This is a genomic window from Massilia frigida (assembly GCF_011682175.1).
Classification (GTDB): domain Bacteria; phylum Pseudomonadota; class Gammaproteobacteria; order Burkholderiales; family Burkholderiaceae_D; genus Telluria_A; species Telluria_A frigida.
Genome location: NZ_WHJG01000001.1, coordinates 1 through 54737, shown reverse-complemented (window position 1 = coordinate 54737; position 54737 = coordinate 1). Strand labels below are relative to the sequence as shown.

64 protein-coding genes (1 of these 64 running past the window's edge) are annotated in these 54737 nt (G+C 61.4%); 40 read left to right on the top strand and 24 right to left on the bottom strand.

What is annotated here, in order from left to right; translation table 11 throughout:
- The 8 genes from F2P44_RS00320 to F2P44_RS00285 form a co-directional block, all read right to left on the bottom strand.
- Positions 1–839, bottom strand: partial view of a TonB-dependent receptor plug domain-containing protein gene (locus tag F2P44_RS00320; protein WP_167083982.1) — the 5' portion only. The gene continues 1639 nt to the left of window position 1, outside the view; the window shows 839 of its 2478 coding nt (coding positions 1–839); its start codon is at positions 837–839; the stop codon falls past the left edge of the window.
- Positions 840–1070: 231 nt separating this feature from the next.
- On the bottom strand, positions 1071–1844 hold the full coding sequence (locus F2P44_RS00315) for a spermine/spermidine synthase domain-containing protein (RefSeq protein ID WP_167083979.1): 774 nt from the start codon (positions 1842–1844) through the stop codon (positions 1071–1073).
- 46 nt (positions 1845–1890) lie between these two features.
- Positions 1891–3219 carry a sensor histidine kinase gene (locus F2P44_RS00310; protein WP_229423308.1) on the bottom strand — a complete coding sequence of 443 codons (1329 nt, stop codon included), beginning with the start codon at positions 3217–3219 and terminating at the stop codon, positions 1891–1893.
- Positions 3220–3227: 8 nt separating this feature from the next.
- Positions 3228–4562 (bottom strand): sigma-54-dependent transcriptional regulator, encoded by a 1335-nt coding sequence (locus tag F2P44_RS00305; RefSeq protein ID WP_167083975.1) that lies wholly within the window; start codon positions 4560–4562, stop codon positions 3228–3230.
- 31 nt (positions 4563–4593) lie between these two features.
- The gene (locus tag F2P44_RS00300; RefSeq protein WP_167083973.1) at positions 4594–5832 is read right to left on the bottom strand and encodes an ABC transporter permease; all 1239 of its coding nucleotides are present in this window, start codon (positions 5830–5832) and stop codon (positions 4594–4596) included.
- Between the two features lie 7 nt (positions 5833–5839).
- The gene (locus tag F2P44_RS00295; RefSeq protein ID WP_167083971.1) at positions 5840–7162 is read right to left on the bottom strand and encodes an ABC transporter permease; all 1323 of its coding nucleotides are present in this window, start codon (positions 7160–7162) and stop codon (positions 5840–5842) included.
- A gap of 9 nt (positions 7163–7171) precedes the next feature.
- On the bottom strand, positions 7172–7888 hold the full coding sequence (locus F2P44_RS00290) for an ABC transporter ATP-binding protein (RefSeq protein ID WP_167083969.1): 717 nt from the start codon (positions 7886–7888) through the stop codon (positions 7172–7174).
- 32 nt (positions 7889–7920) lie between these two features.
- A complete protein-coding gene (locus F2P44_RS00285) occupies positions 7921–9189 on the bottom strand; it encodes an efflux RND transporter periplasmic adaptor subunit (RefSeq protein WP_167083967.1) in 1269 nt (422 codons plus the stop codon).
- Between the two features lie 231 nt (positions 9190–9420).
- Between F2P44_RS00285 and F2P44_RS00280 the strand changes: the two genes are divergently transcribed.
- Positions 9421–11052, top strand: coding sequence for a MutS-related protein (locus F2P44_RS00280; RefSeq protein ID WP_167083965.1), 1632 nt, complete (start codon positions 9421–9423; stop codon positions 11050–11052).
- Positions 11053–11085: 33 nt separating this feature from the next.
- Here the strand turns inward: F2P44_RS00280 and F2P44_RS00275 are convergent, their stop codons facing one another.
- Positions 11086–11355 carry a hypothetical protein gene (locus tag F2P44_RS00275; RefSeq protein WP_167083963.1) on the bottom strand — a complete coding sequence of 90 codons (270 nt, stop codon included), beginning with the start codon at positions 11353–11355 and terminating at the stop codon, positions 11086–11088.
- A 24-nt stretch (positions 11356–11379) separates the two neighbouring features.
- Positions 11380–13191 carry a phosphoethanolamine transferase gene (locus F2P44_RS00270; protein ID WP_167083961.1) on the bottom strand — a complete coding sequence of 604 codons (1812 nt, stop codon included), beginning with the start codon at positions 13189–13191 and terminating at the stop codon, positions 11380–11382.
- 182 nt (positions 13192–13373) lie between these two features.
- Between F2P44_RS00270 and F2P44_RS00265 the strand changes: the two genes are divergently transcribed.
- The 7 genes from F2P44_RS00265 to F2P44_RS00235 all read left to right on the top strand — a co-directional run bounded on the left by F2P44_RS00265 (position 13374) and on the right by F2P44_RS00235 (position 21624).
- Positions 13374–14117, top strand: a complete 744-nt coding sequence (locus F2P44_RS00265; protein ID WP_167083959.1) for a M48 family metalloprotease — start codon at positions 13374–13376, stop codon at positions 14115–14117.
- Between the two features lie 408 nt (positions 14118–14525).
- On the top strand, positions 14526–14909 hold the full coding sequence (gene rpsL / locus F2P44_RS00260) for a 30S ribosomal protein S12 (protein WP_025603541.1): 384 nt from the start codon (positions 14526–14528) through the stop codon (positions 14907–14909).
- 127 nt (positions 14910–15036) lie between these two features.
- Entirely contained in the window at positions 15037–15507 is a 471-nt protein-coding gene (gene rpsG / locus F2P44_RS00255; protein WP_054265804.1) for a 30S ribosomal protein S7, read from the top strand.
- Between the two features lie 132 nt (positions 15508–15639).
- A complete protein-coding gene (gene fusA / locus F2P44_RS00250) occupies positions 15640–17745 on the top strand; it encodes an elongation factor G (RefSeq protein ID WP_167083957.1) in 2106 nt (701 codons plus the stop codon).
- A 136-nt stretch (positions 17746–17881) separates the two neighbouring features.
- Positions 17882–19087, top strand: a complete 1206-nt coding sequence (tuf, locus tag F2P44_RS00245) for an elongation factor Tu (protein ID WP_054265742.1) — start codon at positions 17882–17884, stop codon at positions 19085–19087.
- A gap of 112 nt (positions 19088–19199) precedes the next feature.
- A complete protein-coding gene (gene rpsJ / locus F2P44_RS00240) occupies positions 19200–19517 on the top strand; it encodes a 30S ribosomal protein S10 (RefSeq protein WP_005663509.1) in 318 nt (105 codons plus the stop codon).
- A 214-nt stretch (positions 19518–19731) separates the two neighbouring features.
- Positions 19732–21624 (top strand): S9 family peptidase, encoded by a 1893-nt coding sequence (locus tag F2P44_RS00235; protein ID WP_167083955.1) that lies wholly within the window; start codon positions 19732–19734, stop codon positions 21622–21624.
- A gap of 6 nt (positions 21625–21630) precedes the next feature.
- Here F2P44_RS00235 and F2P44_RS36510 read toward each other — a convergent pair whose 3' ends face one another.
- On the bottom strand, positions 21631–22326 hold the full coding sequence (locus F2P44_RS36510) for a PEP-CTERM sorting domain-containing protein (RefSeq protein WP_167083953.1): 696 nt from the start codon (positions 22324–22326) through the stop codon (positions 21631–21633).
- A 234-nt stretch (positions 22327–22560) separates the two neighbouring features.
- On the opposite strand from F2P44_RS36510, the gene creB reads away from it, so the two are divergent.
- The 3 genes from creB to creD all read left to right on the top strand — a co-directional run bounded on the left by creB (position 22561) and on the right by creD (position 26271).
- Positions 22561–23256: a two-component system response regulator CreB gene (gene creB / locus F2P44_RS00225; RefSeq protein ID WP_167083951.1), complete on the top strand. Its 696-nt coding sequence runs from the start codon at positions 22561–22563 to the stop codon at positions 23254–23256.
- Complete coding sequence (gene creC, locus F2P44_RS00220) at positions 23253–24683, top strand: two-component system sensor histidine kinase CreC (protein WP_167083949.1); 1431 nt, start codon at positions 23253–23255, stop codon at positions 24681–24683. Before creB ends, creC begins: the two co-directional genes overlap by 4 nt.
- 169 nt (positions 24684–24852) lie before the next feature.
- Positions 24853–26271: a cell envelope integrity protein CreD gene (gene creD / locus F2P44_RS00215; RefSeq protein ID WP_167083947.1), complete on the top strand. Its 1419-nt coding sequence runs from the start codon at positions 24853–24855 to the stop codon at positions 26269–26271.
- 77 nt (positions 26272–26348) lie between these two features.
- Here the strand turns inward: creD and F2P44_RS00210 are convergent, their stop codons facing one another.
- From F2P44_RS00210 to F2P44_RS00170, 9 genes are all read right to left on the bottom strand, one after another.
- Complete coding sequence (locus tag F2P44_RS00210; protein WP_167083945.1) at positions 26349–29237, bottom strand: bifunctional diguanylate cyclase/phosphodiesterase; 2889 nt, start codon at positions 29235–29237, stop codon at positions 26349–26351.
- 184 nt (positions 29238–29421) lie between these two features.
- Positions 29422–30609, bottom strand: coding sequence for a TerD family protein (locus F2P44_RS00205; protein ID WP_167083943.1), 1188 nt, complete (start codon positions 30607–30609; stop codon positions 29422–29424).
- 28 nt (positions 30610–30637) lie between these two features.
- Complete coding sequence (locus F2P44_RS00200; protein WP_167083941.1) at positions 30638–31552, bottom strand: HpcH/HpaI aldolase/citrate lyase family protein; 915 nt, start codon at positions 31550–31552, stop codon at positions 30638–30640.
- Entirely contained in the window at positions 31545–32636 is a 1092-nt protein-coding gene (locus F2P44_RS00195) for a cysteine protease StiP family protein (RefSeq protein WP_167083939.1), read from the bottom strand. Before F2P44_RS00195 ends, F2P44_RS00200 begins: the two co-directional genes overlap by 8 nt.
- Positions 32633–33400 (bottom strand): HAD family hydrolase, encoded by a 768-nt coding sequence (locus F2P44_RS00190; protein WP_167083937.1) that lies wholly within the window; start codon positions 33398–33400, stop codon positions 32633–32635. The genes F2P44_RS00195 and F2P44_RS00190 overlap by 4 nt, the downstream gene beginning before the upstream one ends.
- A complete protein-coding gene (locus F2P44_RS00185; RefSeq protein WP_167083935.1) occupies positions 33381–34535 on the bottom strand; it encodes a phosphoribosyltransferase domain-containing protein in 1155 nt (384 codons plus the stop codon). Before F2P44_RS00185 ends, F2P44_RS00190 begins: the two co-directional genes overlap by 20 nt.
- A gap of 2 nt (positions 34536–34537) precedes the next feature.
- Positions 34538–35572, bottom strand: a complete 1035-nt coding sequence (locus tag F2P44_RS00180; protein ID WP_167083933.1) for an ATP-grasp domain-containing protein — start codon at positions 35570–35572, stop codon at positions 34538–34540.
- Between the two features lie 41 nt (positions 35573–35613).
- Positions 35614–36948, bottom strand: coding sequence for a VWA domain-containing protein (locus F2P44_RS00175; protein ID WP_167083931.1), 1335 nt, complete (start codon positions 36946–36948; stop codon positions 35614–35616).
- A gap of 250 nt (positions 36949–37198) precedes the next feature.
- Positions 37199–37774 carry a TerD family protein gene (locus tag F2P44_RS00170; RefSeq protein WP_167083929.1) on the bottom strand — a complete coding sequence of 192 codons (576 nt, stop codon included), beginning with the start codon at positions 37772–37774 and terminating at the stop codon, positions 37199–37201.
- Between the two features lie 254 nt (positions 37775–38028).
- On the opposite strand from F2P44_RS00170, the gene F2P44_RS00165 reads away from it, so the two are divergent.
- The 29 genes from F2P44_RS00165 (at position 38029) to rplQ (ending at position 53137) form a co-directional block, all read left to right on the top strand.
- Positions 38029–38532 (top strand): hypothetical protein, encoded by a 504-nt coding sequence (locus tag F2P44_RS00165; protein WP_167083927.1) that lies wholly within the window; start codon positions 38029–38031, stop codon positions 38530–38532.
- A gap of 352 nt (positions 38533–38884) precedes the next feature.
- The gene (rplC, locus tag F2P44_RS00160; protein ID WP_166870758.1) at positions 38885–39541 is read left to right on the top strand and encodes a 50S ribosomal protein L3; all 657 of its coding nucleotides are present in this window, start codon (positions 38885–38887) and stop codon (positions 39539–39541) included.
- A gap of 2 nt (positions 39542–39543) precedes the next feature.
- Positions 39544–40164: a 50S ribosomal protein L4 gene (rplD, locus tag F2P44_RS00155; protein ID WP_126077555.1), complete on the top strand. Its 621-nt coding sequence runs from the start codon at positions 39544–39546 to the stop codon at positions 40162–40164.
- A complete protein-coding gene (gene rplW, locus F2P44_RS00150) occupies positions 40161–40478 on the top strand; it encodes a 50S ribosomal protein L23 (RefSeq protein ID WP_054265822.1) in 318 nt (105 codons plus the stop codon). The genes rplD and rplW overlap by 4 nt, the downstream gene beginning before the upstream one ends.
- Entirely contained in the window at positions 40478–41305 is an 828-nt protein-coding gene (gene rplB / locus F2P44_RS00145) for a 50S ribosomal protein L2 (RefSeq protein WP_054265823.1), read from the top strand. Before rplW ends, rplB begins: the two co-directional genes overlap by 1 nt.
- Positions 41306–41314: 9 nt before the next feature.
- A complete protein-coding gene (rpsS, locus tag F2P44_RS00140) occupies positions 41315–41590 on the top strand; it encodes a 30S ribosomal protein S19 (protein WP_054265824.1) in 276 nt (91 codons plus the stop codon).
- On the top strand, positions 41587–41919 hold the full coding sequence (gene rplV, locus F2P44_RS00135) for a 50S ribosomal protein L22 (RefSeq protein WP_181002795.1): 333 nt from the start codon (positions 41587–41589) through the stop codon (positions 41917–41919). The genes rpsS and rplV overlap by 4 nt, the downstream gene beginning before the upstream one ends.
- A 9-nt stretch (positions 41920–41928) precedes the next feature.
- A complete protein-coding gene (gene rpsC, locus F2P44_RS00130; RefSeq protein WP_054265826.1) occupies positions 41929–42777 on the top strand; it encodes a 30S ribosomal protein S3 in 849 nt (282 codons plus the stop codon).
- Positions 42778–42779: 2 nt separating this feature from the next.
- Positions 42780–43199, top strand: a complete 420-nt coding sequence (gene rplP, locus F2P44_RS00125) for a 50S ribosomal protein L16 (RefSeq protein ID WP_054265827.1) — start codon at positions 42780–42782, stop codon at positions 43197–43199.
- Between the two features lie 12 nt (positions 43200–43211).
- Positions 43212–43403, top strand: a complete 192-nt coding sequence (rpmC, locus tag F2P44_RS00120; protein ID WP_054265828.1) for a 50S ribosomal protein L29 — start codon at positions 43212–43214, stop codon at positions 43401–43403.
- The gene (gene rpsQ / locus F2P44_RS00115) at positions 43400–43672 is read left to right on the top strand and encodes a 30S ribosomal protein S17 (protein WP_054265829.1); all 273 of its coding nucleotides are present in this window, start codon (positions 43400–43402) and stop codon (positions 43670–43672) included. Before rpmC ends, rpsQ begins: the two co-directional genes overlap by 4 nt.
- A 327-nt stretch (positions 43673–43999) precedes the next feature.
- Positions 44000–44368, top strand: a complete 369-nt coding sequence (gene rplN, locus F2P44_RS00110; protein ID WP_008444317.1) for a 50S ribosomal protein L14 — start codon at positions 44000–44002, stop codon at positions 44366–44368.
- 9 nt (positions 44369–44377) lie between these two features.
- A complete protein-coding gene (rplX, locus tag F2P44_RS00105) occupies positions 44378–44692 on the top strand; it encodes a 50S ribosomal protein L24 (protein WP_106756344.1) in 315 nt (104 codons plus the stop codon).
- Positions 44693–44698: 6 nt separating this feature from the next.
- Entirely contained in the window at positions 44699–45238 is a 540-nt protein-coding gene (gene rplE / locus F2P44_RS00100; protein WP_054265831.1) for a 50S ribosomal protein L5, read from the top strand.
- A 4-nt stretch (positions 45239–45242) separates the two neighbouring features.
- Entirely contained in the window at positions 45243–45548 is a 306-nt protein-coding gene (gene rpsN / locus F2P44_RS00095) for a 30S ribosomal protein S14 (protein ID WP_054265832.1), read from the top strand.
- A 14-nt stretch (positions 45549–45562) separates the two neighbouring features.
- On the top strand, positions 45563–45958 hold the full coding sequence (gene rpsH, locus F2P44_RS00090) for a 30S ribosomal protein S8 (protein ID WP_054265833.1): 396 nt from the start codon (positions 45563–45565) through the stop codon (positions 45956–45958).
- Between the two features lie 12 nt (positions 45959–45970).
- On the top strand, positions 45971–46504 hold the full coding sequence (gene rplF, locus F2P44_RS00085) for a 50S ribosomal protein L6 (protein WP_054265834.1): 534 nt from the start codon (positions 45971–45973) through the stop codon (positions 46502–46504).
- A gap of 11 nt (positions 46505–46515) precedes the next feature.
- A complete protein-coding gene (rplR, locus tag F2P44_RS00080) occupies positions 46516–46878 on the top strand; it encodes a 50S ribosomal protein L18 (RefSeq protein WP_054265835.1) in 363 nt (120 codons plus the stop codon).
- A 12-nt stretch (positions 46879–46890) separates the two neighbouring features.
- Complete coding sequence (gene rpsE / locus F2P44_RS00075; RefSeq protein WP_054265836.1) at positions 46891–47409, top strand: 30S ribosomal protein S5; 519 nt, start codon at positions 46891–46893, stop codon at positions 47407–47409.
- A 10-nt stretch (positions 47410–47419) separates the two neighbouring features.
- On the top strand, positions 47420–47608 hold the full coding sequence (gene rpmD / locus F2P44_RS00070; RefSeq protein ID WP_054265837.1) for a 50S ribosomal protein L30: 189 nt from the start codon (positions 47420–47422) through the stop codon (positions 47606–47608).
- Positions 47609–47636: 28 nt separating this feature from the next.
- Entirely contained in the window at positions 47637–48068 is a 432-nt protein-coding gene (gene rplO, locus F2P44_RS00065) for a 50S ribosomal protein L15 (protein WP_054265838.1), read from the top strand.
- Positions 48069–48100: 32 nt separating this feature from the next.
- Complete coding sequence (gene secY / locus F2P44_RS00060; protein ID WP_167083925.1) at positions 48101–49435, top strand: preprotein translocase subunit SecY; 1335 nt, start codon at positions 48101–48103, stop codon at positions 49433–49435.
- A 36-nt stretch (positions 49436–49471) separates the two neighbouring features.
- A complete protein-coding gene (gene infA, locus F2P44_RS00055) occupies positions 49472–49690 on the top strand; it encodes a translation initiation factor IF-1 (RefSeq protein WP_005663428.1) in 219 nt (72 codons plus the stop codon).
- A gap of 37 nt (positions 49691–49727) precedes the next feature.
- The gene (gene rpmJ, locus F2P44_RS00050) at positions 49728–49841 is read left to right on the top strand and encodes a 50S ribosomal protein L36 (protein ID WP_010394471.1); all 114 of its coding nucleotides are present in this window, start codon (positions 49728–49730) and stop codon (positions 49839–49841) included.
- A gap of 28 nt (positions 49842–49869) precedes the next feature.
- Positions 49870–50235, top strand: coding sequence for a 30S ribosomal protein S13 (gene rpsM / locus F2P44_RS00045; RefSeq protein ID WP_054265840.1), 366 nt, complete (start codon positions 49870–49872; stop codon positions 50233–50235).
- Positions 50236–50247: 12 nt separating this feature from the next.
- A complete protein-coding gene (gene rpsK, locus F2P44_RS00040; protein ID WP_008444339.1) occupies positions 50248–50652 on the top strand; it encodes a 30S ribosomal protein S11 in 405 nt (134 codons plus the stop codon).
- Positions 50653–50881: 229 nt separating this feature from the next.
- Positions 50882–51505: a 30S ribosomal protein S4 gene (gene rpsD, locus F2P44_RS00035; RefSeq protein WP_054265841.1), complete on the top strand. Its 624-nt coding sequence runs from the start codon at positions 50882–50884 to the stop codon at positions 51503–51505.
- 133 nt (positions 51506–51638) lie between these two features.
- A complete protein-coding gene (locus F2P44_RS00030; protein ID WP_054265842.1) occupies positions 51639–52616 on the top strand; it encodes a DNA-directed RNA polymerase subunit alpha in 978 nt (325 codons plus the stop codon).
- 125 nt (positions 52617–52741) lie between these two features.
- Positions 52742–53137 (top strand): 50S ribosomal protein L17, encoded by a 396-nt coding sequence (gene rplQ / locus F2P44_RS00025; protein WP_054265843.1) that lies wholly within the window; start codon positions 52742–52744, stop codon positions 53135–53137.
- A 386-nt stretch (positions 53138–53523) separates the two neighbouring features.
- Here rplQ and F2P44_RS00020 read toward each other — a convergent pair whose 3' ends face one another.
- From F2P44_RS00020 to F2P44_RS00005, 4 genes are all read right to left on the bottom strand, one after another.
- Positions 53524–53727 (bottom strand): hypothetical protein, encoded by a 204-nt coding sequence (locus tag F2P44_RS00020; RefSeq protein ID WP_167083923.1) that lies wholly within the window; start codon positions 53725–53727, stop codon positions 53524–53526.
- 60 nt (positions 53728–53787) lie between these two features.
- On the bottom strand, positions 53788–54054 hold the full coding sequence (locus F2P44_RS00015) for a hypothetical protein (protein WP_167083921.1): 267 nt from the start codon (positions 54052–54054) through the stop codon (positions 53788–53790).
- The gene (locus F2P44_RS00010; protein ID WP_167083919.1) at positions 54051–54341 is read right to left on the bottom strand and encodes a hypothetical protein; all 291 of its coding nucleotides are present in this window, start codon (positions 54339–54341) and stop codon (positions 54051–54053) included. The genes F2P44_RS00015 and F2P44_RS00010 overlap by 4 nt, the downstream gene beginning before the upstream one ends.
- Before the next feature lie 73 nt (positions 54342–54414).
- Positions 54415–54696 carry a hypothetical protein gene (locus tag F2P44_RS00005; protein ID WP_167083917.1) on the bottom strand — a complete coding sequence of 94 codons (282 nt, stop codon included), beginning with the start codon at positions 54694–54696 and terminating at the stop codon, positions 54415–54417.
- Positions 54697–54737 lie beyond the last annotated feature (41 nt).

The following is a 54737-nucleotide window of genomic DNA, read 5'->3' as shown; positions in this document are numbered from 1 at the left end:
TAGATTTCGCTGCTGTCGTCGATCGGCAGCGCCGCATTCCACCACAGGTAGGCATCTTTCGCCAGGCTGTCGCCGATGCGCTGGGTCACGCGCGGCGGGTCGACCCGCGCGGTGTCGGGGCCGGCGCGGTTGGTTTCGTTGCGGCGGCGGCCTTCGACCGACAGGTTCAGGTAACCGTTTTCACCCAGCTTGAAACCCTTGTTGGCGCTGCCGGAGATCAGGTCGCCGTCGCCTTCGGAGGTGGTGCCGACGCTGCTGCTCAATTGGGTTTCGTTGGTCTGGGTCTTGAGGACGATGTTGATCACGCCGGCGATCGCGTCGGAGCCGTATTGGGCGGCCGCGCCATCGCGCAGCACTTCGATGTGGTGGATGGCCGACAGCGGAATGGCGTTGATGTCGGTACCGGCCGAGCCGCGTCCGACGGTTTGCTGCACATTGACCAGCGCCTGCTGGTGGCGGCGCTTGCCGTTCACGAGCACCAGCAGCTGGTCGGGGCCGAGGCCGCGCAGGGTCGCAGGGCGGATGATGTCGGTGCCGTCGCTGATGAACGTCGACGAGAAGTTGAACGATGGGTCCAGCGTTTGCAGCAGCTTGCCCAGTTCCAGCGGACCGGCGGTCTGCATGTCCTTGATGTTGATCAGGCCAACCGGCGCGGCGGTATCGAGCGAGGTCTTGGCGGTCGAGCGTGAACCGAGGATCACGACGGAAGCGGGGGTGTCCTCGCCACTGCGGGCGGCGGGGGCGGTACCTTGCTGCGCGTAGGTGCTATTGAGCGCGAGCAGGAGGGCCGATGCGAGCAAGGTGCGTTTGAGGTGAGGGCTGCCTGGGTAATTCGTCATGTAGATGTCTCGTTTCTTTTCATTTTTCGGGAATTCACTGGACCCACCCTCGTGGGGCCAGCCAATGTGAAACGATACTACCTGACGAGTTTTGGGACGCGCAACGAGTCATGACAGAGTGTTGTAAATCCGTGCAATGGCAGCAATATTGCGTGCTTCGATTCATAAAACGCTGTAATCTCGACTACGTACCCCGCGCGCGCGCATCACTTATGCGCAGCCGTTATATGCTTATTCCTGTTGGTCCTGCATCCAGCCCTTCAAACCCGCCACCCAGTTCTTGGCGGGCAGGTTCATGCTCTTCTTGATGGCCCCCGCGCGCTCGTACAACACACTGAAATCAATGGACGGCGCGCGCTTGAACGCCACCACGACGATGTTCGCGTCATGCACTTCGGGCAGCCACACCACGGCGTCGAACACCAGCTCCATGTTTTGCAGGTTCTTGTCGTAGTTCGAAAAGTCGCCAAATACATTGGTGGTCATGATGCCGTCCTCGGACAGGCAATCCATGCAGGCCTGGTAGAACTCGGGCGAGTCGAGCACCGGCCCGCGCGCCTCCTCGTCGTACAGGTCCACCTGGAGCACGTCGACCGTGCCGTGGTTGGCCGCATCGAGCACGAAATCCATCGCATCCATCTGGCGCACGTCGAGGCGCGCATCGTTCGGCGCCAGGCCGAAATGCGCGTGGCAGATGTCGATCACGTTGGGATTGAGTTCGGCCACCGTCACGCGCGCGGACGGAAAGCGCTGGTAACTGAATTTGGTCAGCGCCGCGCTGCCCAGGCCCAGTTGGACGATGTGCTTCGGATGCTCGAGGAAGAGCATCCACATCATCATCATCTGCACGTATTCGAGCTCGATATTGTCCGGCTTGGCCAGGCGCATGGCGCCCTGCACCCACGAGGTGCCCAGGTGCAGGAAGCGCACGCCCTTGAATTCGGTGATGGTGGCCGGCGGGTGGCCGGGTGCGTCGAAGCGGGTGGAAGCAGGGGTGTCGGACATCGCTGGCGGGGAAGAAAATGGAAGCCGATCTTACCATTGCTGCCGCTTAGGCCGGCAGGATCAGGGTGACCGTCAGGCCGCCGCCGTCGCGGTTGCCGAGCGTGATGCGCCCGCCGTGCGCTTCGGCGATTTCGCGCGCCAGCGCCAGTCCCAGGCCGGTGCCACTGCGCTTGGTGGAGTAGAACGGCACCAGCGCATTGGTCAGCACGGCGTCGTTCATGCCCTGGCCGCGGTCCATCACCTCGATCCGCAGCACGCCCGGCGCCAGGCGCACTTGCAGCGTCACGTCGGCGGCCGGCGAGCCCGATTCGTGGGCATTCTTGAGCAGGTTGAGCAAAGCCTGTTCCATCTGGCCCGGGTCGAACCTGGCTGGCTCCGGCGGCAGCGTCCCGGCCACCGTCACGGCCACCTGCGAGGCCAGCTGGCTGACAAAGGCGGGCCACGGGCACTCTTCGACGCGCGGCGACGGCAGCTTGGCGAAGCGCGCGTAGCCGAGGATGAAGCTTTCCAGGTGGCGCGTGCGCTCTTCGATGGTTTCCAGGATTTGCGGCAGGCGCCCGGTCTGGCCGCGCCGCACCAGCTCCGCGCCGGAATGGGCCAGGGAGGTCAGGGGCGCCAGCGAATTATTCAGTTCGTGGCTGATCACGCGGATGACCTTTTTCCAGGTCTGCACTTCCTGGCGCCGCAGTTCGTGGGTCAGCTGGCGCAGCAGCAGCAGTTCGTGCTTGCGGCCATTGAGGCTGAAGCTGCGCCGCGCCAGGTGATATACCTCTTCATCTTCGCCGTCGCCGGCCGTGAACAGGCCGTCGCCGCCGCGCGCCAGCGCATCGACCAGCGCGGGCGAGGCCTGGCTGAGGATCTCGGACAGGCGATGGCCTTCGAGCTTGCGGCCGTCGCCCAGCATCTGGCGCGCCGACAGGTTGGCGTACACGATCGCTCCCGTGTTCCCCGCGCCTTCACTGACGAGCAGCATGGCCACCGGGGTGTTCTGGACCATGGTATCGAGCAGCAGTTCGCGCTGCACCAGCGCCAGGCGCTGTTCGCGCAGCACATTGCCGAGCGCGTTGTGGGCCGCCACCAGGTCGGCCAGTTCGTCGTTCTGGGGCCAGTGCAGGCTGAACGAAAAGTCGCCATCCTTGTAGCTGGTGACGGTGCCTTCGAGCGCGCGAAACAGCGACAGGATCGGGGCGATCTGGGCGCGCATGGTAATGACCGCGATCGGCACCACGCATGCCAGCGACAAGGCGAGCACCAGTAGCGCACGCCCCGGCAGAAGGTGGTCCAATCCCAGCGCGATGAGGATGCCCAGGGCCAGCAGGGTGCCCACCAGGGCGGTCCAGCGCGTGACGAGGGACAGGCGCAGCGAGGTATGCATGCGCATTCCTAGCGCGCGATCCCGAGGCGTTCCATGCGCCGGTACAGCGCCTGGCGCGACAGCCCCAGGTCGGCCGCCGCCTGCGCCACCACGCCGTTGGCACGCGTCATGGCACCGACAATGGCGTCGCGGTCCGGCTCTACCTCGATGCCAGCGCTTACCGCCAGCGTCAGCGGCAGGCCAAGATCGGTGGCCTTGATGACGTCTCCGGCCGCCAGCAGGCTGGCGCGCGCCATCACGTTTTTGAGTTCGCGCACATTACCCGGCCAGGCGTGCGCCAGCAGCGCGGCCTGGGCGCAGTGGTGCAGGCTCTTGCCGCGCGCGAGAAAAGCGGCCGCCAGCGGCAAAATGTCGGCCGTGCGCGCCGCCAGGGGCGGCAGGCGCAGTTCGATCACGTTGAGGCGGTAGAACAGGTCTTCGCGGAAGGTGCCGGCGCGGATCATCGCGCCCAGGTCGGCGTTGGTGGCGCTGATTACGCGCACTTTCACCTGCCGTTCGCGGTTCGAGCCCAGGCGCTCGAAGCGCCCCGTTTCGAGTACGCGCAAGAGCTTCATCTGGCCGGCCAGCGGCAGGTTGCCGATTTCATCCAAAAACAGGGTACCGCCATCGGCCGCTTCGAACTTGCCTTCACGCGCGCGCGAAGCGCCAGTGTAGGCGCCCGCTTCGGCGCCGAACAGTTCGGCCTCGATCAATTCGGCCGGCAGGGCGCCGCAATTGAGCACCACGAACGGCCCGCGCGCCACCAGCGAGTTGGCCTGGATGATCTCGGCGATGCGTTCCTTGCCGGTGCCATTCGGGCCGCTGATCAGCACCGGCACGTCGGACCGCGCCACCTGGCAGGCCAGGTGCAGGATGCGTTCCGTGGCCGCGTCCTGCCATACCATGCCGCGCAAATCGAAACCCTGTTCCAGGTCGCGCCGGGCGCGCCGTTCGTGCTGCACGCGCTGCTGCAAGGAGCGGTTGGCCTGACCCAGTTCGATCAGGTTGGTCACCGTCGCAATCAGGCGGTTGTCGTTCCATGGCTTGGACAGGTAGTCGGCCGCGCCCGACTTGACCAGGTCGACCGCCGCGTCCAGATGGGTCCAGGCGGTCAGCAGGATCACCGGCAGGTCGGGGTGGCGCTTGCGGATTTCGCGGAACAGCGCCGTGCCTTCCTCGCCCGAGGTGGTGTCGGCGGAAAAGTTCATGTCCTGGATGACCAGGTCCACGCTGGTACGGTCCAGGATGGCCAGGCCTTCTTCGGGCGAGGTGGCGCGCAGCGCACCGATGTCGTGCAGCGAAAACAGGACATCGAGGGCGATGGCGACGGCGGCGTTGTCGTCAATGATCAATACAGTAGGCATGGCCGCTAGCATACCATCGGAACGTACGCCGTCAGGCACTGCGGGTCGCCGTGGCCGGGGAAATGGAGGCGGCGCGGTACGCCGGTCCGGCCACCGCGGCCACGCCCAGCGCCCAGAACACGCCGGCGCCCACCACCAGGTAGGCGATCGGCAGGCGGGCCATGTCCAGCTGGCTGACCAGCAGCTGGTTCAGCGCCACCGACGCCAGCACGCCGCATAGCACGCCGACGCTGGTGATCATGAAGTTCTCGGTGATGAAGTAGCGCAGGATGTCGATGCGGCGCGCCCCCAGCGCGCGCCGCACGCCGATCTGCTTGCGGCGCTGGGTGACCCACAGGCTGGCCATGCCGACGATGCCGCTGGCGGTAATGAGCAGCAGCAGCACGCTGACTGCGATCAGCATCCACGACAGCGCCACGTCGGCCCGGTAGCGCTCCTTGCGGTCCTCGGCCACCGTCTTCATCTTGATGATGGCGCGGCCGCCGCTGTTGGCGCGCAGCGCGGCCTCGGCCTCCTTCATGACCCGCTCCAGCTGCCCCGGCTCGGTGCGCACGGTGTACATGATGGACGCGAACGACTGGCGGATCGGGGCGATCAGGGCAAAGCCGCCGCGCGTGGCCACCTCTGCGTTTTGCGACTGCAGCGCGTCGACGACGCCGACCACGGTAGCCGCATTGGCATCGTCGCCGTTACCGAAATACAGCGTCTTGCCGACCGCCTGGCTGGCGCCCGGCCACAGCTTGCCGGCCAGCGCCCTGGTGATCACGACCGACTTGGGGAACAGGTCGTCGGGCGAGGTCTTGCCGTCGATCTCGACGACGTCGGCGGGCGCCAGGTCGCGCCCTTCCACCAGCGTCAGGCCCCAGGTCTTGACCAGCGAATCGCCGGAGTAGTACATGGAGGTGGGGGAGCTGTCGTTGCCGGCCGTGCGCGAGGCGGTCAGGCCGGTGGTCCAGCCGGATTGCGACATCGGCGCCTGGTTGGCAAAGGCCGTCGACAGCACGCCGCCGATGGCGCGCAGGGCCCGCGTTTCGGCCTGCTGGCGCGCCAGCTGTTCCTGGTGACTGCCTTCTACCAGGTGGCGCACCTTGATGTGGACCACGTTGGCCTCGTCGGCGATGCCGCTCGGGCGCGCGGCCACGGCCTGGCGCACGTTGACGATGTGGAGCGCGTTGGTCAGGATCGCCAGGCTGATCGCCACTTGCAGCGCCACCAGGATGGCGCCGGTTTTGCTGCGCAACAGCGCCGACAGGATGGGACGGATTTCCATGATTACCTCACTGCGATTTAAGTTGAATGGCGGGCGTGACCTGGCAGGCGCGCCAGGTCGGCAGCAGGCCGGCCAGCATGGCGGCGCCCAGCGACATCAGGAACGTCAGGCCGAGCATCTGCCAGTCCATGTGGGCGACGATCTGCAACTGCTTCGATTGCATGCCGATCAGGGCCAACGCGCCGAAGGCCAGCCCCAGTCCCAGCATGCCGCCGGCCAGGCCGATCACCGCGGTCTCGGTCAGGAACTGGCGGAAGATCTCCTTGCGCGAGGCGCCCAGCGCGCGCCGGATGCCGACCTCGGAGGCGCGCACCGAGAATTTGGCCAGCAGCAGGCCGATGGTGTTGACCAGGCAAAGCAGCAGGAAGCCGAACGCCAGCCAGGCCGACAGGCGGCTGTCGTTGGCCACCACCTTGCGAAATTCGAGCCACTGCATGACGTCGAACAGCTGGTTTGGCTGCTTGCGTTTCAGGCGCCCCAGCTTGCGCTGGTCGGCCGCGTAGTTGTCCAGGTAATCCTGCAGCCCGGCGCGCCCGGCGCCGGTCTTGGTCTCGAAAAAGAACTGCAGCCAGGTGCATTCCGAATCGAGGAAGCCTTGCCAGCCCGGTTCGGCGCGCCCGCGGCAACTGAGGGTGCCTTCCGGGTTCGATTCGTGCCGGATCGCGGTGGCGAAAGGCAGCATCATTTCATCCTCCACGCCGAAGGCGCCGCTGCCGCCGCCGCCGATCAGCTTATAGAACTTCGGTACCGGCACCCACGGCTTGAGCACGCCCACCACCTGGAACTGGGCGTCCATCAGGCGAATGCGCTTGCCGACCGGGTCGACCGCGCCGAACAGCTTCTCGGCCAGCGCCTGGCTCAGGACCACGACGTCGGCGCCGGCCTTGTCGTCGGCCTCGCTCCACGGCTGCCCGTACCGGAACGGCACGTCCATCATCGCGAAAAAGTCGCGCGTCAGGGCCATGCCCTTGACCGACATCACGGCCAGGTCCTTGCGCTCCGGTTCGAGCGGCGCGGAGACGCCGTACAGCACCGTGCGCCGTTCGCCCTGGCCGCTCTTGAGGAAATTGGTGGCGTCGATGTAGGTCGATTGCGGATCGCCGTGGTCTTCGTCCTGCGGATTGAAGTTTTCGAGCGGGCCGTTGTCGATTCTCGGGACGAACAGGCGCTCGCTCTTGTGCGGAATGGGATTGCTCGACATGACGTGCAGGATGGTCAGGGTGGCGACGCTGGCCGCCACGCCGATGGCCAGGGTCAGCACCATCAGCGCGGTGAGGGCCGGGTTGCGGCGCAGGCTGCGCACGCCCAGCAGGAAATAGTACGAAAACATGGATTCTCCTTATGCGACCTGGCTTGATACCCGGGCGCCGGCCAGGACGGCCGGCTTGCGCACCAGGTCCGACACCTGGCCGTCGATGATGTGCACATTGCGCTGCGAACGCACCGCCAGTTCCGGGTCGTGGGTGACCATCAGGATGGTGGTGCCCTGGGCGTTGATCTCTTCGAGCAGTTCCATCACGCCACGCGCCATCTGGGTATCGAGGTTGCCGGTCGGTTCATCGGCCAGCAGCAGCTTGGGCGAGCCGGCCAGCGCGCGCGCGATCGCCACGCGCTGCTGCTGCCCGCCCGACAGTTCGGCCGGATAGTGCTTCATGCGCGAGGCCAGGCCGACCTTGGACAGCGCGTCTTCGATGCGTTCCTTGCGTTCGGCGGCGTTAAAGCCCCGGTAGCGCAACGGCACGTCCACGTTGTCGAACAGGGACAGGTCGGCAATCAGGTTGAAGCCCTGGAAGATGAAGCCGAGCTTCTCGTTGCGCAGGCGCGAGCGGGCGTTGTCGTCCATGCCCTTCACATTCACGCCGTCGAGCACATATTCGCCATCGGTGAATTCTTCGAGCAGGCCGGCGATGTTCAGGAAACTGGTCTTGCCCGAGCCGGAAGGGCCGGTGACGGTGACGAATTCGCCCTGGTTGACCTGGATCTCGAAACCGCGCAGTGCGTGCGTTTCGATCATGTGGGTGCGGTACACCTTGCTCAGATTGGTCATGCGCAGCATGGATGGTCCTTTCGTTGGAAATCAATGATTGATCAGTTGTGAATCGAGACGCGCGCTGCGTTGGCGAAGCTGTCGGTGCCGGCGATGACGACCTTGTCGCCGGGTTTCAGGCCCGACAAGATCTCGACCGACGACACGCTGGTCGCGCCCAGCTTGATCGGGGTGCGCACGGCCACGCCGCCTTGCATGACGTAGGCGAAGCGGCCCCCTTCGTTTTCGACGAAGGGGCCGCGCGGCAGCAGGATGACGTCGCGCTTTTCTTCGATCAGCAGGCGCGCGCTGACGCGCTGGCTCTGGCGCAGGCCCTTGGGCTGGGCGCCGTCGAAGCGCACCCGTGCCAGCACCTGGTTCTTGACCACCTCCGGCGAGAGGGCCGACAGCTTGCCGCTGGCGGTGGCGTTGCCGAGCGCGATCTCGGCGCTCATGCCCAGGCCCATGTCGTCGACATAGGTTTCCGGGACTTCGAGTTCGACTTCGAGGCGCGACAGGTCGACCAGCGTCATGAGGGCGGCATTGGCCGCCACCACGCTGCGGTTTTGCACCGACAGCGTGCCGATGAAGCCATCGACCGGCGCGCGCACGCTCAATTCGTCCACGCGGCGCTGGGCGTTGGCCATCGACAGGCGCTGGCGATCGAGTTCGGCCACCTTGGTTTGCAGCGCCAGGCCGACGTCGTCGCCTTCCAGCGTGGCCGCCTGGGATGCGTGGCGCGCGCGGATGCCGGCCGAATTGAGCGCGTCCTTGGCTTTTTGATAGTCGATCTTGGCGATGATGCCTTCCTGGGCCACGCTGTCGTAGCGCTCCAGCGTGCGCTGGGCCGACAGGCGGTCAATCTCGGCGGTGTCGGCTTCGCGCTGGGCCAGCAGCTTTTGTTTCTTGGCCAGGATGCGCTGGCGCGCCACTTCCGCTTCGAGCTGCTGGTAGCTCGATTGCTCGCGTTTGAGCGCGTCCGACAGGTCGGGCGATTCGAGCAGCGCCAGGACCTGGCCTTTTGTCACCGTGTCGCCGGCGGCCACCTTGAGCGTGACCGTGGCCGGCGCGCTGGCGTACAGGGTGGGACTGACGGCGGCCACCACGCGGCCATTGACGGAGGCGTCGCGCACCAGCGTGCCGCGCGTGACTTCGGCCACGCGCAGGCGCGCCGCGCTGACCGCATGCTCGCTGCCGCTCCAGGCGGACAGCAGCAGCGCGGCGCCGCCCAGCGCGCCCAGTGCCAGCACCGCGGCCACGATGCGGCGCTTTGCCTTGTGCGCGGGCGCTGCGCTGATGGTGGCGTCCTGGGAAGAGGTATCTCGGATCATGGGTTTGTCTGAACAGTCAATAGCAATAGTAATAGCAAAAGCAAAGCAGGAAGCGTGCCAATAGCTAAGTGGCTGATTTATATGGAATTCGTCAATGCGGCGGGGCTGTCCGCGCCGTCCGGACGGTCTGTATGGACAGTGCGCGGACAGGGTGGACTTGCATTTTGTCAATTAATCCACATCTGGCAGGCTGGCTGCGCGATCCGCGCGGCCGCAGCCCAGAAAGGCAGTATGTCCGCGTTCGTATCGAAGTTGTCCGCCGTGTGGACGCAAGTGGTGACCAGTGTGCGCGCGTTCCTGATCATTCCCGGCCGGGAGCCGGTCGATTACGGTTTCGTGGCGAGCGACGTGGCGCAGCTGCACCGGCTGTGCGCCGATCCGGCGCGCGGCGCGCTCGATGACGCCACCTGGAAGGACCTGCTGCTCGATACCTACCGCGCGCAGTTATCAAAAGAAGTGAGCATCTTCGGCCAGCAGGTGCTGTACCGGCGCCTGCGCGAGGGGTTGGGCGACGACGCCTGCGCCGCCGTGGGCGAACGGGTGCGCGAGCTGATGCGCGATCCGGAGCGCCTGGCCGCGCTGCACCGCGACTGCACCTCGCTGCGCCATGCGGACAAGGAAATCGCCACCTTGCTGTTCGAGGATGCCGCGCCGCCAGCGCCCTGGTGGGTCGGCAAAACCTGGCCGCTGCCGCTCCTGCTGCTGGCGTCGATCGGCGCCGTGATCGTGACGCCGGCCGCATGGCTGGCCACCGGCGTGGTCGCGTACATATTAATGAGCACCCAGATGCGCTATCACGAACGGGTGGACGAGTGGGATCTGTCGATGAACGCGCTGCAGATGGTGCTGCGTGTGTCGAGCATCCTGGGAGCGAGCAAGGATGCCTTGCTGCTGCCGTTCGCCGGTGCGGGCGCGGCGGCGGGCAAGCTCAATCGCCAGCTGTCGCGCGCGCCGATGGTGGAGATGACGCCGGGCGCGCGCACCTATCTGGACTGGTTCATGCTCGACAACGTGAACCACTACTTCAAGGGCGTGCGGCTGGTGCACGGCAACCTGGACTTCCTGCGCGCGTGCTTTGCGCGGGTGGGCGAGCTGGAAGCCGATATTGCGCTGGCGCGCCATCTGCTCGATGCCCCCGCGCTGTGCTGGGCCGGGCGCCATGCGCACAATACGCTGGCGCTGGAAGGCACCGTGCATCCGCTGCTGCCGCAGGCGCAGGCGCTGTCGGTCAGGATCGATGGCGGCGGCGCCTTCATCTCGGGCCAGAACGGGATCGGCAAGAGCACCTTGCTGCGCACCGTGGGCGTGAACCTGGTGACGGCGCGCGCGTTCGGCTTTTGCTACGCGCGGCGCGCCAGCGTGCCGGACCTGCCGGTCTACACCAGCATGCAGAGCGAGGATTCGCTGCTGAGCGGCGAGAGCCTGTACATGGCCGAACTGCGGCGCGCGCAGGAGTTGCTGGCGGCGGCCGACGGGCCGCATCCCGGCATCTGCATCATCGACGAGATTTTCCGGGGCACCAATCACCTCGAATCGGTGTCGGCCGCGGCCTCGGTGCTCGATGTACTGGCGGCCAATGGGCTGGTGATGGTCTCGTCGCACAACCTGGTGCTGGCGTCCTTGCTGGCGCACCGGCTCGCGCCCCTGTGCGTGCGCCTGGACGGCGCTGGCCGGCTGGTGCTGGAAGCGGGCGTGCTGGCGCATACCAACGGCATCGCCCTGCTGGCGCAGCGCGGCTTCGGCCCGGCCATCGAAGCGCGCGCGGGCAGGGTGTTCGACTGGCTCAATGGCTACCTGGCGCATCCGGGCGATTGCGACGGGGTGCTGGCGGGCGACGCCGCGAGGGAAGCAGTGCCGGCTTAGCGCACGTTGACGAAGCCGGCACGCGGGCCAGGGTTAAGGGCCGCGCTTGCGCAGCGAGTGCCAGGTTCCCACGGCCAGCGCCGCCGCCACGATCAGCAGCGCGCAGATGTTCGCGGCCGAGCCCCGGCCTTCCAGGATCGCCTTGATCCACAGGTAGGGACCCATGGGCGAGAGCAGCATGAAGATGCTGCCCGGGACATGGGCGTGCGGCGGCTCGAGGACCAGCCACAATTGGGTGGCGATAAAGGTCGCGGCGAGATACCACAACAGCAGCTTGAATCCGGTTTCGATATGGTTACTCATGTTGTCCTTGAGGGCGGTGATGGCTTATTTCTCACGCTTGAGCGGCGTGCCCTTGTCGATGACCTCGCGGCAGTCGCCTTTCATGGTGGCGTTGTCGTAGTCGCTCCAGCCGTAGCTGTCGACGTAGCGCTTGTGCTGCGCGAAGCCGGGATTGACAAAGCTCCATTCCAGGCGCTCGTCGGGGTAGCGGATGTCGGCCAGGTCGAGCAGGGTGTGGAACATGTTCTCGGTCGCCAGGCGCGCCTTGCCGTGGCGCTGCAGCTGCGTCACCTTGTCCGGATAGCGCGCCAGGTACTGGTCCGAATACCAGACCAGCGCCGGCACGTGGAATTCGTACTGGCTATTGTGGCCGTGGAAGGCCAGCTTGCAGCTGTTGTCGTACAGCGTCTGGCCGTGGTCGGACACGTACAGCATGGCGCTGCGCTGTTGCGATCCTTTCAGCTGCCCGATCACGTTGGACAGGAACCAGTCGGTATACAAGATGCTGCTGTCGTAGCTGTTATTGAGCTCGGTCTTGAGCGCGGGATCGCTGTAGACCGGCTTGTCGACGCCGAACAGGGAGGGCTGCCAGCGGTCGAACTGTTTGGGGTAGCGCTGGCTGTAGTTCCAGTGGCTGCCCAGCGAGTGCAGCACGATCAGCTTTTTCGGCGCCGGGTCGGCGATGGCGCGGCGCAGCGGGTCGAACAGGATGGCGTCGAAATTGGAGTTGTTGGTGAAGCCGCCCAGGTTGAGGAACTGGATCACGTCCGCTTCCCTGGCGAACACCGACACCGGCGTGTCGAATTCGCCGAACGAGATCTGGTTCGACAGCCAGTACGTCTTGAAGCCGGCTTCCTTGTAGGCAGTCAGGAAGGATTTTTCGGCAAAACCATCCTTCAGGCTCTTGATGGCCGGTTTGCGCGAGATAATCACCGGCACCGACAGGCGCGTGGCCGAGACGGACGTGATCACGTCGGGCAGGGTGACCAGGTTGGCTTCCTTGGCGAGCAGGGGATTGGTGTCGCGCGTGTAGCCGTTCAGGCTCCAGCGGTCGAAGCGCGACGATTCGCCGATCACCATCACCACGATTTCGGGCTGGGCATCGGGCGCCGCCTGGCGCGCGCCGAAGCGGAAGTGGCTGTTGCGCTGGCCCAGTTCGGCCAGGTGCTTGCGTTCTTTATAGAAGTCGACGCCGCGCGCCGTGACGCCGAATGGCCAGGTTTGCGCGAACGCGTCGAATTCGAGCGGCAGCACGGCCCAGCGCGGCAGGGGCGGGGATGTCCAGCCGGTGTGCGCGGCGCCCGGGGTGGGCTTGCTGGCACTGGCCGACGCCGCTGTCGAGGCGGCACGCGGCGCCGCGCCCACGCCGAATTCGACGCCGTACGCCCACAGGCCGGCGCCGATGGCCAGCAGGCCCAGGCTGAGCCAGCGCGAGCTGTCGTCCCAGTCCAGTTCGCGGGCGCGGCGGGCCGCCTGGAAACTGGTGATCCACCAGGCGCTGACGGCCGTCATGACAGCGGCCATCAGCCAGACTGTCTTGCCGAGAAATTCGAGCGCTTCCTTGGGGCTGGTTTCAGCAATGATGCCCAGGTGGTGGGTCGACATGCTTTGCCCGTAGAAACTGAACAGGTAGATTTCGGTCGGCAGGGCCAGGAAGGCGGGGATCAGCAGCCAGTGGAACCAGGCGGGACGCTTGAACAGCGCCCACACCGCCACCCAGGCTACCGCTTCGATGCCGAGCACTTGCCATGGACGGTCGAGCCGCTTGCCAAGCAGCATGGGGAAGAAGGGGATGGCCGACAGTGCCGCGTAGGTCAGCAGCAGGTAGAGCGGGGCAGGGCGCAGCAGATGTCGCATCAGGGAAGCATGGTCCAGCAAAATTGGCCATTATCCCGGGTTTTTAGTTCTCCTTGCCAAATATTCGATGCAGCAAAGCGTTGTCTTGATTGTAATTATATGTATACGGATGCAATGGATGATGCCGCATGCTGCTACAATGGCAATGTTTTATTACTAATAACCTGAATGAGAGTAACTCCATGAAAACCACAATTCGTATTGCCGCGCTGACCATGTTGATCCTGAGCGCAGGCGCCGCGTCGGCTATCGACCTCGGCGGCATGCTGGGCGCGGGCAAGGATCTGGCCAAGGCCGCCACCGTCAGCGACAAGGATGTGATCGAAGGCTCGCGCCTGATGATGCGCCAGATGGACAAGGAAGAAAAAGTCGCGCCGGCCGGCAGCAAGTACGCCAAGCGCCTGGCGATGTTGACCAAGGGCCTGGAAAACGAAGATGGCCTGAAGCTGAACTTTGCGGTGTACCAGTCCGCTGAAATCAATGCATTCGCCACGCCGGACGGCAGCATCCGTATTTACGCCGGCTTGATGGACCTGATGAACGACGAGGAACTGCGCGGCGTGATCGGCCATGAAATCGGCCATACCAAGCTGGGTCACTCGGCGTCGCAGATGAAAAAGGCGCTGGTGCTGTCGGCCGGTACCAAGGCGGCGGGCGCGAGCGGCAACCAGATCGGCAGCATGGTCGCAGCCAACGAAGAAACCATCAAGGCCTTCGGCAATGCGCAGTTCTCGCAGTCCGATGAGACCGCGTCGGATGACTATGGCTTCAAGTTCATGCAGAAGCACAAGTACGACGTGCGCGCGATGGAATCGGCATTCCGCAAGCTGGCCAAGCAGGAGCAGGGCGAAGGCAGCATGATGGCGAGCCACCCGGGTTCGAACTCGCGCGCCGATCGCATGAAGGCGGCGGCTGACAAGCTGTAATAGTCAGGTTGAGTACCACTGAGCCAGCGCCGTCGTCTCCGCGCCAAGGCGCGGGGAGTCGGTTCTGGCGGTGCCAGGAACGACGGCTTTGAGGTTGGCGGGCGCAGAGGGCACGAGCGGCCATGCTTGCTGCAACGCCCTGTCTCACCCCCGCCACAGTCCCTGTTTTCTCTAGCATCATCGCCCCACATCCGCATTGCCAAGCGTTAAACTGTTTGACTGCCTGCCACTTCGCGCCTATACTCGCGAGTTCTCGATTTTATTCTGCGCATTGTTTACGCATTCAGCGCCGCTCCTCGCAGGGCGGCTGTCGGTGCCTCTCCTGCGCAGTGCTCGTCGGGACTCCGTTTTAGTCCCCGGACACTCTGTCCGGGTTATTCATGTTGTAATTTTGTTGGATTTATAACGATGCCAACCATCAATCAACTGATTCGCAATCCACGTGTCGCTCTGACCGTGAAAAGCAAATCGCCGGCGCTGGAAAACAGCCCGCAAAAACGTGGTGTTTGCACCCGTGTGTACACGACGACTCCAAAGAAGCCAAACTCGGCTCTGCGTAAAGTCGCCAAAGTTCGCCTGACCAACGGTTTCGAAGTCATTTCGTACATCGGCGGTGAAGGCCACAACCTGCAAGAACACAGTGTCGTGCTGCTGCGCGGCGGTCGTGTAAAAGATTTGCCGGGTGTGCGTTACCACATGGTTCGCGGTGCACTGGATACCCAGGGCGTCAAAGACCGTAAGCAAGCTCGTTCGAAATACGGTACGAAGCGCGCTAAAGCAGGCAAGAAGTAATTTTTCGCCCCGCTTTCACTAGAAGTTTAACGAGTTGAACCGACCGTAATGGTCGAGTAAGTGGATGGCTATGATGGCCTCCGCGAGTGCGCACCGCGCGCTCAACTGAAGATAGGAAGGAATTGATATGCCACGTCGTCGTGAAGTACCCAAGCGCGAAATCTTGCCAGATCCAAAGTTCGGTAACCAAGATGTCGCCAAATTCGTCAACGTACTGATGCTGTCCGGTAAAAAATCGGTCGCAGAAAACATCATCTACGGTGCATTCGAGCACATCAAGCAAAAGTCCGGCAAAGACCCGCTCGAAGTGTTTGCAACCGCGATCAACAATGCCAAGCCGATGGTCGAGGTTAAGTCCCGCCGCGTCGGTGGTGCCAACTACCAGGTGCCAGTTGAAGTTCGTCCGGTTCGTCGTATGGCGCTGTCCATGCGTTGGTTGCGCGAAGCCGCAAACAAGCGCAGCGAAAAATCCATGCCGCAACGCCTCGGTGGTGAACTGATGGAAGCCGCTGAAATGCGCGGTGGTGCTATGAAGAAGCGGGACGAAGTTCACCGCATGGCAGAAGCGAACAAAGCGTTCTCGCATTTCCGCTTCTAATCAATTGGCCACGCCCTGGCTTGCACATTTGTGTGAGCCCAGGCGTGGCCATGTATCTGTTGTTCGAGGCCGGGCTCATTTTGTTCACAAAATGCCGCTCGGTTTTGTCCATTAAAAGATTTAGGAATAATTATGGCACGCAAGACCCCCATTGAGCGCTACCGCAATATCGGTATCTCGGCTCACATCGATGCTGGCAAGACCACCACGACCGAGCGCGTCCTGTTCTACACGGGCGTGAACCACAAGATCGGCGAAGTGCATGATGGCGCGGCCACCATGGACTGGATGGAGCAAGAGCAAGAGCGCGGTATCACGATTACCTCGGCTGCGACGACCTGCTTCTGGAAAGGGATGGCTAACAATTTCCCTGAGCACCACATCAACATCATCGACACCCCGGGCCACGTTGACTTCACGATTGAAGTTGAACGCTCGATGCGCGTGCTCGACGGTGCCTGCATGGTTTACTGCGCAGTGGGCGGTGTTCAGCCACAGTCGGAAACCGTATGGCGCCAGGCTAACAAGTACAAAGTGCCACGTCTGGCTTTTGTCAACAAGATGGACCGTACCGGCGCCAACTTCTTCAAGGTCTACGAGCAGATGCGCGCTCGCCTGAAGGCGAACCCGATTCCGCTGCAGATTCCAATCGGCGCCGAAGACAACTTCAAGGGCGTGGTCGATCTGGTCAAGATGAAAGCCATCTACTGGGACGACGCGTCGCAGGGCATGAAGTTCGACTACCGCGACATTCCTGCTGAGCTGCAAGAGCAGGCTGCCGAGTGGCGTCTGAAGCTGGTCGAAACCGCTGCTGAAGCGAACGACGAACTGATGAACAAGTACCTGGAAGAAGGCGATCTGAGCGAAGAAGAGATCAAGAAGGCGCTGCGTCAGCGTACGATCGCTTCGGAAATCGTTCCGATGATGTGCGGCACCGCGTTCAAGAACAAGGGCGTGCAAGCCATGCTCGACGGCGTGATCGAATACCTGCCATCGCCAGTCGACATCCCGCCAGTCAAGGGCATGGACGAAGATGACCAGCCGACCACGCGTAAAGCGGAAGACACCGAGAAATTCTCGGCGCTGGCATTCAAGATCATGACCGACCCGTTCGTGGGCCAGCTGATCTTCTTCCGCGTCTACTCGGGCATGATCAAGTCGGGCGACACCGTCTACAATCCGATCAAGAACAAGAAAGAGCGTCTTGGCCGTATTTTGCAGATGCACGCTAACCAGCGCGAAGAAATCAAGGAAGTCCACGCCGGCGATATCGCCGCCGCGGTCGGCCTGAAAGACGCGACCACGGGCGAAACCCTGTGCGATCCATCGTCGATCATCACGCTGGAAAAAATGGTCTTCCCTGAGCCGGTGATTCAGCAGGCAGTCGAGCCGAAAACCAAGGCTGACCAGGAAAAAATGGGCCTGGCGCTGAACCGCCTGGCACAGGAAGATCCTTCGTTCCGCGTGAAAACCGATGAAGAATCGGGCCAGACCATCATCGGTGGTATGGGCGAGTTGCACCTGGAAATTATCGTTGACCGCATGAAGCGCGAATTCGGCGTTGAAGCGACCGTCGGCAAGCCACAAGTGGCTTACCGCGAAACGATCCGCAAGGTGTGCGAAGAATCCGAAGGCAAGTTCGTCAAGCAGTCGGGCGGTCGTGGTCAGTACGGTCACGTGGTCCTGAAGATCGAGCCGCAAGAAGCCGGTAAAGGTTTCGAATTCGTCGACGCGATCAAGGGCGGCACCGTTCCACGCGAATACATCCCTGCAGTTGAAAAGGGTGTGCGCGGCACGCTGAACGCCGGCGTGATGGCGGGTTACCCAGTGGTCGACGTCAAGGTCACGCTGTTCTTCGGTTCGTACCACGATGTGGACTCGAACGAAAACGCGTTCCAGATGGCCGCTTCGATGGCATTCAAAGATGGCTGCCGTAAAGCATCGCCAGTCATCCTCGAGCCAATGATGGCCGTGGAAGTGGAAACGCCGGAAGACTACGCCGGTACCGTGATGGGCGATCTGTCGTCCCGCCGCGGTATGGTGCAGGGCATGGACGAGATCCCAGGCGGCGGCGGCAAGATCATCAAAGCCGAAGTGCCACTGTCCGAAATGTTCGGTTACTCGACCTCGCTGCGTTCCGCAACGCAAGGCCGCGCTACCTACACGATGGAATTCAAGCACTATTCGGAAGCGCCTAAGCACGTTACCGATGCAATCGTAACGGCCAAAGCAAAATAATCAATTGCGGGACAGAGCATGGTTCATCGCCTTTGCTCTGTCCTCAACTGACTAAATTCTGATTTGCCAGGTGCGGCCATAAGCCGCACCGGCATCGAACAAAAATTGTAAAAATAGTCTTTAAAGGAAATTCAAAATGGCAAAAGGTAAATTCGAACGGACCAAGCCGCACGTCAACGTGGGCACCATCGGTCACGTCGATCACGGCAAGACCACCCTGACGGCAGCTATCGCAACCGTTCTGTCGAAGAAATTCGGCGGCGAAGCAAAAGCATACGACCAGATCGATGCAGCACCAGAAGAAAAAGCGCGCGGCATCACCATCAACACCGCTCACGTCGAGTACGAAACGGCTAACCGCCACTACGCTCACGTTGACTGCCCAGGCCACGCCGATTACATCAAGAACATGATCACCGGCGCAGCACAGATGGATGGCGCGATCCTGGTTTGCTCCGCAGCTGACGGCCCAATGCCACAGACCCGCGAGCACATCCTGCTGGCACGCCAGGTTGGCGTTCCTTACATCATCGTGTTCCTGAACAAGTGCGACCTGGTCGACGACGCAGAACTGCTGGAACTGGTTGAAATGGAAGTGCGTGAGCTCTTGTCGAAATACGAGTTCCCAGGCGACGACCTGCCAATCATCAAGGGTTCGGCACGTATGGCCCTCGAAGGCAATACCGGCGAAATGGGCGAAGTGGCGATCATGGCCCTGGCCGACGCACTCGACACCTACATCCCGACGCCAGAGCGCGCAATCGACGGCGCCTTCCTGATGCCTGTGGAAGACGTGTTCTCGATCTCGGGTCGCGGCACCGTTGTGACCGGCCGTATCGAGCGCGGTGTTGTTAAAGTTGGCGAAGAAATCGAAATCGTCGGCATCTCCGACACCGTCAAGACCACTTGCACCGGCGTGGAAATGTTCCGCAAGCTGCTGGACCAGGGTCAAGCTGGCGACAACGTCGGTCTGCTGTTGCGCGGCACCAAGCGTGAAGACGTGCAGCGTGGCCAGGTTCTGGCCAAGCCAAACTCGATCAAGCCGCACAATCACTTCACCGGCGAGATCTATGTCCTGTCGAAAGACGAAGGCGGCCGTCACACCCCGTTCTTCAACAACTATCGTCCACAGTTCTACTTCCGTACGACGGACGTGACTGGTTCGATCGAGTTGCCAGCGGACAAAGAAATGGTTATGCCAGGCGATAACGTGTCGATCACCGTCAAGCTGATCAACCCGATCGCGATGGAAGAAGGCCTGCGTTTCGCCATCCGCGAAGGTGGCCGTACCGTTGGCGCAGGTGTTGTTGCAAAGATCCTCAGCGAAGTCGCTGGTAAGTAATTTGTAGGAAAGGGTAGGAAAGCAGGTATACTTGCTTTCTTACCTGATGTGCCCAAGCAAAAAATTCATATTGCCGGTTCAACGCCGGTTCGTTCTTTTTAAGGGAATTACCATGTCCGCACCAAACCAGAAAATCCGCATTCGCCTCAAAGCGTTCGACTACAAGCTGATCGACCAGTCCGCACTGGAAATCGTCGACACCGCCAAGCGTACCGGCGCTGTTGTCAAAGGCCCAGTCCCACTGCCAACCCGCATCCAGCGTTTTGACGTCCTGCGCTCGCCGCACGTCAACAAAACCTCGCGCGACCAGTTCGAAATCCGTACGCACCAGCGTCTGATGGACATCGTGGACCCAACGGACAAGACCGTTGACGCGCTGATGAAGCTGGATCTGCCAGCTGGCGTCGACGTCGAAATCAAACTGCAATAATCATTGCAGTGTTGCCGCCAGCGCATTGATGTGCGCGGGCGAGTCAGGGCCGGGCGAGTTCGCTTTTAGCGAACGGACCCGGCCCTGATGCGTTTACATTGTCCTATTTTCAGCTTCCCCCACGCCACGATTATTGCGACGCAGCATGTGCGCGGGTATACTCTTGCGCCCGCCCGCCGCCCCCCTTGCGCCGGCACTCAACGACCCCGCTTCCATGATCGCTTCCGTCTTCCGAACCCTGCTGCACCCCTTGCTCTGGCTGCTATGCCTTGCCGCCGCCCCCTGCATGGCCGAGCCCCCCATCCTGGGCATCAAGGATGCACTGCGCCTGCCGGCCTACCTGTCGATGACCCTGTCCCCGGACGGCAAGCACATCGCTGCCATCGCGCGCAAGGGAGAGGCGAGCAAGCTGGTGCTGATCGATACGGCGACCATGGCCTCGCGCTTTCTCGAAAGCGAAGGTCCCGCTATGGAGAACCCGAGCGACGTGGATTGGGTCGACGATACCCGGCTGGCGGTCGATTCCGATCATGGCGTGGACCTGATCGACCTGAGCGGAACGTACCCCACCTTCCTCGGCAGCCGCTACATCGGCAAGGTCAATCCTGACTCGGCCGGCAACGTGCGTATCCTGGCTAACGGCTACCGCACCCCGGCGTACATCGCCCGCATCACGCTCAGGACGGGCGAGTCCGAGGTGGTCAACTTCCATATGCCCGGCAAGCCGGTATGGTGGATACTCGACGACAATGGCGACGCCCGCGTGGTGAGCACCATCAGCACCGCCATCTGGTCGGACGACACCAGCATCACGCATTGGTATCGGGCCGCGCAAGACAAGCCCTGGGAAAAATTGGCCACCTTCGGCTATAGCGACGAGCACTGGTGGCCGCAAAGCCTGTCGCGCGACCAAAAGTCGCTGGTGGTGAGGTCGCGCCACGATCGCGACACCTTCGCCTACTTCCGCTACAGCCTGGAGACGCGCAGCGTCGGCGAGCTGCTCGCCGGTCATCCGACCCAGGACATCTACGTACCCGACACCGAGACCGACGGACAGTTTCGCCAGATCGCCAGCGCGGGCATGAAACCCGTTGTCGAATGGTTCGATCCGGCCTGGGCGGCGATGCAAAAGAGCGTCGATACGGCCTTGCCGGACCGGATGAATCTGATCTCCGGCAGCCTGACCAACAAGCTGCTGATCTATTCGTACAGCGATGTCGATCCGGGCCAGTGGTTGTTGCTTGACGTGCCGAGCGCATCGTTACGCAAGGTGGCGTCGGCCAAGCCGGAGATCGATGCCGGCGCTATGCGGCCGATGCAGGTCGTGCGCTATACCGCGCGCGATGGCTTGAGCATTCCCGCCTATCTCACCTTGCCGTCCGCGACCGGCGCGGCAAAACCTGCCGTCATTCTGATCCACGGCGGTCCCGCCGCCCGCGATGGCTGGAGCTTCAATCCCGAAGTGCAACTGCTGGCCGCGCGCGGGTACGTTGTGCTGCAACCGCAGTTCCGCGGTTCCAGCGGCTTCGGCAAGGCCTTCATGACCGCCGGCTACGGCCAGTGGGGACTGGCGATGCAGGACGATATCAGCGATGGCGTGCGCTGGCTGGTCGAGCAGGGTCACGCCGATCCGCAGCGCATCTGCATCTATGGCGCCAGCTACGGCGGCTATGCCGCCATGTGGGGCTTGGCGAAGACGCCGGAGCTGTACCGCTGCGGCGCCAGCTTTGCCGGCGTCAGCGATATTGCATACATGCTCAAGGACGATTCCGATACCAATGCCGGGGCGACCGGACGCTTGGCCACGAATATCCTGGTGGGCGGGGCAGGGCGCACCAAACAGGCCTTCGACCAGGTCTCGCCGCTCAAGAACGCGGCGCGCATCACGGCGCCGGTGCTGCTGGCCCACGGAGAATGGGACCGGCGCGTGCCGATCGAGCACGGCCGCAAGATGCACAAGGCGCTCAAGGAAGCGAACAAGGAAGTCGAGTGGATGATCCTGGAAAAAGAGGGCCATGGCATTTACCATGAAGACAACCGCGAAAAATTCTACGGCGCCCTCTTCAAGCTGCTCGAGCGCACCATCGGCGCGGGCGCGCCGCCTTGATCCCGCTCAGGCCGGCTGGCGCGCGCGCCTGCGTGCGCCCAGCATGGCCAGCGCACCCAGTCCCAGCAAAGCGAGGCTGACCGGTTCCGGCACCGCCGCCACGGTACTCATCGAAAACTCCTGGATATCGCCGTAGAACACCGTGGAGCGGCCCGTGAGCACGTCGTTGTAGCCGAACTGCGACTGTTTCATCGCGTAGTCGTACAGGTCGGGGCGCACAGTGGTCGAGAAAGGCGTGGTCAGGCTGGCGTTGGCGCCGGCGAACAAGTGATTCACCGATTCGATGCCGTGGTAGGCATACATGCTTTCATCCTGGGTGGTCCAGTTCACGCCGGCGAACGCCTGGTCCGATCCCCACGCACTCGCGGTCGATGCGCCGTTGGCGGTCTGCTGCTGGAAATGCCCGGTGCGGCGGTAATTGCGCGTCACGCCGTCGACCGTGATGCTGGCGCTGAACAGATTCAAGCCATACAGGCCGTCATACTGGTTCAGGTAATGGTCGCGCGTGGCGCCCGTATCGTCGAACGTCAGCGTCATCTGGTAGCGCTTGCCGACCAGGTCGCCCGGGCCGAATTCGTCCAGGTTGTTCTGGGCAACGCTGCTGATCACGCCGCGCGAAGTGGTGGTGAGAATGGTCGCCTGGGCGCTGGAGATCCAGGCCGAGGCAACGAGGGCGAACGCGAGGAATGATTTTGCTGACACGATATTCTTTCTTGTAGTTTGGTTAAGGTGGCTTGATCATCAAGCAAAAAACATGCCACTGGGAAATTCGTGTTTGCTATCATCGGCTTAGGAATGTCCGCGAAGAAATCCCCTGAACGTCTGTAAGATTTTCCGACAGGCGCGCCGCGCGGGCCGGGCGTGATCCTGGCCGCCGGTTGACTGGTCCGCGCCCGCCCCGGATACTGTCGCCATGACCACGACGAACGGAAGCGCATGCCTGTAACGATCCTGATTGTGGAAGATGAACTGGCGATCGCCGACAGCATCGCCTACGCCTTGCGCACGGATGGCTTCGTGGCGCGCCATGTGACCCTGGGCGCGCAGGCGTTGCAAGCGATGCGCGGTGACGGCCCGGCCGAGCTGCCGGCGCTGGTCGTGCTCGACGTCGGCCTGCCCGACATGAACGGTTTCGAGGTATGCCGCCAGCTGCGCCAGTTCTGCAACGCCCCGGTGATTTTCCTGACCGCGCGCAGTGACGAAATCGACCGCATCGTCGGGCTCGAAATCGGCGCCGACGATTACGTCACCAAGCCGTTTTCGCCGCGCGAACTGGTGGCGCGCATCCGCGTCGTGCTGCGCCGCCTGGCGCCGCCGGCCGCGCCGCCGGCCGGGCCGCCGGCGGGGCGCTTCGACATCCGCGCGGCCCAGGCGCGCATCCTGTACCGTAGCCAGGTGCTCGACCTGACCCGCTACGAATACCTGCTGCTCAAGGCCCTGTGCGAGCATCCCGGCCACGTGCTCTCGCGCGCGCAGTTGATGGACCGGGTCTGGGCCGATGCGCCCGACACGCTCGAGCGCACCGTCGACGCCCACGTCAAGTCGCTGCGCGCCAAGCTGCGCCAGGTCGACCCCGGCGACGACCCGATCCAGACCCACCGCGGGATGGGTTACAGCCTGGCGGGCCCATGAGGATCGGCCTGCGCATCCTGCTCGGCTACTTTCTGATTGTCGGGCTGGCGGCGTGGTTTTTGCTCAATGTGTTCGTGGCCCAGGTCAAGCCGGGCGTGCGCTCGACGCTGGAAGACACCCTGGTCGATACCGCCCACCTGCTGGCCGAAGTGGTGGCCGACGATGTCAAGGCCGGCAAGGTGGGCGACTCGCAGATGCTCACGCGCATCCAGAACGTCGCCAGGCGCCATGTGGATGTCCAGATCGATGGCTTGAACAAGCGCAGCCTGAATTACCGGGTGTACATCACCGACCTGCAGGGGCGCGTCACCTTCGATTCGAGCGGCAAGGATGTGGGCAAGGATTACTCGCTGTGGAACGATGTCTACCTCACCCTGCGCGGCCAGTACGGGGCGCGCAGCACGCGCGCCACCGGCAGCGACGACACCAGCGCCGTGATGCACGTGGCGGCGCCCATCATGGATGGCGAGCGCATCATCGGCGTGCTGACCGTCGCCAAGCCGGTCTCGACCGTGCAACCGTTTGTCGAGCGCAGCCAGCGCATCATCCTGCAGCGCGGCGCCGTGCTGCTGGGCTCGTCGCTGCTGATCGGGGTGGGATTTGCCTGGTGGCTCAACCGCGCCCTGCGCACCCTGATGGTGTACATCGCCGATGTCGAGGCCGGCCGCAAGGCGACCTTGCCGGCGCTGGGCAATAACGAGATCGGCACGCTCGGGCGCGCGCTCGAAGCGATGCGCAACAAGCTCGAAGGCAAGGAATACGTGGAAGAACTGATGCACACCCTGGCCCACGAGCTCAAGAGCCCGATCGCGGCGATCCAGGGCTCGGCCGAGCTGATGCAGGAAGACATGCCGGCCGCCGAGCGCCAGCATTTCCTCGGCAATATCCTGAACCAGAATTTGCGCCAGAAGCAGCTGATCGACAAGTTGCTGGCGCTGATCCGCGTGGAAAAGCAGCAGCGCCTGGGCGCGCCGGAAACGGTGCCGCTGCGCGCCCTGGCCGAGCAGGTGCGGGCGGATGTCTCGGTGCGGCTGCTGGCGCGCGGCCTGACCCTGGACGCCTTCATCGACAAGCTGATCGTGAAAGGCGACCCGCTGCTGCTGCGCCAGGCGGTCGGCAACCTGCTCGACAACGCGATCGATTTCTCGCCGCCGGGCGGCGTCATCACATTGCGGGGCGAGCAAATGGGCGATGAAACGGTGATCAGCGTGAGCGACAGCGGGAGTGGGATTCCCGCGTTCGCGCGCGAGCGGCTGTTCGAGCGTTTCTACTCGCTGCCGCGCCCGGACGGCGCCAAAAGCACGGGCCTGGGCCTGCCGTTCGTGCGCGAAGTGATGGCGCTGCACGGCGGCCGGGTAACGGTCGACAACATCGAGCCGCACGGCGTCTGCGCCATGCTGCACCTGCCCATCGTCTTGGTTTCCTGACCGGGGTCTGACCTCTGATTAGCAACAAAAACGTTGCTAATCAGAGGTCAGACCCCGGTTTAGTTGCTGACCCCGGTTGGGAAACTTTCATGCGGGCGACTTCACACGCAGCGCATCTGCAGCGCATACACGTTCCCTATACTGGTTCCACCACCAATCGGGAGCTTTCATGCAAAAAACACTGCTGTACAAAATACTCGCCATCCTGGCACTCACGCTGGTGATCTGCCTGCTGTTGGCGATGATCCAGGGGACCATCAACGACCGTTCCGAGTTCCGCGCCCAGGCCGTGGCCAGCATCGCCGCCGATTCGGTGCGCGAACAGTCGATCACCGGTCCCATCATGGTCATTCCGTACACCGATGAATTCGATGTGACCGTGCCCGCCACCAGCGATGCCGCCAGCAAGCCCGAAACCGTGCGGCGCTCGGTCAGCCGGGTGCACCTGGTGTTTCCGAACCAGCTAACGATCGATGGCCGCTTCGATACCGATTACCGTTATCGCGGCATCCACCGGGTCTTGTATTACAGCGGCCAGCACGCGCTGTCGGGCAACTTCGACTTGCCGCTCAAGTCATCCCTGCCGCGCGCCAATTCGCTCTCGCGCATTACCGTGGGCCAGGCCAGCATCGCGGTCGGGATCGAGGATGTGCGTGGCATCCGTAATATTCCGAGCATTACCTGGGGCAAGCAGCCGATCGAATTCCAGCAGGGAACCGGCAGCGTCGCCCTTGGCAGCGGCTTGCATGCCGATCTGCCACCCATGGAGATGGAACAGGGCGGCCGCGTCAACTTCGCGTTCAACCTCAATCTCGATGGCATCGAACGCCAGCATTTCTCGCCCGTCGCGCGCAATAACCAGATCACGCTGACATCGAAGTGGCCGCATCCGCAATTCGGCGGCCGTTTCCTGCCATCGACCAAGGACCGCAGCATCAGCGACGATGGCTTCAAGGCCAACTGGTCGATCTCGTCGCTGTCGAGCGCCACCCAGCAGCAGCTGCGCGCCCTGCAGGATGGCACTGCGGCGGCCGCGAACGCCACCCCGGCCGCGCGCGCTCCCACAGCCGATGGCGATGGCCGCGCCGACCGCTTCAGCGTGGCCTTCATCGAACCGGTGAACGCCTATTCGCTGGCCGAGCGCGCCACCAAATACGGTTTGCTGTTCGTGGCGCTGACCTTTGCCGCCTTCTTTATCTTTGAAATCCTCAAGCGCTTGCCGATTCACCCGATCCAGTACCTGCTGGTCGGCCTGGCGCTGGTGCTGTTCTTCCTGCTGCTGGTGGGCTTGTCGGAACATATCCGCTTCGTCGTGGCCTACCTGATCGCCAGCACGGCCTGCATCCTGCTGCTGGGGTTTTACCTCAGTTTCGTGCTGCGCAACCGGGTGCGCGGCGTGGGCTTCGGCCTGGCGCTGACCGTGCTCTACGGTGCGCTGTATGGCTTGCTGAGCTCGGAGAATAATGCGCTGGTGCTGGGCAGTATCCTGCTGTTCGCGGTGCTGGGCGCGATCATGGTCGCTACCCGCAAGGTGGACTGGTATCAGATCGGCAAGGCGGAGCCATCCCCGGAGCCAAGCGGGAACTGAGGAGCGGACCCGGATCCGCCCAAGGACGGGTCCAGCGGCGCGCAGGCCGCATTCCCGGGCTGGACCCGGCAGCACCTTCAACGAGGGCGCTGCATGGTGCAGGCGAAGGTGTCGCCGAACAATGCCGAGAATGCATCCGCGCGCACGGCTTTGCTGTAATAAAACCCCTGGGCGGCCGCGCAGCCATGCGCCATGAGAAACTCTGCCTGAGGCAGGGTTTCCACCCCTTCGGCGATCACTTCCAGTTGCAGGCTGGCCGCCATGGCGATGATGGCCGTGACCAGCGCCGTGTCATTCTGGTCGGTGCCGATGTCGCGCACGAACGATTGGTCGATCTTGAGCGAATGCACAGGAAAGCGCTGCAGGTAAGCCAGGCTGGAATAGCCTGTGCCGAAGTCGTCGACCGATAGCTGGATGCCCATGTCGCTCAACTGGTTCAGCATGGCGAGATTGTATTCGCTGCGCTGCATCAGGATGCTTTCGGTAATCTCCAGTTCGAGGGCGGTGGCGGGAAGGCCTTCCTCGTCCAGGATTTGCCCGACCAGGGAGCAAAAATTCGCTTGTTCGAGTTGGCGGGGCGACAGGTTGACGGCCATTTTCAGTTGCGGATGGCCGGCGGCGTGCCAGGCTTTCAGTTGCCGGCAAGCCTGGCGCAACACCCACTCGCCGATCGGCACGATCAGGCCGGACTCTTCCGCGTTGGCGATGAAGTCGCCGCAGGAAATCGGCTCGGTCCCCGGCGGCTGCCAGCGCAGCAGCGCTTCGGCGGAAAAAATGATGCCGCTCTCCATCTTCACCTGCGGCTGGTAATGCAGGATGAATTCATCGTGCGCCAGGGCCTGGCGCAAGCGCTGGCTGACGTCCAGGCGCCGCTGCACCGCCTGGTTGAGCGCGGCGGTGAAGAACTGGAAATTGCCGCGCCCCATTTCCTTGGCATGGTACATCGCGGTATCGGCGGCGCGCATCAGGGAGTCGACATCGTGGCCGTCGTCGGGATACAGGCTGATGCCGATGCTGCCGCCCAGGTGCAACTGCTTGAGTTCGACACTGAACGGCTGGGTCAGGCTATCGAGCGCCTTGCGCGCCACCCGCGCGGCATCGCTGCTGTCATCGAGCAAGGGCAGGATGAGGACGAATTCGTCGCCGCCCAGCCGCGCCACGCTATCGCCTTCGCGCAGGCATTGCTGCAATCGGATGGCCGCCATTTTTAACACTTGATCGCCGATGTGGTGGCCCAGCGAGTCGTTGATGTTCTTGAAATAATCGAGATCGATGAACAGGATCGCCACCCGGCGCCGGTTGCGATGGGCAAAGGCGATCGCCTGGTGCATGCGGTCCTGCAAGAGCGTGCGATTTGGCAATCCAGTCAAGGCATCATGGTCGGCCATGTGGTGGATGCGCTCGTCGGCCTGGCGGCGTTCGGTCAGGTCGAGCACGAAGCTGACGCCCTCATCCTGCGCCCCCTCGAACAAGGCACTGGCCAGCAACACCGGAATCAGGCTGCCATCCTTGCGCATCAACTCCTTCTCATAGGGCGTGCACCGTCCGGTGTTCTTGAGTTCCTCAAGGGCATGCGCATCGGCCGCATCGTATTGCGGCGGGGTCATGTTGTTCCATAGCAATTTTCCCGAGAGCACGTCTTCCCTGGAATAGCCGGAAATCTTCAGGAAGGCGTCGTTCGCTTCACTGATGCGCCCGCTCATATCGCCGATGAAGATGCCGATAATGTTGGCGTCCACCAGGCGCCGGATGCGCGCCTCCCTGTCGCGCAGCGCTTCCTCGGCGCGCTTGCGCTCGCTGATGTCGCGCGCAATCGCCGATACGCCCGTTACCATGCCGTCGGCGTCCCGGATCGGCGAGATGGTGAGCGAGACCGCGATGCGGCCCCCATCCTTGCGCAGCTGCGCCGTTTCGAGGTGGTCGATCCGCTCGCCCCGCCGCAGGCGCGCCAGGATGGCCGGCATCTCGCCAGCCAGCTCGGGCGGGGTCAGGACCGACATCGGCCGGCCGAGAATTTCGGCGGCACTGTAGCCGTACATGCGCGCGGCACCGGCGTTCCAGCTGACGATGGTGCCGTCGAGCGTCTTGCCGATGATGGCGTCCTCGGACGAGGTGACGATGGCGGCGAGCTGGCGCGCGGCCTGCTCGGCCTGGCGGGTGCGCTCCAGGTCATGCGTGCGTTGGGCGACCAGTTGCTCGATCAGCATGGCGTGGCCGCTGGTCACGAGCAGGAACGCCCCGAGCAAGCCGGCAAACATCAGCCCGCCGGCAAGCACGGACCAGGCGATGCGCAGATGCGGGGGCGAAAAATACGGTTCCTTGGCGCCGCTGAACACGCCAACGATGACCACCAATGCCAGGCAGATGGGAAGCGCCACGGTCTTGCGCCGGCGTCGCCAGAGCGCTTGCGGCTGCCCGAACCAGGTCAGCATCAGCGGCGTGGTGACCAGGACGCCGATGGCGTCGCCGAACCACCAGGCCCACCAGATGAAGGCATAACTTTCCGCCGGCAAGGTGCCGGCAAGGAACAGGACGGTCGCGCCCACGCTGGCGCCGATAATGCAACTGAGCGGTCCGCCCAGGCCGAGAAACTTGATCACGTCCCGGGCCCGGTCGAGCGGCATCGGGAAACCGACGAAACGGCGTATCAGGTAGCCGCCGGCAATGGCTTGCGCGGTGGCGCCCATGCCGAGAATGGCTGGCAAGAGCAGCGATTTCACGAGCAGGGCGGTGCTGCCGGCATCGAAGGAGACCGCGACATTGCATAAAAACGAGCCGATCCAGATGCCCGGCGCGACCCGATTGCCACAGATCAGCACGGCGCCCAGCGCAATGCCGGCGGCGGGCCAGATCGGTGCGGCGTAGCCGGGCGGGAGCGCCAGCAGCAAGCCCAGGCGGGCGGTAATGTAATAGATCGTGGCGAGCAAGACGATCTCGCCAGCGCGGCGGATCATCTGGGTCTGCATGCGTCGTCCATCGGATGAGCTCTCCGGGTACGGGGGGGACGCAGGTACGGCAGCGCGGAAGCGCTCGGCCTCTGGCGTGCCTGACATCGCGCGTCGATGCTGTTAAGACCCGTTCCGGCACGAAAAGTTCTGCGGCCGGGGAGCGCCGGGCGGCTGCCATGGGCAGCGCCGGCGGCGCGGTGCTTCAGTCTTTCGAGCCGGTGGTCCAGCGCAGGCCGAAGCCGAAGCGGCGGTCCATCAGCTCGTGCCCGCTTTCGCGGCCTTGCTGGGAAAAGTAGTCGGCCAGCTTGGTCACCTGCATGCTGCCGCCGCGGTTTTCGATCATGGCAATCGCGCACATCATCTGGTTGCCGCCCTGGTCGAGCCGCACTTCGATCGGCGCCTGGTCGGGCATCTTGATGGTCACCACGCCATCGGTGGCGGCCCAGTTCGGCGCGCCCTCGTAGATGAAGGCGAAGATCAGGGCGCGCTTCAGTTGGTGGAAGTGGTCGCCGTTGATGGCCAGGTTTTCACCTTCGGCCGATTGCCCGGTGCGGTCGTCGGCCGCCAGCCGCATGTACGGTGGACGGTCGAAGTCGCCCCAGACATTGCCCAGCGCCTGTACCAGGCCCGGACGGCCATCGGCCAGCTCGTACATGCAGCCGAGGTCGAGGTCGATGCCCTTGCCGGTGGCGCTCGTGGCGCTGCGGTTCCAGTTCAGGTTGACGTGGATGCGGCCGAAGCCCTTGCTGCCGCCGCGCTTGTCGAGCGAGACCTTGTCGCCGCGCTTGTCGAGCGTGACTTTCGAGAGCGATACCGGCTGTTGCTGCTGGGGCGCGGGCGGAACCGGCACGGGGGCCGGCGGCGTGGGCGCGGCGCCCGGGGTCGCTTCGGTGCCGCCGAAATGCTTGAGCAGGGCCGACAGGCCGCCGTTGAAGCCCTGGCCGACCGCGCCGAAGCGCCAGATGCCGTCTTTACGGTAGATTTCGCCGACGATGACGGCTTTTTCATCCTGGAAATCGGCACCCGACCAGGGGAATTGCACGCTCTCGCCGAGTTTCAGGCTGCTGGCGCCCACATTGCGCATGGTGCCGCTGCCATCGATGGCGGCCACGAACACCAGCTTGGCGATCGAGGCTGGCAGCGCGTCGAGCTTGACGGCGAAGCTGGCGGCGCGCCCGGCCATGGTCATGCTGATTTCATTGGCGGGGCTGGCCAGCTGGTTGTAGAACACCATGTAGCGCTCGTCCGAGAGCTTGTCGGCGCTGTCGAGGCCGAAGCAGGAAATGTCGATCACCAGCCCGGCGCTGTCGATATCGAGCACCACCTGGAAGGGCGCCGCCAGGCCCAGGTCGGCCAGCTTGCCTTTTTGTCCGCGCGAAAAATTTGTCACGATAGCGTCCTTTTCACTCAAGTCAGGTTCAAAGTTCCCGTGGAATTGCCGGGCTCATCGGAGGGTGGTCGTGATGCGCGCCAAACACGTTCGATTGTTCGATGGTGCGTTCGGCCCAGGCGCGGTGGGTGGCCACTTCGCACATGGAATTATGCATCTTGAACACGGCCGGCGCGTCGACGTCGAGAATGGCACGGGCGGCCGCCAGGTCGTTCGGCTTGACCCGGTAGTGCTGCTCGATGGGCGCGATCTGGCTCGGGTGGATGGCGGTCTTGCCGACCATGCCGTGGGCCAGATCCTCCGCCACTTCCTGGTCGAGCAGTTCGGGCAGGTCGAGGTGCTCGAACACGGGCGCGGTCAGCACGAAACCGTAGGGGCGGAAGATGGTGACCAGGCGCGCGATCACCGGTCCCAGGGGCGTGCGGTACAGGGTCATGGTGCGCGGACGGCGCAGGCCCAGCAGGGCCAGCAGGTCGTTGCCGCCGATGCGCAGCGCCAGGATGCGCTGGCGCACGCCGGGCGCTTCGAGCATCTTGCGAAATTGCCGCATTTCCCAGTCGTTGAATACTTCCGCCGTTTCCAGCGTGGGCATCAGCATGTGGTCGGTGTTGCGGATCTGCTTGAAGTAGGCGTCGAAGTTGGCGCGCGTCGCTTTCGGGATCACGAAGCCGGCCAGCTTGTCGGCGCCCGGCATGGCCAGTACCCTTGCCATGACCTCGGGATTGCGCACGCGCACGAAGCGCTCGGCCGTGCCTTCGCTGCGCATATTGGCCAGCACCACGGACAGGTTGAACAGCGCCCAGCTCAGGTCGGCGTCGGCGACCGCGTCCTCGGTGCAGAAAATCAGCGAGCGCACGTGCCCCATGCGCTGGCCATTGGCCACCTCCATCAGGTATTTGTGATTCGCCGGCACGTACAGCGACGCTCCCATCGACTTAACCATCGAGTGCACTCCTGATCAATGAAACGGCGTGATACGGCAACGCGCGGTCGACGATCACAGGGATATTCTTTTCCTGCGCCAGCAGGGCCAGGTGGGCCACATCGGGCGCGCCGGCGTCGCGCAGGATCAAGAGACGCGGGCTGCGCCGCAGCAATACGCGGGTCGCTTCGCCGATGCCGGGCTTGATCATGTTGACGTCGCTAATGCCATGCTGGTCCAGCGCCGCCAGCATGTAGGCGCGCGAGACGGCGCCGGCCTGCTCGCGGTCGACCGCTTGCACCTGCTGCGCGCCATCGGCGGCGGCAATCTCCAGCGCGGCGGCCACCAGGCCGTCGGCGAAGCTTTGCGACTGGTCGTGCGCCTCGAACTGCTGATAGTACACGCAGCCGTGGAAGTCGCCTGGCCCGATTGCCTCGTTCAGGATCGAACGGCTGATCAGGCCGGACACGGTGGCGTTCAGTATGCTCGACGGAATCAGATAGTCGTCGCAGGAGGCGGCGCAGGCGGCGCTGCCGGCCAGGTCGGACAGCACGTACAGGCCGCCGTCAATCGCCGTGCCACGGCGGCTGTTGAAGCCGTCGATGGCGGCGGACAATTCGCGCGAAATCACGCCCTTGCCGGTCCAGCCATCGATGAAGACGATCGATTCGGGCGCGTGGCCCTGCGCCAGGATGTGCTCCAGCGCGACCTGGTCGATGCCGCGGTCGCGGATGATCGAGACCGAGTAATGGGTGCTGGCGCGGCCGCACACCTTGGGCAGCAGGTGGTTCAACACCACGCCGACCGGGGTGCCGGCGCGCGCCAGCGAGACCAGGGTCACCGGGCCGCTGCGCCGCTGGCTGATCAAACCGGCCAGGGTCAGGCAGTCGCGCGCCATGCGCGCCGTGTTGGCGGCGCAGGCTTCGCGGAATACCGCCAGGTAGCGCTCGGACGGCAGCGATTCGGGCGAGAGCATTTCGCTGTAGTGGCGCTGGCCCGACTGGATCAGGAATTCCTTTTCCGGGACATCGACGAAATCCTGCATCGCCAGCGGCTTGAGCAGGAAGCTGACGTCGTCCGAACGGTAACTGCCGGAAAAATTCATAGGGTCTCCAGGGTCAGGCCGGCGAGCTGGGTGCGGCTCGGCACGATGGCGTAGTCGCAGGCGGCCATGAAGCGCGCGTCCGATTTGCTGTCGCCCATGCCAAACGTCAGGATATCGCCATGTTCGGCGCGCAGGCGCGCGCTCACGTGCGCCACCGCGTGCGATTTGTTCAACGCCTTCGGCAAGATCGCCAGGTTGTTGCCGTTGCGATGGATGAAGTAGTCGCGATTGCCCTCGTTGATCCATGGCTGGACCACCTCGCGCTCGATCGGCTCCAGCTTGGCCGCGATTTTTTGCGGGTCCTTGACCACCAGGTAGAAGGGCGTGCCGAAATCCTCGATCAGGCGCGCGCGGTTGCCGAAACCGGTGCGCTCGGCCCAGGCGTCGATCAGCCCGGCAAGTTCTTGCAGGCCGGGCAGGGCGGCTTGCATGGCGCTGCGCATGTGGTCCAGCCATTCCTGGTCGACGCTGCCGTCCGGCAGCAGCACGATGCCGCCGTAGTCGAGCACCGCGTAGCTGTGGAAGTCGATGCCCACGCGCTGGAACGCGTTCAGGTTGCGCGCCGTGGTCGGGATCATCGTCATGCCATCCTGGGCAAAGGCGAGAAAGGCGCGCTGGCCGGGCGTGGTGTACGAAATCGGGCTGCCATCCTTGAGGAAGGCGGCCGCTTCGATCGGCAGGCCGCGGCCCTCGCACTTTTCGAGCGACTGGAACAGGGTGTCATCCAGGTCGGCGAACAGGAATTTATGAAACTTCTTCAACATGGGTCTCGGTCTTAAAGTGGAGCAGGCGCGCTTTGAGCGTGTCTGCAAGGTCCAGCAGCGCCTGTTTTGGCGCGGTTTCGTGGCAAATGAATACGTGCTCGTATTGGCCGGGGGTGACGTTATACAGGAAATTGGCGACACCCTCCCCATAATTGTCCGGGAACGTGAGCGCGGCTTTCACGGCGCCCCAGGTCAGGATCGGCGAACGTGTGGTCGATTGCACAACGACATCCACGCCAAGGCGTTCCAGGGCCGCGCCGAGCAGGTAGGACGGGTGCATGAATTCGCCCGTGCCCAGCACCAGCACGCGCTCGCCCGGCTTGACAGCGCCCGCCAGGCGCTCGGCCAGGCCGCTTGGGATGGTGAGGGCGCGGTGCAGGCCGTAGCGGCCGAACTCGCCGCTGGCGCCACGGTCGGCGGACCCATCGAACAGCTGGGCCGGGGCGCTGGCGCTGGCCAGCTGGCCGGGGGTGAAGCGGTATTCGCCGCTGACCGGCGCGCCCATCGTCACCGGCAAGCCGAAGCGCTCGGACAGGGCGGCGGTGGCGGTCGCGCCCATGAAGTTGGTAATCGTCGCCAGGTGCACGTGGGCGATGCCGGGATTGAGCTTGCGGCAGGCGTCGGTCAGGTTGAGGAAGGTGTTGCCGGTGCTCGCTTCATCGTCGACCAGCACCAGGGCCTTGGCATGCAAGAGCAGTTCGCGCGTGTGCGCGTCCGGCGGCATGTGCAGGAACTGGCGCGGGGCGTGGCTGTGCGCTTCCTCGAATTCGATGATGGGGGCCTCGCCCACCCGGTAGCGCGAGGTGTGCAGGAACAGGCCCTCACGCCCGGGATGGGCGGCCAGCCAGGCTTCGAACACGCCCTGGCCCAGGCCAATGGCGGTTTCGGCCATGGCGATGAAGACCACCGGGCCGGGCAGTTCGGGCACGGTATCGGCCAGGCTGACGTGGACCTTGCGCATCATGGCGGGCGTGACCGGCCAGTGCTTGCCCAGCACCTTGCTCAGGAACAGGAAGCCGCGCTTGGCGTTGGCGCGCGCGGCAAAGCCCATCACGTCGTCCAGCGCGAAGGCGCTGTCGTGGATGTCGAGTTCGAGCTCGCCGGTGGGCAGGCTCAGGCGGTGGCGCTCGGGCATGCTCACAGCAAGTCCACCGAGGTCAGCTCGGCCGGGGAGCTCAGTTCGGCCACGCGGATGCCGTCGCGTACCGGCGGCACGGTCACCTTGTCGAATCCGTCGGCAAAGCCGCACAGGGCGATGTAGGGCAGGTTGGGGCCGGCCACGCAGGCCATGCCGATGCCGCCCGACATGCGCGGATTGATTTCGAGCAGGTGCAGCTTGCCGTCGCCTTCGCGGAACTGGACGTTGAATACGCCGTTCAGGCCGTGGATGCGGGCCAGTTCGGCGGTCGCTTGCGAGATGTCCTCGCGCATGTCGATCAACTGGCCGTTCCCGGCCTTCATCGGCTTCTTGCGCGCTACCGCGCACACCAGGCGGCCGTTGTCGCCCACGCAGTCGACGCTGTATTCGACGCCGTCGAGGTAGGCCATCAGCAGCATGGTGCGGAATTCGCCCAGCTCGGCCAGGCCGCGGCGCATGTCGTCGCGGCCGATATGATATTCGGCGCCGGCCAGCAGCAGGGCGGCGCTGCTGCGTTCCTCGTCGAGGATGGCAAAGCCCAGGCCGTACACCGAGCGCGAGGGCTTGACGCACAGCTTGGGATAACGGGCGCGCAGGTCGGCGTAGGCGGTGTCGAACTGGGCGACGTTCTCGAATACGCGGAATTCGGCCACCGGCGCGCCGGGCAGGTTGGTGGTGGCGTAGAAACGCGCCTTGTCGTGGATCAGTTCGAGCTGTTCCTGCGAGGCGGCGCTCAGTACGCGCGTGCCCTGGGCTTCAAAGCGCGCATGGGCGCTGGCCAGCTCGCTCGACAGGCGGCCGGGGATGAAGATGTCGACCCGGTGCTCGCGGCAAAATTCCAGGCACCAGTCGATGTAGGCGGCGTTGTCCAGGCCGGTCGGTTCGACGAAGAATTCGTGGGCCACGCGGCCGGCGGTGGCGTGCGGATTGGCATTGGTGTAAATGAGATGGAAACGGCCTTCCAGATCGGCTTCGCGGATGAGGCCGATTGCCGCGTACACGGACGAGAACGTCCTGTTGAACCAGACACGCATGTTTGCTTTCTTAATGAATCGTGATTGTTGCTGCTGCTATTTTAGGGAAGCAGCCGGTGTTGTTTTGCCAGCGTTATCCAGCCCGGGTATTCTGCCATGAGCAGGTCGTACAGTTCGGCGTCGGAATGTTCGTCGGGCGAGCTGACCGAAAAGTAGCCGGCATTGTCGAGCAGGCGTCCGGAAAGCTCGTCGAGCTGTTCCAGGAAGGGGAAGTCGGAGTCGGCGAACTGGAGCAGTTTCTTGCTTTTCGATTTCTTGCCCTTGCCGATGCCCATGAATTGCCAGAAGATCGGTTCGTAGCTAGCCCAGCGCAACTGTTTCTCGGTGAGCGGCTTGTCGGAGGTGCCGCCATCGGTGACGAACATGACGAATACCGGCAGGGGTGCCGCCACTGCGCTCTTGCGCTCGCCGCCCTGGGAATCCGGAAAGTAAAAGCGGCGCACCGCTTCCATCGCGCGGCCGTAGCGGGTGTCGCCTTCGAGCGGGTGGGCTTCGACGACGTCGCGGATGTAGGCGCGCGCGTTGCCGAGGTTCATGGGCGCCGGCTGGTGCACCTTGGAGCCGAACAGGAAGACGTCGATTTCGCCATCGTCGTCGAACTTGCAGCCCAGGGCCAGGATGCGGTCGGCAAATTGTTGTACCAGGCCCTTGCGGTAGAGCGAGCCCATGGAGCCGGAAATGTCGAGTACCAGGGCGACCTTGGCGCAGTGCTTGGCCAGGCCCACTTTTTCCAGCGAGACGGTGGCGTGCTTGACCAGGCTGACCAGGTGGGGCGCGCTGCTGGCGATGCGTTTTTCGAGCGAGACGCGGCCCGCTTCGGCGGCCGGGCGGGATGCCGGGGCGGCGACCGGCGCGGGGGCGGCCACGGCGCCGCCGAAGTGGGCCACCAGCGCGTCGAGGCCGCCGTTGAAGCCCTGGCCGACGGCCATGAAGCGCCACTGGCCATCCTTGCGGTACAGGTTGCCGAGCATGATGGCGCGTTCCTGGGCAAAATCGGCGCCGGAAAAGGCGAAGCGCGCATTTTCTTCGGTGCCGGCGAGCAGGCGCAGGTAGCCGCTGGAGAGCTGGGACATGGTGCCGTCGCCGTCGACGCTGGCGGTGATCGCCAGTTGGTCGATGTTGGCGGGCAGCAGGCGGGTATCGATGCGGAAACCGAGCAGGTCGCCGGGGATGTCGATCAGTTCGGCGCCACCGCAGGGCGTGCGCGGCTGGTTGAAGAAGGTCATGTACGACTCATCGAGCAGCTTGCCGTCGGTGCCCAGGCCGAAGCAGGCGAAGTCGAGCCGCAGGCCGGCGGCGTTCAGGCCGATATCGAAGGTGCCGTTGGGAGCGATGCCGGCCAGCGGCAGACGCTGCCCGCGTGATAAGTTTTCCATGGTGTCCGCGCTATCAGGTAAGAGGAAGAGTTGGGTAAACGGCGCCGGTATATTGGCCGTCACCCTCGAAACCGTCGTTCCCGCCTGCGCGGGAACGACGGGCTGGGGAGCAGGAACGACGGGGGAGGGATGGCGGCCCGGCACGCTCACGGGCCGCACTCATGCATACGCATCCCCCACACGTCACAACGCCCGCAAGGCGCCGCCCTGAAGCAGCCATCCTTGCGGGCGCGGACCAGCGGGTCGTGCTTTAGGCGTTGACGCCGAACGACTTGGCCAGTGGCCCCAGGCCGCCCTTGAAGCCCTGGCCAATGGCCTTGAACTTCCATTCCGCGCCGGCGCGATACAGCTCGCCGAAGATCATCGCCGTTTCGGTCGAACCGTCTTCCGACAGGTCGTAACGGGCCAGTTCCTTGTCGCCTTCGGCGTTCAGGCAGCGGATGTAGGCCTTGCCGACCATGCCGAAATTCTGCTTGCGCGTTTCGGCTTCGTGAATGGTCACGCAGAACGATACCTTGTCGATCTCGGCCGGCACCGCGCTCAGGTCGATGCGCACCTGCTCGTCGTCGCCGTCGCCCGCGCCCGAGGTGTTGTCACCGCCGTGCACCACCGAACCATCGCTCGATTTGAGGTTGTTGTAGAAAATGAAGTCGGCGTCGGCGCGAACCTTGCCGTCCGCCTTGAGCATGAAGGCGCTGCCGTCGAGGTCGAAGGCGCTGCCGTCGGTCGCGCGTGGATCCCAGCCGAGGCCGATGACGACCTTGGTCAGTCCCGGCGCTTCCTTGCTCAGGTTGACGTTGCCGCCTTTTTGCAAACTGATTGCCATGTATAACTCCTTGTAACGGGTTGAGGGCACTTCACGCCAACGCAGTGGCGCACGATAACAAAATTACAGTGTTGCAATTTCCGGTCGTAATATACAACGTGCTTGCCAGCCTGTATATGGGCGCACTTGATTGGTAGGCAAGTCTTAAATTTTTGTTTTGAGGTTTTCCGGTCACGCCAGCTGGGCGTTGCTGGACAGAAATCAGCGCTGGCCGTAAACTGGACCCGTTACCTCGAAGCTATGCCGCCCCGTCCATGACCCCAGATCTTGCTATCCGCCGCTCCATCCGCAAGGTCACGCATGCCGACTTTGCCGCCTATCCCATCTGGGAATGGGCGATCGACGAGGAGGTCAACCTGGGCAATGGGGAGTCGTTCGTGCGCCCGACCAGCCTGGACGCGGTGCCGCTCGACCCGTTGGGTCATTATATTGTGGCCGCCAACACCACCTTGAGCGATGGCGTGATCCTGCCGTCCTGCGTGGAGGTCAGCACGCGCGGCAAGAAGCAGCATGTCGAGCCGATGTTCGTGTTCCTGCTGGACCGGCACCTCGATTTTGCCGGGATCGAGACCACCGCGCTGCTGAGCAGGTATACCAAGCGCGTGAATATCTATCCGGTGCGCTGGGAAATGGCCGTGCCGATGGCGGGCGAGACGCGCCTGCGCACCGGCCGGGTCCGGCGCAGCTGGTGGGAGCGGCTGGCGCAGTTCTGGCTGCGCTTGCGGATCGGGTCGGGCGGACGGCCGCTGGCAAGGTAGCTCGCCAGAGCGCCAGCCTCCAGGCCGTCGTTCCTGGCATTGCCAGAAACGACTTCCCGCGCCAAGGCGGCACTCGGCGGGAACGACGGATCATGAGATAGCGAAACCCGCAGGTTTTACGCGTTTCCCCACGCATTTGACCCCGTAAAACACCCCGCTTGCGCCCCTCGCAACACCTCCGCATCCGCCGCTGCACAACACATCGACATAACCCCAACTAAGTTGTTGCGTCAAGCCTTTTTGCATGCTATCCTAGCCGGCTTCGGTATGGATTCGTGTGTTTTTGAATCTGTCCTTTACTTGGTAGTTAAACAGTCAGCCCCGCCCAATCGCAGGTGGGAATGGAGAAAAAATGAGCCTAGGCCTTCTCGGTCGCAAGGTTGGAATGATGCGCATCTTTACGGATGAAGGGGACTCGATCCCTGTCACCGTTCTGGACGTGTCGAACAACCGTGTCGCACAAATCAAAACCCCTGAAACAGATGGTTACTCCGCTGTTCAGGTCGCATTCGGTCAACGTCGCGCTTCCCGCGTGACCAAAGCTGTTGCGGGTCACCACGCCAAAGCTGGCGTCGAAGCAGGCACCATGTTGCGCGAATTCCGCGTTGACGCTGGTAAAGCTGCCGAACTGAAAGCTGGCGACGTTGTTGCTGCTTCCCTGTTCGAAGTCGGTCAGAAGATCGACGTCCAAGGCGTCACGATCGGTAAGGGCTACGCCGGCGTTATCAAGCGTTACCACTTCGCTTCCGGCCGCGCAACGCACGGTAACTCGCGTTCGCACAACGTGCCAGGTTCCATCGGTATGGCGCAGGATCCAGGTCGTGTTTTCCCTGGTAAGCGCATGACCGGTCACCTCGGTGACGTGAATCGTACCGTACAGAATCTCGAAATCGCCCGTATCGATGCCGACCGTCAGCTGTTGCTGGTCAAAGGTGCCGTACCAGGTGCGAAAAATGGTCAGGTGATCGTTTCGCCAGCCATTAAATCCAAAGTTCAGAAGGGAGCTTAATTATGGAACTCAAGCTTCTGAATGAGCAAGGTCAAGCAGGTTCGAACGTCGCCGCAGCCGATACCGTTTTCGGTCGTGACTACAACGAAGCCCTGATCCACCAGATCGTCGTCGCTTACGCTGCCAACGCACGTAGCGGTAACCGCAAGCAGAAGGATCGTGAAGAAGTTCACCACACGACCAAGAAGCCATGGCGCCAAAAAGGTACCGGCCGCGCGCGTGCTGGTATGTCGTCCTCGCCACTGTGGCGCGGCGGCGGTCGGATTTTCCCGAACTCGCCTGACGAAAACTTCACCCACAAAGTGAACAAGAAGATGTACCGCGCAGGTATCTGCTCGATCTTGTCGCAACTGGCACGCGAAGAGCGTCTGGTCGTGGTCGAAGGCATCAATCTGGATGCGCCAAAGACCAAGCTGCTGTCGCAAAAGCTGCAGGGCATGGGCCTGGAATCGGTCATGATCATCACCGACAAGCTCGAAGAAAACCTGCTGCTGGCATCGCGTAACCTGCCGAACGTGCTGGTTGTCGAGCCGAAGCACGCTGATCCGATGTCGCTGGTGTTCTACAAAAAAATCGTGGTCACCAAAGCAGCACTGGCCATGATCGAGGAGATGTTCGCATGAGCGGCGTAATCAAATTTTCCGAAGAGCGCCTGATGAAGGTGCTCCAGGCGCCAGTCATTTCCGAGAAGGCCACCATGGTCGCGGAAAAGAACGAGCAGATCGTGTTCCGCGTATTGCCGGATGCGACCAAGCCTGAAATCAAGGCAGCCGTTGAACTGTTGTTCAAGGTTGAAGTGCTGTCGGTGCAGACAGCCAATCGCGAAGGTAAGCAAAAGCGCTCGGGCCGTTTCAATGGCCGTCGCAACCATACCAAGCGTGCTTTCGTGTGCCTGAAGCCTGGCCAGGAAATCAACTTCTCCGAGGAGGCTAAATAATGGCACTCGTAAAGATGAAACCAACCTCACCAGGCCGTCGCGGCATGGTGAAGGTTGTGAACCCGGACCTGTACAAAGGTCGTCCGTTCGCAGCCCTGGTTGAAAAGAAATCGAAAACTGCCGGCCGTAACAACAACGGTCACATCACCACCCGCCACATCGGCGGTGGTCATAAGCAGCACTATCGCCTGATCGACTTCAAGCGTCAGAAGGATGGTATTCCGGCAAAGGTCGAGCGTATCGAATACGATCCAAACCGTACCGCGAACATCGCCCTGCTGTGCTATGCAGACGGTGAGCGCCAGTACATCATCGCAACCAAGGGCATGTCCGTTGGCGATTCGGTGATGAATGGTTCGGAAGCGCCTATCAAGTCGGGCAACTGCCTGCCTATCCGTAACATCCCAGTCGGCACCGTGATGCATTGCGTCGAGATGCTGCCAGGTAAAGGTGCCCAGATGGCACGTACCGCCGGCGCTGGTGTTGTTCTGATGGCGCGCGAAGGTACCTACGCTCAAGTGCGTCTGCGCTCGGGTGAAGTACGCCGCGTGCACATCGAATGCCGTGCAACGGTTGGCGAAGTCGGTAATGCCGAGCACAGCCTGCGCAAGATCGGTAAAGCTGGCGCGATGCGCTGGCGCGGTGTTCGTCCTACCGTTCGCGGTGTGGTCATGAACCCGGTCGATCACCCGCACGGTGGTGGTGAAGGTAAAACCGCAGCTGGTCGTCATCCAGTGTCGCCTTGGGGCCAACAGACGAAGGGTAAGAAGACGCGCCGTAACAAGCGTACGACTTCGATGATCGTCTCGCGCCGCGGCAAGAAATAAGGATAAGACATGACACGTTCATTGAAAAAAGGGCCGTTTATCGACGCCCACCTGGTGAAAAAAGTCGAAACCGCGCAAGCGAACAAAGACAAGAAGCCAGTCAAAACCTGGTCGCGCCGTTCGACGATCTCGCCAGACTTCATCGGCCTGACGATCGCAGTGCATAACGGCAAGCTGCACGTGCCGGTATACATCTCCGAGAACATGGTTGGTCACAAGCTCGGCGAATTCGCACTGACCCGTACGTTCAAGGGCCATGCCGCTGACAAGAAGGCGAAGAAATAATGGAAACCAAAGCTATCCTCAAAGGTGTGCGCCTGTCCGACCAAAAAGGTCGTCTGGTTGCCGATCTGATCCGTGGCAAGAAGGTTGACGCAGCACTCAACATCTTGCAGTTCAGCCCGAAAAAAGGTGCAACGATCATCAAGAAGGTTCTGGAGTCCGCGATCGCGAACGCCGAGCACAATGATGGCGCTGACATCGACGAGCTGAAGGTCGTCCAGATCTACGTTGAAAAGGGTCCTATCCTGAAGCGCTTTACTGCACGCGCTAAAGGCCGGGGTGATCGCATCTCAAAACAATCCTGTCACATCTACGTGACTGTCGGCAACTAAGGGGTCACGATGGGACAGAAGATTCATCCAACAGGCTTTCGCCTGTCAGTAACCCGTAACTGGGCATCGCGTTGGTACGCGGGCAATGGTAACTTTGCCCAAATGCTGAACGAAGATCTCAAGGCACGTGCGTTCCTGAAAAAGAAACTGAAGAACGCTTCGGTTGGCCGCATCGTGATCGAGCGTCCTGCCAAGAACGCGCGCTTCACGATCTACAGCTCGCGTCCAGGCGTGGTCATTGGTAAAAAAGGCGAAGACATCGAAGTACTGAAGTCGGCGCTGACCAAGATCATGGGCGTTCCTGTGCACGTGAACATCGAAGAAATCCGCAAGCCGGAAATCGACTCGCAGCTGATCGCCGATTCGATTTCGCAGCAGCTGGAAAAGCGGATCATGTTCCGCCGCGCCATGAAGCGCGCGATGCAAAACGCCATGCGTCTGGGTGCCCTGGGCATCAAGATCATGTCGTCGGGCCGCTTGAACGGTATCGAAATCGCACGTAAAGAGTGGTATCGCGAAGGCCGCGTGCCTCTGCACACCCTGCGCGCCGATATCGACTACGGTACCAGCGAAGCAGCAACGACCTACGGCATCATCGGCGTCAAGGTCTGGGTATACAAGGGTGACCGCGCGCCAAATGGCGATGCACCAGTCATCGATACCCCGGCTGACGAGAAGAAGAGCCGCGGTCCGCGCCGTGACGATGGCAAGCCAGCAGGCCGTCCGCGTCCAGCCGGTGCTCCAGGCCGTCCAGGTTCAACCCCAACTGGCGCTCCAGTCGTCCGTGCTCGTCCTGCAGTCGCAGTGAAGAAGCCGGAAGCGGCTGCTGCTGCACCAGCTGAGAAAGCAGGAGAATAATCATGCTGCAACCAGCACGCAGGAAGTATCGTAAAGAGCAGAAAGGCCGTAACACCGGCATTTCGCACACACGCGGCACCGCTGTCTCGTTCGGTGAATTCGGTCTGAAGGCAGTTGCCCGCGGCCGTATCACAGCACGTCAGATCGAAGCAGCTCGTCGTGCCATGACCCGTCACATCAAGCGCGGTGGTCGTATTTGGATCCGTATTTTCCCGGACAAGCCAATTTCGAACAAGCCAGCTGAAGTCCGTATGGGTAACGGTAAAGGTAACCCGGAGTACTACGTCGCTGAAATTCAGCCAGGCAAGGTACTGTACGAAATGGACGGCGTTGATGAGACGCTGGCCCGGGAAGCGTTCCGTCTGGCCGCCGCCAAACTGCCACTGGCGACGACGTTTGTCATCCGCCAAGTCGGCCAATAAAAGGAGTCGTATATGAAAGCAACAGAACTCCGCGGCAAAGACCAGGCAGCTCTTCAGAAAGAGCTGAATGATTTGTTGAAGGCACAGTTCGGCATGCGCATGCAAATCGCTACGCAACAGCTGAGCAACACTTCGCAACTCAAGAAGGTACGCCGCGACATCGCGCGTGTGAAGACTGTTATGAACTCGAAGGAAGCCAAATGACCGAAACTACTAAAGTCGCCCTGAAGCGCACCTTGGTCGGTAAAGTGGTTTCCGACAAGATGGACAAGACTGTTACCGTCCTGATCGAGCGTCACGTCAAGCACCCTTTGTACGGCAAGATCATCATGCGTTCGAACAAGTATCACGCGCATGACGAGACCAACTCGGTCAAGACCGGCGATACGGTCGAGATCCAGGAAGGTCGTCCGATCTCGAAGACCAAGGCTTGGACCGTGACCCGCGTTGTGCAAGCAGCGCAAGTCATCTAAGACTTAAAAGACGGAAGGGTGGCCCGGCGCAAGCGGGGTGGTCCTTCCAGTATGGCCAGTAGTGCCGGATGGGGGTGTCGCATTTTTGTGCGGCAGCCAGCTTCCGGATAAAAGTTCTTGCGGGCCCGCCAGTATTGTGTGATACTAGCGGGCTTCGTTCATGTAACGCCGCATTATTAGTCACCCCGGTGGCGCGGCCTGCAACGAAAGTTTTTGGAAAGTCCATCACCCAATCAATCGACCCAGCAGGGGAGGTTGGCGGGACCAAGACTGACCGCAGGCCCACATTGTGGGGATTCTTCGGCTTAAGTTGGGAAAGAGAATACTATGATTCAAACTGAAAGCCGGCTCGAAGTAGCCGACAATACAGGTGCCAAGGAAGTCATGTGCATCAAGGTATTGGGCGGTTCCAAGCGCCGTTATGCTGGCATCGGTGACGTGATCAAGGTAACCGTCAAGGTTGCTGCGCCACGCGGCCGTGTCAAAAAAGGTGAAATTTATAACGCTGTGGTTGTGCGTACCGCTAAAGGTGTGCGCCGCCAAGACGGCTCCCTGGTGAAGTTCGACGGCAATGCTGCTGTTTTGCTCAACGCCAAGCTCGAGCCGATCGGTACCCGGATTTTTGGACCAGTCACGCGCGAACTGCGCACTGAAAAGTTCATGAAGATCGTGTCCCTGGCACCTGAAGTCCTGTAAGGAGTCGTAATGGATAAGATTCGTAAAAACGACGAAGTCATCGTTCTGACCGGGAAAGACAAGGGCAAGCGCGGTGTTGTTCAGCAACGTATCGATGCTGAACATGTCGTGGTTGAAGGCGTCAACATCGCTAAAAAAGCGACCAAGCCGAACCCAATGACCGGTGTAACTGGTGGTATCGTCGACAAGACAATGCCGATTCACGTGTCCAACGTTGCATTGTTTAATGCAGCGACTGGCAAGGCAGACCGCGTGGGCTTCAAAGACGTAGACGGCAAGAAAGTCCGCGTTTTCAAGTCCTCCGGCGAAGTAGTGAAGGTTTAAGACATCATGGCCCGTCTCCAAGCATTTTATAAAGATAAGGTCGTTGCCGACCTGGTTGCCAAATTTGGCTACAAATCGGCAATGGAAGTGCCGCGCCTGACCAAGATCACCCTGAACATGGGTGTTGGTGAAGCGATCGCCGACAAGAAGGTTCTCGAGCACGCTGTCGCCGATCTGACCAAGATCGCCGGCCAGAAGCCAGTGACCACCAAGTCGCGCAAGGCAATCGCGGGTTTCAAAATCCGTGAAGGCTATCCAATCGGTACCATGGTCACCCTGCGCGGTGCCCGTATGTACGAATTCCTGGATCGCTTCATCACCGTGGCCCTGCCGCGCGTGCGTGACTTCCGTGGCGTCAATGGCCGTTCGTTCGATGGCCGTGGTAACTACAACATCGGTGTCAAGGAACAGATCATTTTCCCTGAAATCGAGTACGACAAGATTGACGCGTTGCGCGGTATGAATATCAGCATCACGACAACCGCTAAGACCGACGACGAAGCGAAAGCTCTGCTCGCCGCCTTTAAATTTCCGTTCAGAAACTGAGATCATGGCAAAACTAGCACTGATTAACCGCGAACAGAAGCGTGCAGACCTGGTGGAGAAATTCGCCCCGAAGCGTGCCGCTCTGAAAGCCATCATCGACGACCAGTCTAAGTCGGAAGAAGAGCGCTATGAAGCCCGTCTGAAGTTGCAGGCATTGCCGCGCAACTCGGCCCCGACCCGCCAGCGTAACCGCTGCGCCGTGACCGGCCGTCCACGTGGCACATTCCGTAAATTCGGTCTGGCCCGTATCAAGCTCCGTGAATTTGCCATGCGTGGTGAGATTCCGGGTATGACTAAAGCAAGCTGGTAATAGGAGAATATGCAATGAGTATGAGCGATCCTATCGCCGATATGCTGACCCGCATTCGCAACGCACAAGGTGTCCAAAAAACGACCGTGGCCATGCCATCGTCGAAAGTTAAAGTAGCGATTGCTGTCGTCCTCAAGGACGAGGGTTACATTGAAGATTTCGCCGTCACCGCAGCTGGTGGCAAGGCGGAACTGAAGATCGGTTTGAAGTATTACGTTGGCCGTCCCGTCATCGAGCGTTTAGAGCGCGTGTCCCGTCCGGGCCTGCGCGTCTACAAAGGCAAAGATGACATCCCTACCGTGATGAATGGCCTGGGTGTGGCGATCGTGTCGACCCCGCAAGGCGTCATGACGGACCGCAAAGCACGCGCCACCGGTGTCGGCGGCGAAGTTATTTGCTACGTGGCTTAAGGAGTATCGACAATGTCCCGAGTAGCTAAAATGCCGATCGCTGTCCCAGCTGGCGCCGATGTGGCGATCACTGCAGCAGCGATCACCGTCAAGGGCCCGTTGGGCACCATGACCCAGGCCCTGAACGGCCTGGTAAAAGTAGAAAACAAAGATGGCACGCTGAGCTTCGACGTCGTCGACGACAGCCGTGAGTCGAACGCGATGTCCGGCACCTTGCGTGCCCTGGTCAACAATATGGTGACCGGCGTGACCAAAGGCTTCGAGAAGAAGCTGTCCCTGGTCGGCGTGGGCTACAAAGCCCAAGCCGCCGGCGACAAGCTGAACCTGTCGCTGGGTTTCTCGCACCCTGTTGTGCACTCGATGCCAGCAGGCGTGACTTGCGCCACCCCAACCCCGACCGAAATCATCATCAAGGGTATCGATCGTCAACAGGTTGGTCAGGTCGCTGCAGAAGTGCGCGCTTACCGCTCCCCTGAGCCTTACAAAGGCAAGGGCGTCCGCTATGTGGACGAAGTGGTTAAGCTTAAAGAAACCAAGAAGAAATAATAGGGCTGACCATGGACAAGAAAGAATCACGTCTGCGTCGTGGACGCCAGACCCGCATCAAGATCGCGGAACTGAAAGTAAATCGTCTGTCGGTACATCGTACCAACCAGCACATTTACGCCAACCTGATCAGCCCGGACGCGAAAATCCTGGTCTCGGCGTCCACCGCCGAAGCCGAAGTTCGCGCCGAGCTGGCAGGCAAGTCCGGCAAGGGTGGCAATGCCGCCGCTGCCGCACTGATTGGCAAGCGCGTCGCCGAGAAAGCACTGAAAGCAGGGATTACCGAAGTTGCGTTCGACCGCTCCGGTTTCCGTTACCACGGCCGTGTGAAGGCGTTGGCAGAAGCCGCGCGTGAAGCCGGTCTGAAGTTCTAAGGAAGAATCGTCATGGCAAAAATGCAAGCGAAAATGCAAAGCGACAAGCCGGATGATGGCATGCGCGAAAAGATGATCGCGATCAACCGCGTGACCAAAGTGGTCAAGGGTGGTCGTATCATGGGTTTTGCAGCACTGACCGTTGTGGGCGACGGCGATGGCCGTATCGGCATGGGCAAGGGCAAATCGAAAGAAGTGCCAGTGGGCGTGCAGAAGGCAATGGAAGAAGCCCGTCGTAACCTGATCAAGGTTCCTCTGAAGAACGGTACTTTGCACCACACAGTAACCGGCCGTCACGGCGCATCGAAAGTAATGATGATGCCTGCCAAGCCTGGTACCGGCGTCATCGCTGGTGGCGCAATGCGCGCTATCTTCGAAGTCATGGGCGTAACCGATGTCGTGGCGAAATCCACGGGCTCGTCGAACCCATACAACCTGGTCCGCGCTACCCTGGACGGTCTGTCGAAAATGAGTACTGCTTCCGATATCGCTGCGAAACGCGGCAAGTCGGTTGAAGACATTCTGGCTTAAGGCGGACAAAATGACACAAGCTACCAAAACAGTCAAAGTTCAGTTGGTCATGGGCCTGATCGGCACGCGCGAATCGCATCGCGCCACCGTTCGCGGCCTGGGTCTGCGTCGCGTCAACTCGGTTTCCGAGCTGGAAGACACCCCTTCGGTGCGCGGCATGATCAACAAAGTTTCGTACCTCGTTAAAGTTGTTTCGTAAGCCTTCGGGCTTATGAACGGAGAAAACAATGGAATTGAATACAATTCAACCAGCTGAAGGCGCCAAGCATTACAAGCGCCGCGTAGGCCGTGGTATTGGTTCGGGCATCGGTAAAACCGCTGGCCGTGGCCACAAAGGTCAGAAGTCGCGTTCGGGCGGTTTCCACAAGGTCGGCTTCGAAGGCGGTCAGATGCCTCTGCAGCGCCGTTTGCCTAAGCGTGGTTTCAAATCGCTCAACGCAACGTTCAAGGCTGAAGTGCGTCTGTCCGACTTGAACAACCTGGCGGTCGGCGATGTCGACATCCTGGTGCTCAAGCAAGCAGGCGTTCTGCAAGTGCTGGCGCGCGATGTGCGCGTGATCCTGTCCGGCGAGATCACCAAAGCGGTGAACCTTAAAGGCTTGAAAGTAACGGCAGGCGCGAAAGCGGCCATCGAAGCAGCTGGCGGCACGGTAGCGTAAGTTGCAGGCTAACAGCTTGATCGGAGCATAAATTGGCGACTAATTCACAACTTGGTAAAAGTGCAGCGGCCGGTTTCCCTTGGGGTCGGCTCTGGTTTTTGCTCGGCGCGTTGGTCGTGTACCGTCTGGGTGCCCATGTCCCTGTTCCAGGGATCAACCCAGAGGAACTGGCATCGGCGTTTAGCAAGAATCAAGACGGCATCCTGGGCATGTTCAACATGTTCTCGGGTGGCGCGCTGGAGCGCGCGGCAGTATTCGCACTCGGTATTACGCCGTACATTTCGGCTTCGATCATCATGCAACTCGCCGGCCTGGCAATTCCGGCCGTCGAGGCATTGAAGAAAGAAGGCGAATCCGGGCGCCGCAAGATCACGCAGTACACGCGCTACTTCACGGTGGTGCTGGCACTGTTCCAGGCGACGGCGATTGCCGTGGCATTGGAATCGCAGCCGAATCTGGTGATTGAGCCTGGCATGGCTTTCCGGTTCGTGGCGGTGGTATCGCTGCTCACTGGTACGATGTTCCTGATGTGGCTCGGCGAGCAAATTACCGAGCGTGGTCTGGGCAACGGTATTTCGATCATCATCTTTGCCGGCATTGCCGCTGGCCTGCCGTCGGCGCTGAGTAATCTGTTCTCGCTCGTGTCCAGTGGCGCTATTGGCAACCTGTCAGCGATTTTCATCGTGATCCTGGTCGGATTCGTTACTTTTGGTGTGGTTTTTGTTGAACGTGGCCAGCGCAAGATCCTGGTCAACTATGCGAAGCGCCAGGTTGGCAACAAAGTCGTTGGCGGTCAAACCAGCCATCTGCCTTTGAAGCTGAACATGGCCGGCGTGATCCCGCCGATCTTTGCATCGTCGATCATCTTGTTCCCCGCCACCATCGTGGACTGGTTCACGAAGGGCAAAGACTCCAGCAGCCCAGTGATCGGTTTCCTGAAAGACTTGGCAGCATCGATGGGGCCAGGCGAGCCTATCCATGCGCTGTTGTATGCAGTGGCAATCGTATTTTTCTGTTTCTTCTATACGGCGCTGGTCTTTAACAGCAAGGAAACAGCGGATAACCTGAAGAAGAGCGGTGCTTTCGTGCCGGGGATTCGTCCCGGCGACCAGACGGCGCGCTACATCGACAAGATTCTGATGCGTTTGACACTGGCCGGTGCGGTGTACATCACTTTAGTGTGCTTGTTGCCGGAATTTATGCAAGCCCGTTGGAAAGTGCCATTCTATTTTGGCGGTACTTCCCTGTTGATTATTGTGGTTGTCACCATGGACTTCATGGCTCAAGTACAAAACTACGTCATGTCGCAGCAATATGAATCGCTGCTGCGCAAGGCAAATTTCAAGGGCGGAATTCCGACGCGCTAACCGGCGGTTACCGCGAACCAGGAGTGTACAGACCGAATGGCAAAAGACGACGTCATACAAATGCAGGGCGAGATTCTTGAGAATCTCCCTAATGCAACGTTTCGAGTAAAGCTGGAAAACGGGCACGTGGTGCTCGGACACATTTCGGGTAAAATGCGGATGAACTACATCCGCATCCTGCCCGGCGACAAAGTCACGGTGGAGTTGACGCCGTACGACTTGAGCCGGGCCCGCATTGTGTTCCGGACCAAGTAAATTTAAGTAATCAATCCGAACATAAGAGAGTGCAAATATGAAAGTTCTCGCATCAGTCAAGCGGATCTGCCGCAACTGCAAGATCATCAAGCGCAAAGGCGTCGTCCGCGTAATCTGCGTGGAACCGCGTCACAAGCAGCGTCAAGGTTAATTTAACGTTATTTATTGAGGAATAACGAATGGCACGTATTGCAGGGGTTAATATCCCCAATCATCAGCACACCGTAATCGGCCTCACGGCTATCTACGGTGTTGGCCGCCCGCGCGCACAGAAGATCTGCGCACAAACGGGTGTTGCGACCAACAAAAAGGTCAAGGACCTGGACGACAGCGAACTGGAAAAACTGCGTGATGCCGTCGGCACTTTCGTAGTCGAAGGCGATCTGCGTCGTGAACTGTCCATGAACATCAAGCGCTTGATGGATCTGGGCTGCTACCGCGGTATGCGTCACCGTAAGGGTCTGCCTTGCCGCGGCCAGCGTACACGCACCAATGCCCGTACTCGCAAGGGTCCGCGCAAGGCCGCACAATCGCTTAAGAAATAATAGGACAACACCATGGCTAAGCAACAAAGCAGCGCCGCAGCAGCGCGCGTTCGCAAAAAAGTTAAAAAGAACGTCGCTGAAGGCATCGCACATGTCCACGCATCGTTCAACAACACCATCATCACGATCACCGATCGCCAGGGCAATGCCCTGTCGTGGGCGACGTCCGGCGGTGCTGGCTTCAAGGGTTCGCGTAAATCGACCCCGTTCGCAGCGCAGGTTGCGGCTGAAGCAGCAGGCAAGGTCGCTGTCGAATGCGGCGTGAAGAACCTCGAAGTACGTATCAAGGGCCCAGGTCCTGGTCGTGAATCGGCTGTTCGCGCTTTGAACAACCTGGGTATCAAGATCACCGAAATCCAGGACGTGACGCCAGTGCCGCACAACGGCTGCCGTCCACCAAAGCGTCGTCGTATCTGATACGGCCCGCTGGCGACCGGAACGCAAGTTTCGGCCGTTCGTTGTAAATTAGTCGTTGATGATCGCCGGCGCAGTCCCCGAATAGGGTATACTGCCCGGCTGTTGTCGCCTGTCGCGATTTTTTGCGCGGGTTTATTGTCAGCCACCGTCCGACGCAGTTGTGTACGGACTAGCGCCTGGCCAGCATCACAGGATGCCGCCGGGGCGTCATTATTCTAAAGGAAACATTGTGGCACGTTATATCGGACCTAAAGCAAAACTGTCCCGCCGTGAAGGTACGGACCTGTTCCTCAAGAGCGCACGTCGCTCGCTCGATTCGAAATGCAAACTGGACGTCAAGCCAGGCCAGCACGGTGTCAAATCCGGTGCTCGTACCTCGGACTACGGTAACCAGCTGCGCGAAAAGCAAAAAGTCAAGCGCATGTACGGCGTCCTCGAGCGTCAGTTCCGCCGCTACTTCGCTGAAGCAAACCGTCGCAAGGGCAACACCGGCGAAGCGCTGCTGCGTTTGCTGGAAGCGCGTCTCGACAACGTTTGCTACCGCATGGGCTTCGGCTCGACCCGCGCCGAAGCGCGCCAGCTGGTCAGCCACAAAGCGTTCACTGTCAACGGTAACGTTGTGAACATCGCTTCGTACGCTGTCAAGACCGGCGACGTCATCGCTGTTCGCGAAAAGTCGAAAAAGCAAGTGCGTATCGTTGAAGCCCTGTCGCTGGCTGAACAAGTCGGTATGCCTAGCTGGGTTTCGGTTGACTCGAAGAAAATGGAAGGCACCTTCCGTTCGTTCCCAGAGCGTAACGAGATCGCTAACGACGTCAACGAATCGCTGATCGTCGAACTGTATTCGCGTTAATACTCGGCTCGATTGCGCGGCTTGTTGGCCGCGCAATGACCCGATTCCCCGCCCGCTCCCTGGAGTGGGCGTTTTCACTAATGCCATCAGCCTTATCGGTGTAATGAGCCGAGGGTATTGAAAAGGACATTTCATGCAAAACAGTCTGTTGAAGCCACGTATTATCGATGTAGAAGCCCTCGGTGCCGGTCACGCCAAAGTCGTGATGGAGCCGTTCGAGCGTGGCTATGGCCATACATTGGGTAATGCGTTGCGCCGCGTACTGCTGTCGTCGATGGTCGGCTACGCGCCAACCGAAGTGACGATCGCCGGCGTTGTCCATGAGTATTCGTCGCTGGACGGCGTGCAAGAAGACGTGGTCGACCTGTTGCTGAACCTGAAGGGCGTTGTGTTCAAAGTGCACAACCGCGATTCCGTCACGCTGACCCTGAAAAAGGAAGGCGAAGGCGCGATCCTGGCTTCGGACATCGACCTGCCGCATGACGTCGAACTGATCAATCCAGACCACGTGATTGCCCACCTGACCGCTGGCGGCAAGCTGGACATGCAGATCAAGGTCGAAAAAGGCCGCGGCTATGTGCCTGGTAACGTGCGCCGCCTGTCGGAAGACACCAACAAGACGATCGGCCGCATCATCCTGGACGCCTCGTTCTCGCCGGTGCGCCGCGTGTCGTACTTCGTTGAATCGGCCCGCGTCGAACAGCGTACCGACCTCGACAAGCTGGTGATCAACATCGAAACCAACGGCGTCATTACGCCGGAAGAAGCGATCCGTCAATCGGCGCGCGTGCTGGTCGATCAACTGAACGTGTTCGCGGCGCTGGAAGGCACCGAAGCGGCTGCCGAAGCGCCTTCGCGCGCACCGCTGGTCGATCCGATCCTGCTGCGTCCGGTCGACGACCTGGAACTGACCGTGCGTTCGGCCAACTGCCTGAAAGCAGAAAACATTTACTACATCGGCGACCTGATCCAGCGTTCGGAAAACGAACTGCTCAAGACGCCGAACCTGGGCCGCAAGTCCCTGAACGAAATCAAGGAAGTGCTGGCTTCGCGCGGCTTGACCTTGGGCATGAAGCTCGAAAACTGGCCACCAGCCGGCCTCGAGAAGTAATCGACGCGATAGCGTCGCCCCCGCGCAGGCGGGGGGCAAATTTTTTAATCCATCACTCCATACAAACCGGCCCGCGCTGAAAGGCGATCGAAGAGCTGGATTTAAACAACTCGAAAGGAATTACCATGCGTCACCGTCACGGCCTTCGCAAGCTGAATCGTACCTCGTCCCACCGTCTGGCAATGCTGCGCAACATGACCGTTTCCCTGCTGCGTCATGAAGCCATCAAAACCACCGTGCCAAAAGCCAAGGAACTGCGCCGCGTAGTCGAGCCGATCCTGACGATGGGCAAGACCGACACGCTGGCAAACAAGCGTCTGGCATTCGCCCGCCTGCGCGACCGCGAAATGGTGTTGAAGCTGTTCGCCGAACTCGGCCCACGTTACGCAAACCGCAATGGCGGCTACCTGCGTATCCTGAAAATGGGTTTCCGCGTTGGCGACAATGCACCAATGTGCTACGTTGAACTGATGGACCGTCCAGAAGTCACCGAAGTTGAAGACGCACCAACCGCTGAGTAATCGGCGCGGTACGTAAAAAAAGCCAGGCTCAGCCTGGCTTTTTTACGTTTGGGCCAGTCGCATCGCCGCTCGATGAGATCTTCCGCCAGCTTCGCCATGTCGGGAACAATCCATTATGGATCGATACAGTCGGCCGCGTTCTGGCTGATGAAACGCAGCAACTCGCGTGCGTCATACGGGAGACGGCGACTATCTGCATTTTCCAGGCTTTACCAAGGACAAGCGTTCCTCGAAAGACCGTGGGTCGAGCTTCAACATGGCCTTGCCATTTCTTACCAGGCCGAGACGGTTGACGAAGTATTTTCGGCCATCGGCAAGGGTAATCACAGCCCGCACGTCCCGTTTGTCATACTGGCATGTTGAGGATAAGTCCGGTAATAAAAGGCTCAAAAATTCCTTTCAGAAATCGTGTACGCACAGCCGTACTCACGGATTTGATGTTCCGGTACGCCGGTGATGATTTCAATGTCAAAGCCTGCATACGAAACTTCCGCGACGTCGCCGGTGGGGCTCTTGCCTATCGGTGTTGCAAACGCGTGCGTCATCCAGATCAGCGACATGGCGATCAACGCCCTGGAGATATTATTCATTGGAAGCCCAGGTCGGGAAGTGAAGTCCACACATGACATCGCTCGACTGGCCGAGAGCAGTCACGAAAAGACCTCGTCATGATGAAATATTGCGTCGGCCAGGGAATCAAACCAGATACATCGCTCGCGTGGCGAGGTCTCGATGAAAAGCTCGGCAAACTGCGCCATGAAGTCATTTGTTGAGTTCCTCGTCAGGGGCACTCGGAAAAAGTCCGCGCTTTGCACCGCAAATTTGCCGCTTTCTAAATCGCTCACGCAAGAATATCGAACTGCCGAGCAGGCGTCGATGCGTTTCCAAACCATAATTTCTGTGAATAATTCGTTCATGGCTGCTCGTTATTCAGGGTTATAGGTGGACGAATTAACCAATTTCCTCCCCTTGCGAACCTGGGTAGTTCTTTTTCAGGAGGGTAAATGTATTCACCAACGACCAGCCCGTTCTGCACGCACCTATCGGTAATGTCGGATACTGCTTCGAGATCGTCTTCGGCGCGAACAAAAAAATGTGCGACACCAACACGTCGATTTTTGATTCCAGCATCAGACCTTATCCGGCTCGCCCCAATTAATTCAACGTTGGCGCACGCATCAAATACACTTTGAGACGAACCCATATTTTATCCATGTTAGAAAAGCCGCTGTGCCGCCGGATGGGCTATGTAGGGGGATGTTGCGCGCCCGCATAACCTAAGCCGCAGATCGTGTACGTTTGCTCGGTTTGTCAGCTTCGGTAGTTTTTTGGAACATGCTTTTGTACCAGTACCATTTCTCGTCATTTAGCCATGCAAACCGCTCTTTTTTCGCAATTTGCGAAAGCGGCGCCATTGGAATTTGATAACGCCGGCACAGGGCGATAAGATCAAAAATAGCGTCGCGGGTTAATCGAGCCTCTTGCAAAACTAGCGGAACGGATGAAAATTGCTTGGCAGCGCAAGCGAAAAGGTGGGGGTGGGCGCCCATTTCTGGCATGATTTAGTTTCTAACGCTTAATCAAAACGCCCACACCATGA

Excerpts from the sequence above, each read along its gene's own strand:
- F2P44_RS00315 (WP_167083979.1), bottom strand. The coding sequence starts at position 1,844 with ATGTCCGACACCCCTGCTTCCACCCGCTTCGACGCACCCGGCCACCCG.
- F2P44_RS00310 (WP_229423308.1), bottom strand. The coding sequence starts at position 3,219 with ATGCATACCTCGCTGCGCCTGTCCCTCGTCACGCGCTGGACCGCCCTG.
- F2P44_RS00305 (WP_167083975.1), bottom strand. The coding sequence starts at position 4,562 with ATGCCTACTGTATTGATCATTGACGACAACGCCGCCGTCGCCATCGCC.
- F2P44_RS00300 (WP_167083973.1), bottom strand. The coding sequence starts at position 5,832 with ATGGAAATCCGTCCCATCCTGTCGGCGCTGTTGCGCAGCAAAACCGGC.
- F2P44_RS00295 (WP_167083971.1), bottom strand. The coding sequence starts at position 7,162 with ATGTTTTCGTACTATTTCCTGCTGGGCGTGCGCAGCCTGCGCCGCAAC.
- F2P44_RS00290 (WP_167083969.1), bottom strand. The coding sequence starts at position 7,888 with ATGCTGCGCATGACCAATCTGAGCAAGGTGTACCGCACCCACATGATC.
- F2P44_RS00285 (WP_167083967.1), bottom strand. The coding sequence starts at position 9,189 with ATGATCCGAGATACCTCTTCCCAGGACGCCACCATCAGCGCAGCGCCC.
- F2P44_RS00280 (WP_167083965.1), top strand. The coding sequence starts at position 9,421 with ATGTCCGCGTTCGTATCGAAGTTGTCCGCCGTGTGGACGCAAGTGGTG.
- F2P44_RS00275 (WP_167083963.1), bottom strand. The coding sequence starts at position 11,355 with ATGAGTAACCATATCGAAACCGGATTCAAGCTGCTGTTGTGGTATCTC.
- F2P44_RS00270 (WP_167083961.1), bottom strand. The coding sequence starts at position 13,191 with ATGCGACATCTGCTGCGCCCTGCCCCGCTCTACCTGCTGCTGACCTAC.
- F2P44_RS00265 (WP_167083959.1), top strand. The coding sequence starts at position 13,374 with ATGAAAACCACAATTCGTATTGCCGCGCTGACCATGTTGATCCTGAGC.
- rpsL (WP_025603541.1), top strand. The coding sequence starts at position 14,526 with ATGCCAACCATCAATCAACTGATTCGCAATCCACGTGTCGCTCTGACC.
- rpsG (WP_054265804.1), top strand. The coding sequence starts at position 15,037 with ATGCCACGTCGTCGTGAAGTACCCAAGCGCGAAATCTTGCCAGATCCA.
- fusA (WP_167083957.1), top strand. The coding sequence starts at position 15,640 with ATGGCACGCAAGACCCCCATTGAGCGCTACCGCAATATCGGTATCTCG.
- tuf (WP_054265742.1), top strand. The coding sequence starts at position 17,882 with ATGGCAAAAGGTAAATTCGAACGGACCAAGCCGCACGTCAACGTGGGC.
- rpsJ (WP_005663509.1), top strand. The coding sequence starts at position 19,200 with ATGTCCGCACCAAACCAGAAAATCCGCATTCGCCTCAAAGCGTTCGAC.
- F2P44_RS00235 (WP_167083955.1), top strand. The coding sequence starts at position 19,732 with ATGATCGCTTCCGTCTTCCGAACCCTGCTGCACCCCTTGCTCTGGCTG.
- creB (WP_167083951.1), top strand. The coding sequence starts at position 22,561 with ATGCCTGTAACGATCCTGATTGTGGAAGATGAACTGGCGATCGCCGAC.
- creC (WP_167083949.1), top strand. The coding sequence starts at position 23,253 with ATGAGGATCGGCCTGCGCATCCTGCTCGGCTACTTTCTGATTGTCGGG.
- creD (WP_167083947.1), top strand. The coding sequence starts at position 24,853 with ATGCAAAAAACACTGCTGTACAAAATACTCGCCATCCTGGCACTCACG.
- F2P44_RS00210 (WP_167083945.1), bottom strand. The coding sequence starts at position 29,237 with ATGCAGACCCAGATGATCCGCCGCGCTGGCGAGATCGTCTTGCTCGCC.
- F2P44_RS00200 (WP_167083941.1), bottom strand. The coding sequence starts at position 31,552 with ATGGTTAAGTCGATGGGAGCGTCGCTGTACGTGCCGGCGAATCACAAA.
- F2P44_RS00195 (WP_167083939.1), bottom strand. The coding sequence starts at position 32,636 with ATGAATTTTTCCGGCAGTTACCGTTCGGACGACGTCAGCTTCCTGCTC.
- F2P44_RS00190 (WP_167083937.1), bottom strand. The coding sequence starts at position 33,400 with ATGTTGAAGAAGTTTCATAAATTCCTGTTCGCCGACCTGGATGACACC.
- F2P44_RS00185 (WP_167083935.1), bottom strand. The coding sequence starts at position 34,535 with ATGCCCGAGCGCCACCGCCTGAGCCTGCCCACCGGCGAGCTCGAACTC.
- F2P44_RS00180 (WP_167083933.1), bottom strand. The coding sequence starts at position 35,572 with ATGCGTGTCTGGTTCAACAGGACGTTCTCGTCCGTGTACGCGGCAATC.
- F2P44_RS00175 (WP_167083931.1), bottom strand. The coding sequence starts at position 36,948 with ATGGAAAACTTATCACGCGGGCAGCGTCTGCCGCTGGCCGGCATCGCT.
- F2P44_RS00170 (WP_167083929.1), bottom strand. The coding sequence starts at position 37,774 with ATGGCAATCAGTTTGCAAAAAGGCGGCAACGTCAACCTGAGCAAGGAA.
- F2P44_RS00165 (WP_167083927.1), top strand. The coding sequence starts at position 38,029 with ATGACCCCAGATCTTGCTATCCGCCGCTCCATCCGCAAGGTCACGCAT.
- rplC (WP_166870758.1), top strand. The coding sequence starts at position 38,885 with ATGAGCCTAGGCCTTCTCGGTCGCAAGGTTGGAATGATGCGCATCTTT.
- rplD (WP_126077555.1), top strand. The coding sequence starts at position 39,544 with ATGGAACTCAAGCTTCTGAATGAGCAAGGTCAAGCAGGTTCGAACGTC.
- rplW (WP_054265822.1), top strand. The coding sequence starts at position 40,161 with ATGAGCGGCGTAATCAAATTTTCCGAAGAGCGCCTGATGAAGGTGCTC.
- rplB (WP_054265823.1), top strand. The coding sequence starts at position 40,478 with ATGGCACTCGTAAAGATGAAACCAACCTCACCAGGCCGTCGCGGCATG.
- rpsS (WP_054265824.1), top strand. The coding sequence starts at position 41,315 with ATGACACGTTCATTGAAAAAAGGGCCGTTTATCGACGCCCACCTGGTG.
- rpsC (WP_054265826.1), top strand. The coding sequence starts at position 41,929 with ATGGGACAGAAGATTCATCCAACAGGCTTTCGCCTGTCAGTAACCCGT.
- rplP (WP_054265827.1), top strand. The coding sequence starts at position 42,780 with ATGCTGCAACCAGCACGCAGGAAGTATCGTAAAGAGCAGAAAGGCCGT.
- rpmC (WP_054265828.1), top strand. The coding sequence starts at position 43,212 with ATGAAAGCAACAGAACTCCGCGGCAAAGACCAGGCAGCTCTTCAGAAA.
- rpsQ (WP_054265829.1), top strand. The coding sequence starts at position 43,400 with ATGACCGAAACTACTAAAGTCGCCCTGAAGCGCACCTTGGTCGGTAAA.
- rplN (WP_008444317.1), top strand. The coding sequence starts at position 44,000 with ATGATTCAAACTGAAAGCCGGCTCGAAGTAGCCGACAATACAGGTGCC.
- rplX (WP_106756344.1), top strand. The coding sequence starts at position 44,378 with ATGGATAAGATTCGTAAAAACGACGAAGTCATCGTTCTGACCGGGAAA.
- rplE (WP_054265831.1), top strand. The coding sequence starts at position 44,699 with ATGGCCCGTCTCCAAGCATTTTATAAAGATAAGGTCGTTGCCGACCTG.
- rpsN (WP_054265832.1), top strand. The coding sequence starts at position 45,243 with ATGGCAAAACTAGCACTGATTAACCGCGAACAGAAGCGTGCAGACCTG.
- rpsH (WP_054265833.1), top strand. The coding sequence starts at position 45,563 with ATGAGTATGAGCGATCCTATCGCCGATATGCTGACCCGCATTCGCAAC.
- rplF (WP_054265834.1), top strand. The coding sequence starts at position 45,971 with ATGTCCCGAGTAGCTAAAATGCCGATCGCTGTCCCAGCTGGCGCCGAT.
- rplR (WP_054265835.1), top strand. The coding sequence starts at position 46,516 with ATGGACAAGAAAGAATCACGTCTGCGTCGTGGACGCCAGACCCGCATC.
- rpsE (WP_054265836.1), top strand. The coding sequence starts at position 46,891 with ATGGCAAAAATGCAAGCGAAAATGCAAAGCGACAAGCCGGATGATGGC.
- rpmD (WP_054265837.1), top strand. The coding sequence starts at position 47,420 with ATGACACAAGCTACCAAAACAGTCAAAGTTCAGTTGGTCATGGGCCTG.
- rplO (WP_054265838.1), top strand. The coding sequence starts at position 47,637 with ATGGAATTGAATACAATTCAACCAGCTGAAGGCGCCAAGCATTACAAG.
- infA (WP_005663428.1), top strand. The coding sequence starts at position 49,472 with ATGGCAAAAGACGACGTCATACAAATGCAGGGCGAGATTCTTGAGAAT.
- rpmJ (WP_010394471.1), top strand. The coding sequence starts at position 49,728 with ATGAAAGTTCTCGCATCAGTCAAGCGGATCTGCCGCAACTGCAAGATC.
- rpsM (WP_054265840.1), top strand. The coding sequence starts at position 49,870 with ATGGCACGTATTGCAGGGGTTAATATCCCCAATCATCAGCACACCGTA.
- rpsK (WP_008444339.1), top strand. The coding sequence starts at position 50,248 with ATGGCTAAGCAACAAAGCAGCGCCGCAGCAGCGCGCGTTCGCAAAAAA.
- F2P44_RS00030 (WP_054265842.1), top strand. The coding sequence starts at position 51,639 with ATGCAAAACAGTCTGTTGAAGCCACGTATTATCGATGTAGAAGCCCTC.
- rplQ (WP_054265843.1), top strand. The coding sequence starts at position 52,742 with ATGCGTCACCGTCACGGCCTTCGCAAGCTGAATCGTACCTCGTCCCAC.
- F2P44_RS00020 (WP_167083923.1), bottom strand. The coding sequence starts at position 53,727 with ATGAATAATATCTCCAGGGCGTTGATCGCCATGTCGCTGATCTGGATG.
- F2P44_RS00015 (WP_167083921.1), bottom strand. The coding sequence starts at position 54,054 with ATGAACGAATTATTCACAGAAATTATGGTTTGGAAACGCATCGACGCC.
- F2P44_RS00010 (WP_167083919.1), bottom strand. The coding sequence starts at position 54,341 with ATGGGTTCGTCTCAAAGTGTATTTGATGCGTGCGCCAACGTTGAATTA.
- F2P44_RS00005 (WP_167083917.1), bottom strand. The coding sequence starts at position 54,696 with ATGCCAGAAATGGGCGCCCACCCCCACCTTTTCGCTTGCGCTGCCAAG.